This window comes from Hydrogenovibrio sp. SC-1 (assembly GCF_002848135.1).
Classification (GTDB): domain Bacteria; phylum Pseudomonadota; class Gammaproteobacteria; order Thiomicrospirales; family Thiomicrospiraceae; genus Hydrogenovibrio.
The window spans coordinates 1-57,671 of the sequence record NZ_PKGB01000006.1 but is presented as its reverse complement, the minus strand read 5'-3'; the positions used below and the strand labels follow the sequence as shown (position 1 = coordinate 57,671).

Genomic DNA, 57,671 nt, shown 5'->3' with positions numbered 1-57,671 from the left:
GCCTGGAAGGCAAGCTACTGCCCATTGACCCCCAATTGATCGGCGAAAATAGTTTGGTGTACGACATGATGTATGGGGCTGAACCCACCTGCTTTTTAGACTGGGCCAAACAACACCAACCTCAGTGCCAGGTTCGAGATGGACTGGGCATGTTAGTGGGACAAGCGGCAGAAGCCTTTCGTATTTGGCGCGGCGTTGAACCCAAGATGCAACCAGTGATCGAGGCGATTCAGGCACAAATGCGCCCATAGCGGTCATACTGTCCTTTATGACGGGCTGTTCGCTTCCGTTGCTTGCTGCTGATAATCGTTTTTCAGTTCAACATAATGTGCAGCGGAATATTTAAAAAACGCCTTTTCTTCATCCGTTAAGGCGCGCAGTTTTTTAACCGGTGACCCCACATACAAATGGCCCGATTCCAATACCTTACCGGCCGGCACCAAACTGTTCGCACCCACCAAGACCTGACTTTGCACCACGGCATTATCCAACACCACTGATCCCATTCCAATCAAACATTCATCTTCAATCACACAGCCATGCAACACCACATTGTGCCCGACGGTGACATCCGCACCGACAATACACTGAGAGCCTTTACCAAACTCCGACGAATGAGTGGTATGACACACACAACCATCTTGAATATTCGACCTTGCACCGATTTTGATGGCATTCACATCGCCCCTTAAAGTGGCATTCGGCCAAATACCAACCTCTTCCGCCAGCTCCGTTTGACCAATCACTACCGCAGACTCATCTACCCAAGCAGACGCCGCAATGTTCGGTGTAAAAGATTTATAGTTTCTAATCGACATAGGATCTCCAATAGGTTTCATTTGCCTCAAAACGACTCAAATTTGCCCAGGCCTGGGCAAATATTCAATAAAACTCTCGCGAATAATTATATAACGGATAAATAGGTTTAATTGGCAATCCTCCTGCAGAGGTATATCCTAAAAAGAACACTCATTTTTAAGTATCTTGCTTCAGGTGAATTCCAATGACCGTCATTAAGCCATAACAAGATACAAAAAACCATTGTGCTCAGGAGAAATTGCTATGAAATCTCATCAGACCCCTTTCCTTCCATCGCTATTTGTAGCCGCTCTATCACTAGCCCTCGCAGGCTGTGGCGGCAGTAGCAGCGATTCAACCAACACAGAGACAACCGACACCACAGACACGACGGAAACCTCGACCAAATCCTTAACCATTACCGCCGTTGATCCTTATATTTCTGGTGCCGAATTTTATGTTGATCTCAATAGTAATGGTCAATATGATGCCGCAACCGACAAACTGTCCCGTGCTGGCGATAACCGTGGTGAATACATTTTCGAAAATTATACGCCGACAACTGACGTCACTGTTCTAGCGAAATCCAATGGCCAGCATAATGGCGTTAACTACTCTATCTCACTTCAAGGTAAGGTCACGAGTGGCGCTGAAAGCGCAGTCTTAAACCCCGCCACCACCGCAACCTCAGCCTTATCCATTACCACCACCGAATTGGTCGCCATATTAAATCAGTTTTCCGCCAAAATTGGCGACACCGTCACTGAGGACGATGTGTTAAGCGACCCAGTGGATGGGCTACTAGAAAAACCGATTTCCGATTTAACCGCAACAGATATTGCTAAAGTCCGTACCCAAGTTATTTTGACAGGGCTCCAACGCATTATGCAAGGCTCTACCGAAATCCAAAAATTGACCGACACCCAGTTTATTGCCTCAGCGACTCAAGGCCAGACCACAGAAAATATTGTTTACCACATTTTAGATGGGTTGGTCACCGCCGTCATAACCGGCGTCAAACAAAGCAATATTGATGGTTTTATTAATGATTCCGGTTATCAACAGATTCTGGGTTATGGTGCGCCAACGATTAAAACCGAGCAATTTTTGAATGTCGCCATTACCATTCTCAATCGCATTACCGAAGCGGGTTATACCGCGTGTAACACTTATAATGAAAATTTGACGGGAAACTGGGATGGGGCGGCCAATGTTAAAGCCATACAAGATGCCATTACACCATTGATTAGCCAAATCGGTTCTTGGGGTGGAGATTTAGGGCCTCGCTACTATGCTGCAACCTATCAAAATACCATCGCGAATTTAACGGGCGGCGCACAAATCATTAGCAATATGAGCAGTAATGCCAACTTAAAAGCTGGCTTTGATTGCGCTTCAAAATACTTTGAAATCAATACCAGTAACAATATCGTTTGCGTTAGCCAATAAGCTCATTACGAGGGTGGAACTCCCGCCCTCAAATCGCATTAACCTTAAAAAGGGCCGAAGCCCTTACTGAGGTTAATTATCAATAATTCTTGCCTTCACCCGATTGCGGCCATCTTGTTTGGCTAAATACAATTGCTCATCTGCCATTTTAAAAATTTCATCTGACGTTTTATCTAACAGTGGGTGTAAGGCCACACTCCCCAAACTCACCGTTAACTGGGTGGGTGAATCGGTTGACTGACAAAATTCTGATTGTTCAATCTTTATTCTAATACGTTCTGCTAAATTGTGTATATTTGCCGGATCGGTATCAATTGCCAAAATGGTGAATTCTTCCCCTCCCCAACGACAAATGTCATCTTCCGTCCTCACTGAACTGACTAAAACCTGTGAAACTTCTTTCAGCACTTGATCCCCATACGCATGGCCATAATTGTCATTAAGGGGTTTAAAATAATCAATGTCCATTACGATTAAACCCAGCCAGAACTGATGCCTTTTCGATAGCGAAATATTTTGCTCTAATTGCCCACCAAAGGCATTGCGATTTGCAATCTCCGTCAAGTGATCCATTGTCGAGGCTCGAATAAATACCTCATTAATCAGTTGTAACAGCACATTACAAACAAGATCAGAGGCGTTTTCCATCTCACCTAAAAATGCGGTAATTTTTTCTGGGTGGTGTGCTCTCGCATCTTGCAATGCCAGATAGCCCAATTCATGAACTTTTTCGTGCGCTTCGATAAATTGCATTTTTTGGTCTTCAGGAATGGTCTCCAACCCGCCAGAATTCAACCATTTACCCAACTGGCACTCTGACGTAGAAAAAGGGAAGTTCGCATCAACAATATCACCCAGTGCGGCTTCATAGGCTCTAATTTTCCAATTTTGATGGTCAATAAACGCTTGTAACAATACCTTGGGCGCACTTAACGAGATTAACTGAAAGGTGCGTTGCATTCTATCGACTTCCAGTTCGGAACGTTTTTTCATATTGTGTAGCGTTTCATGCAACTGAAATACCGAGTTCACGATTGACTGAACCATATCGACCGTATGACACAACCCCTTGGCTAGACAAGGGTTGGCTTTTTCCTCGACCATGGAAATAAAAATTTTTCTGACTTTACTTAATATGACCATGACATGATTGTGCGAAAGCCCTGCTCGATGCCACCTCAGCGCTTGGTCATACATCACACTATAAAACGGATCAGTAAATTCACAGTAAACAAAAATCGTATAAAAATCGGTTCTAAAAATGGGGTCTTTAAGCGTATTCTCAAAATCAAACTTCTGTAACCAATGGTTAAAACATGAATCAAAATACGGCATTTGAGCCATTAGGAATTCATTATGATCTTGAACCGCTTTAGCTTCAGAGACCGAAAGACCAATCATCTCTTTTATTAAGTGCATATTATTCTTTCTCATTACCTTTTCCTAACGAATCTCATGCAAAATTCAATAGGATTGAAAGGTGTTAGATATTTGATTCAGTATATAACGCATATTGATTTTTGCCTGCGTTCTTGGCCACATACATGGCTTGATCCGCTTGTGCCATAAACTGTTTAGGGTCGATATCGGATTGCTCAGCTGAGTAAAGATTAATCCCGATACTCACACCAAGAGTTCCACTGCAGTTATCTGGACACCAATACGAATCCTGAATATTTTCAATTAATTTAGTCGCTAACGCTTCAACATCTGATGATTGGTTAAATCCGGTCATTAAAATGGCAAATTCATCACCACCCAGCCGTGACACCGTATCACTCTTACGAACCACTGATAGACAAAACTCTGAAAAAGCAATCAAAATATCATCCCCTGCCTGATGTCCCAAGGTATCATTGACCTGTTTAAAACCATCTAAATCCAAGTACAGCAGCGCTAAATGCGTCCCTAAACGCTGACTCTGTTCGATTTCATGGGCCAACCGATCCTCAAATAAACTTCGACTCACCAAACCCGTCAGCGGATCGTGAAAGGCATTTTTTGTGATTTCGCTTTGGGTGACATCTTTCCCAATGGACACAAATCCCTCTAATCTACCGGCATCATTTATCAATGGGGTAATGGTTTTTTCTTCATAGAATAAGCTGTCATCACTTCGCCGATTGATCATCATGCCTCGAAAAGTCCCTCCGGTCTTGATGGTGTTCCAAAGATTCTCATAATATTTATGGGGGTGACGTCCTGACTTCAGTATAGACGGTTGTTTCGATAAGATTTTGTGTTTGTCATAACCTGTCACATCACAAAACGCCGGGTTAACATATTCAATTTTGCCATCCAGGTCGGTAATAAACACAAAGTCCGATGTTTGCTCAACAATTTGTGTCATGCGTTTTGCGTGGGCGAGTGCAACATGTTTTTTATTTTTTATTTTACGTAGATAGTTCATTGCAGCCCCCCTCACAACGATCAAAATGGCAACCAATACACCTGCAATCAGTAGTCTTTGATAAGCACCTGCAAACATCTCCTCAGGTGTTGTTTCACTGACTACCGCAAACCAAGGATCATCCGTCTTAACAAGGGAGGTGTCCATCTCGTTGGCTAGCGAAAGAATGTAATCCGCTTCTCGATAGATTGTCGCAGCATAGAAATAACCATCTGCTTGCCACACAAACTGCTTTTGATCCAACAAGGCGCTTATATAGCCCCAACTATTGGGTCTTTCTTCCGCAAAACTATGCCGATGGCCAAACATATTTCCCCAACGTTTATCAGGATCCCCACCGGCTAGCCAATAACCTTTAGAATTGAGTAATAATAAATTACCACCGTCAGATTCTGGGTGCGGCACTTCAAATAATTTCAGAACATCGCCAATACGATAATTAATAATGATAATGCCAAGATGATGACCTGCCACATCCACTACTGGTGAAGCAAACCGAATCATTGGCTTTAGCGGGCGCTCAATCTGGCCTTGTTCAACATTTAAATCCAATGGAGACACATAGAGCCCTCCAGAAGGCATCTGATGACTTTGTTGGAAATAATATCGATTGCTTTTATCTTGAAGCTGATCAGACTCAATAACAACAGGGGCGCCATTTTGATGATCGACCCGAACCCTTTCTTGGCCTGATTCATCAATATAACGGACTTGCGCATAACGATTTTTATGCTGTGACAACGCTATAAAGCGGGATTGCAGACTTTGTAAATTACCTTCCGCAACCAGTTCAATTTGAGCAGAATCTTTCGCAATCGCCAACACATCAGCAATCACACCCTCAACTTCACTTGTGAGCTTGTCTTTCATCTGTATCGCTGAAAACTGCATATTCTGCTGCCAATGATCACGGACCAGTTTTTTATCCATTAGGTGAAAACTAATCAATATCAAAATTAAGGGAATGGCAAACGCCAAAATACGGAAATAGAGTCGTTGACTTGTCATGGTAGAGTGCTCATTTTTTGTTATTTTTGTATTTGTTATTTTAATCTAAAGGACAGCGGGCTTGTGTTTTTGGTAATACCGCTCAAATTCTGGCAAGGGTAATGGCTTTGAAAAGAAAAAGCCTTGTACATTAATACAACCAACCGATTGCAGGTATTCAGCTTGAGAAGCGGTTTCAACACCCTCAGCAATAATTTGTTTTTTAAGGCTTTCGCTCATTTTAACAATGGTTTCAATAAAAATAGCACCGCTTTCTGAGTCAAAGTCATCAATAAAGCTTTTATCAATTTTAATCTGATCAACATGAAATTTCTTCAAATAAGATAAGGATGAAAACCCCGTTCCAAAGTCATCCAATGAGATAGAGAATCCCATCGCTCTGATATCATTGACTGTTTTCAAATTGTCGACCGAGTGATCAAAGAATAAATATTCCGTGACTTCCAAGTCAATTTTACTTGGGTCAAGTTGATACTTAACTAATAACGATTTCAGATATTCGCAAAAGCCCGGTTCAGCTAGCTGCCGTGCTGAAACATTAATCGACAACACACAATCCGGCATGCGTTTCGCCCAAAGTTGAAGTTGCAAAAAAGCGGCCTCTAATACCCATTCTCCCAGTTGGACAATAAACCCATTTAATTCGGCAATGGGAATAAAATCTGCCGGTGAAATGACCTCACCATCCGCCTTAATCCAACGAATTAAGGCTTCAGCACCCACCACGGTCTTCGTCTTCAAATCAATTTTAGGTTGGTAATACAAAACAAACTCTTTATTCTGTAATGCTTGTCGCATTGACTGATCCAAAGCAATATTCTTTTGTACCCGATCATTGAGCTCAGGTGAATAGAAATGATAACGACCTTTGCCCTGACGCTTTGCCTCATACATGGCAATATCGGCTTTCTGCATTAACTCAATATAATTTTTGCCTTGCGTCGGATAACAGGCGATGCCAATACAACAGCTCACCGGTGTGCCTGCCTGACAACAATCATTGAGCCCTAATAAGGTATCGATCAATGTCTGTGTTAACACCTCCAGCTGCGTCTGAGATTGATAGTCTGGAATAACAATGACAAATTCATCACCACCAACTCTGGCAATAAAACCATTGCTGGGTAACTGCGACTGCAAGACTTCAGCTGCACAAGCAACAATATCATCCCCTTTATCATGGCCAAGAGAGTCATTAATAAATTTAAAGTTATCAAAGTCCAAGAATAACAATGCAAAAGCCGATTGAGATTTTTGAGCTTGAGCCACCTGTATACCAAGATATTCTTTGAGCGCTAATCGGTTTGGGAGGCCGGTTAATCGATCACTTCGAACCTGCTGGAACAACCGTTGTCGATCTTGTTCCAAGCCGGAAAAGGCTTTTTTCATTGACATATAAATGGAGTTAAATTCTCCAATCAGGAAATGGGGTAAAACTTGGTCATGGTTGAATGCATACGACTCCAGCCGGTTCAACGGCAAGACAATATAGCGTCGAAGAAATGCAATAAAGACCACCACGCTAATGAAGGGTAGCAAAATGAAAAATAAAATAAAGGCCTCTACCCGCTTCGCTAATAAGGCTTGATAGTTTTGGTTATTTGTCTTAAAACTAACCCTAAAACTGGAGGAACCATTGCGTGTTTGCACAGGGGTTTGGTGACTGAGTATTCGGTTTTCATTAAACAGCTTCTGGGGTGCTATCCGGGCTTGCTCTAGCGTCAAGTGGGCATCAGAATCCGGCAGGATCAACTTTGCATTGGTGGTATAAATAATCCCAGCTGGCGACTGAATAACGACTTCATCAACAAACTGATTATTGACAACAACCCAATTCATTTGTTTAAAAATTTTATTGGTATTACGAGCATCAGAAATCAATATAGAAATATCTTCTGTCAGCTCTAATAGGTCCTCTTCAAGATGGTCAAATGCAATTTCTGCAATTTGGTCTTTTAGTTTCTGAAAGTAGTAAACTTCAATGGCCGCGCTATAACTAATTAACAGGAAGAGCAGCAGTAAAAAAAAACGCATGATTTTCATTAATAAAGCCTAAGAATCACGAGATATCATCCTCGTTTAATCCCACCCAATACCTGAGAAACCTGAGAAGTCTGCAAAGGCTTGGTTAAAAAGCCATTCATTCCTGCTTGGCGACAAGCCTGCCTGGAAGCGCCATCATCATTACCGGTTAAGGCAACGATGGGAGTTTGATTGCCACTTTGCCGAATTCGTCGCGTGGTTTCCAATCCATCCATATCGGGCATTTGCATATCCATCACAATACAATCAAATGTTTGACGAGAAAGCACCTCTAGCGCTTGTTGGCCGCTAGAGACCACTGAAGTTTGATGACCCAGTTTTTGCAAAATGGTACTTTGTATTTTTTGCATCATGGCATTGTCATCAACTAATAGCAGTTTCATAGCCGGAAAAGGTGTTTGAACCACCCTAGAAATCTTCCCATTCCGTATCCGTCGGTGTACTGACCGAATCCGACGGCTTAGCAACAGCAGAAACCGAGCTCAAATTTTGTTTAGCAGGCTTTGCGGCTAATTTGGCTTGAGCTTGACCCTTGGAAGAGGCCAGTGATGGCATTGAAACGTCACGGGTCGTCTTAAAGAAATCCATTTCCTGTTTCAGTTTGGCAGCTTGACCATTTAAGTTCTCAGAAGATGCCGAAGTTTCTTCCACCAGAGCGGCATTTTGTTGCGTCACATTATCAATTTGGACAATGGCGTGATTCACCTGTCCAATGCCATCCGCTTGTTCGCGTGACACTTGCGCGATCTGCTGAACCATTTGACTCATATCCACAATTGAGGCATGAATTTCCTTTAATACCTCGCCAGAACGATTGGCTAGTTGCGATCCTTGACTAACCTTATCACCACTCTGCTCAATGAGTCCTTTAATATCTCTAGCTGCTTCGGCCGATTTCTGAGCCAAATTACGAACCTCTCCGGCAACCACCGCGAACCCACGGCCATGGTCGCCCGCTCTGGCAGCTTCCACCGCAGCATTCAGTGCCAATAAATTGGTTTGAAATGCAATGCCATCAATCAGATTCACTATCTCTGAAATACGACCACTAGATTCCTCAATTTCTTGCATGGCTGCAATGGTCTCTTGCATGACTTGCTCGCCATTTTGAGTTTTTCCCTGTACCTCTTGTGCCAATCCCGCTGCCTGTTGGGCATTATCGGTAGAGTGTTTCAGTTGACTGGTCATTTCATCCATCGTAGAGGCGGTTTGCTCCAAGGAAGCCGCCTGCTCTTGCACACGCTGGCTGAGACTATTCGAACCTTGAGCAACTTCTTGAGCGGCTAGACTGACTTCTTTGGAGACCTGAGAAGCCACTTCCACCACTTCCGACATTTTATTTAATGAGTAGTTAATGGCATTTTTTAAATCATGCAACTGACCTTTAAACTTACCATCTGGCAACTTAACGGTTAAGTCTCCCGCGGCCTGAGCCGCCACCACATGACTGATTGCATCAATGGCTTCCGCAATATGCTCCAGTGATAAATTAATACCTTGTTTCATCTCGCCTAAATCACCTGGGGCATCGGTTTCAATGCGACCATTAAAGTCCCCATCATTCACACGCGCCATCACACCATTAATATCGGCAATAATGCCATTTAGCTGGATCATGACTCCTGCTGTTTTTTCAAGCATTTGTCGATAATGCCCTTCGGCCGAGAGTTCAACCTCTTCGTCAAACCGACCTTCTGATAGTGCATTTAAGGTATTATTGAGCTGACACATCACGTTCTTGATATTATCAATCGAACCATTAACACCCGATTTTAATGTTGCCAAGTCACCTCGATACTCTCCCGAAATTTTTTGATCAAACGCGCCTTTTTCTAGCGCAGTGGTTGCCGTGTTAATTTCATCAAAAGCATGCTGTAAATTCTGTAACAGCCCATTCAATACATGACCGACCTGTCCTAATTCATCTTGATCATCCAAGTCACTGCGGATTGAAAAGTCATAGTTCTGTTGTAGATTTTCAAAGACATTGGTCAGTTTTTGGGTACTTCTAGAGATTTTTTGCACCACCAAAAGGAGCGCAATAATCACCAGGCCTGCTAGGATGAGATATAAAACCATCAGCAGTAAATAAAAGGCCTCAATTTTCTCATCTATCGCCTCTACAAATGCATGATGAAATTGCTCTAGCTCACCATCCACTTGGTGAATGGTCTGGCGCATTTCCCCCCGAAAGCCTTGCACTTCGGTAAACCCGATGGCTTGATACCCCTTAACCATATCGGTAAATGCTTGTCGATAGGCATCCAGCTCAGTCTGAAGTTGTGATGTCAGTTTGGCAGAGATACCAACGGAATACATGTGTTCACTAAAGACGACATAATCCTGATTAAATTTATCCAAATATTTCGGATCCATTCGCAATAAAAAATCTTTTTCTCGACGACGCAACATTAAGGTATCCGCCAACAATTGGGGCTGATTGAGACTCTTAATGGTTTTTTCAATTTCATGTACCCGTTTTCTGAGTTCCCCTTGCAAACCGGATTTTTCATCTAGCCCGACGACTTCATATGCGGAAACCAATTTGTGGAACCGGTCTGAATACACGGAAAAATAACGCTTTAATTGATCAGTATTCACTTGATCAAAGCCTTGCTTCTCCATGGCTTGTTCAAGGATTTTTAAGGCGGCTAGATAAGATTGATAGGTCTGTTCAAACTTTGAACGATATTTGATATTTCGACGGGCTAGAAAGTCTTTTTCATGCTTTCTTAATTGCAGTTGATGAATTTGAATTTCTTCAAGCACCGCTCGAGTGTGTTCTAGCTCTTGAGCATGTTGGATTGAATAATCAATTACAACAAGATTGGCGACCATTAGACACACGATCACCCCGGACAAAATATTTAATTTTGTTTTGATTAACATAGGCGTGCAACCTTTCTATTTAAATAGATCTGTATTTATTATTTTATTTTTATTATTTGAAGCCATTGGACAAACCAACCTAGCTTCAAGCGACATCAACTCTACCACAGCAGAGTGTACAACGTAGTCACTTTTTATTACATTTAACCTTACCATTAACCTGGTTAATGCTTTTTAGATTAAACTTAATTGCCTAACTGTATATTTTTTATTTCGTGTCAGCCAATTTGGTAAAAGGATTGCATAAAAGACATTGAGCGTCAATCGCATTAGGATATTATCGAATGCCAATAAAAATTGGCCACGACAGAGATAGATATGAGAAAAACTCACCCTCACTGACGTTTATAAACGTCTGGAGAGCCTTGAGGAGGGTGTTTATAACGCTTGTAATTCCACTGATATTGTTCAGGAAACTTTTTAGCACATTTTTCTACGCTTCGGTTTAGGGCGGTGGTAGCAATGAGTTCATCAGCATCTGCGACATTGGTTTCAGCAGGGGTAATATGCAAATGATAGCCTTGCCCGTCGGCTAAGCGTTCTGCAACGATGGTCAACACCCGACAATGAGATTTTGCCGCCAGCTTTGAAACCAAGACCATGGTTCTCGCTGGGTGGTTAAAGAAAGGGGCATAAACGCCACCACTCGCGCCTGGATCTTGATCCGGCAAGATACCAATCAGTTCATTTTTGCGTAAGGCCTGTCGTAAACGTTTGACTCCGGTCAAGTCAGTTGGCACTAACTTCGCCCCCGCTCTTTGACGAACCTGCGTCATAAAGGACTCCATATAGGGAATATTGGGGGGGCGATAGAGAATGGTCATCGGATAATTTTGAGCCAAATACAACCCGACAATTTCCCAACAGCCAATATGAGGGGATAACACCATCACGCCTTGTTCTTGTGCAAAGGCCTCTTCAATATAGGATTCTCCACTGACGCCTTGAATTTTCTGCAACAGATTCTCGGCTGGCCAGCACCATAGAGCCCCTAGCTCAGTGGTGGTTTTGCCCAGTTCAATTAAACTTTTTTTCAATAATTGCTGTCGCTGATTTTCAGAAAGGTAAGGGAAAGCCAGTTCAATATTAATCTTGGAAATCCGCTTAGGATGGGACGGTAATTTCCATAATAACCAACCAATCGCCGCGCCAAAGCGGTGATTAGTCGATAAAGACCACCACGAGAAAAATCGCAATAGGCCAATAATGAGTTTGCCTTGGAAGACTTTTTGAGAGGGCTTTGTCATCTTTTGAATTCTACTTTTTGAGCTCGGCAGTACCTTGATGGTTATCATCGGCCACCAATGGCTGCATGGCATGCCAAAGATTAGCATACAGGTGCGAATTTTCCTGCTCTTGCGCTAGCAGCAATTCCTTCATCTTTTGACGTTGTTGCGGTTTGCTGTAACAAGCTGGACAATTATCCTGAATCACTGGTAAGCCAGCTGCTTCGGCAAAAGCACGCGTTTGTGACTCTCGTACCCGCACGAGTGGACGAATAATGCGGATATCTTTTTCATTATTCAAATAATGCGCTTTCATCGTGCGTAACTCACCGGCATTGAACGCCGACATCAATAAACTTTCTGCCAAATCATCCAAGTGCTGCGCCAGCGCCAATACGTTATACCCCTCTCGACGGCAAACACTGTATAGGGTTCCGCGCTTATGGCGGGAGCAAAAACTACAAAATGAATCCCCTTTCATGTGCGCATCGGCCAAAGCTACCATATCTTCTGCCTCATAAAAATAGGGCACGCCTAAAGCGGCAACCCATTCTTTTAGCGGAGAGGGATCAAACCCTGGAATTTCGGGATCAATGGTACAAACGCCCAATTCAAATTTAACAGGAGAATGACGTTGTAAATGTTTTAACACCAATAATAATGATAGCGAGTCTTTACCGCCCGACAATCCCAGTAAAATCCGGTCACCTTCACGAATCATTTGAAATTGTGCAATGGCTCGACCGACTAACTTTAAAATGGATTTCGGCGGACGCAACAGGTCGGTAGGCGATTCTTTTACAGATTCTGTTTGGGTCGGCATGGCATGGGATTCCGTCATCATAGCAACTTCTTTATTTAACAATTTAGATTAGAGTCGGTATTTTACACGGCTTAAGGCCAAACAGGAACGGAATCCCCGTTATGATCACGAAGATTGATTGGCTAACAAGCGACTGATTTCCTCACGCCAGCTTTGTGACAGCGCTTTAAGCGTAACGGCTTCGGATAATATCTGCCAATCAGCGGGACTTTTATGATGAAACTTGGCTAAGAATAACCGTTGAATATCAGCACCAGATCCCGTTTTATGCACAGAAACGACCAGGCCTGGTAATATTTCACCGTGTTGGAGCACTCGGCAATAAAAACCGACCCGACCTGACAAGCTGTAATGCTTTACAAAGCGCTGATCGCCATTGATTTTTCCTAACTTCCAACAGGGAGAGCGCGGTTGGCTGACTTCTAATAATACGCTACCGATTTGCAACTGGTCACCAATCTGAACATCCGACTCGTCAAGCCCCGCCAGGGTCAAATTATCGCCCAAAAACCCAAATGGTTGCTCAGCGACCCCATGTAATTGATAATTCGATTCAGGAATCACCAGTAACGCTTTATCGACACCGCCATGATTGATTTTATCAGCCTGTTGATCACCGACAATGCCTAACGATGCAACCTCAACAGGAGATTGGGTTGGCTGCTTGGCTATCGCCGATGCAGTTTGTCCGCGCCATACATAATTTTGAATGCTTCCCAGATTTACCGAAATGAGTTGCACCATATTAAAGTCCTCATCCATGCCTAGATAAAAAGAACTTTAGCTTATCAGCTTACGAAAGGTGGCGACAAATAAAATCTTTTTCAGTCGTCACGGCCTTACCAGCCATGGTTTCAAACTGATAACCCAACTCGGACAAAAACGCCATGCAATCTTGCTTAATGGTCTCGCCGTGGGTTGAAAGAAAAAGTAGCGGCTTATGCGATTTAAGAACCTGCTCCGCACCTTTTAACACCATCACTTCAGCGCCTTCAACATCAATTTTAATATGGGTTGGCTCCCACTGACGATCTGCAATCAGATTATCTAAACGGTCGGTTGCCACCTGCACCGCGTCCTCTGCATCACCTTCGGCCAGATGGCCCGTGCCGGTTCCGGTTCCCGCCTCAAATTGCAATACGCCTTTTTGATCGGCAACCCCGAGATGAATTGCATCAATATTATCGGTATCTGCATTGATTTGAATATGACGGTTAAGGTACCAATAGTTTCGCGGATTGGCCTCCACCGCCAACACCTTACCTTGTGATCCAACCAGACGGGAAGACAATAAGCTGTACCAGCCAACATGGGCACCAACATCCAACAAACAATCTCCCGGCTTGACTTCTTTGACAAACGCTTGGGTTTGATCCACCTCATAGCGTCCTTGAATCACTCGAAAGATTTTACCGCCCGCTTTTAGTGACCAGCGCCCACCTTTCATAGGACCATCCTTAGTACGAACCGTTAATAGCTTGGCAAAAAACGCGCTTAGACCGGTTGGTGCGTTCAATAGATTCCGTTTATTTTTCATAGCATTCTTCTTGAGATTGATTTTAAACTTTAACAAGCGCCAAACCAACGAGGTCGATAAGGCAGAAGTTAAGAAAACACACACAAGGTTGCATGTTCATTGATTTTAAAGCGTAATTATCAGCACACCGACTTAAGAAAAACTTAACAAGTTAATTATTTGAACAAGAGCCGAAGCTCTAAAACACAGGTGTCCATTCAAAATAAGGCAACCAAAGCTACACCTTTAAGATACAATTCTCAGGTAAGATTGGTACAAAAAAAGTAAAGGGGCTACCATGATAAAACAATACCGCACTCTACTCTGGCTTATCTTCATCCTCCCAAATGTCGCTTTGGCCGACACTCCCAAGACCATTGCCTTTGCACAAGATGATATGGCGAACGACTTTAGAAAAGCGCAAGTTAATGAAGTTAAAGCGGCTGTTGCTAAACACCACAATTTACGGTTTATTGCATCAAATGCAAAAGGTAAAACCGCTTTGTTAATTTATCAAATCGATCGTTTTATCCAACAGCAAGTTGACCTAATCATCGTCGGCACCAATGATGCCAAAGCCGTAGTTCCCGTTGTAACCAAAGCCTATCAAAGTGGGATTCCGGTCATTATTTTAGACAGAGGTATTGAGTCAGAAAATTACACCAGTTTTATCAACTCCGACAATGTCAAAATTGGTCAGCTCGGAGCCGAGTACATTGCCAAAAAACTCAACTATCAAGGTCAGGTCTTATTAATGGAAGGCCTTCAAACAGCAGACGTAACGCACTTGCGTAGCGAAGGGTTTTTAAAAGAAATGGCAAAATACCCCAAGATTAAAGTGATTAAACGTACAGGTAACTATCTACGCCGTGATGCCATTATTGCAATGGAAGGAGTGCTTAAAGACGGTATAAAAGTTGATGCAGTCTTTTCTGAAAGCGACAGTATGCTCAGTGGCGTTCGCAGCGCGTTACAGCGATTTGATAAGGATCCGTCAAACCTAATTACGGTCGGATGTGATTACACCAGTGAAGCGCAAACGGCAATTCGTAACGACACACAAACCGCTTCGGTGTTATTTCCACTGGGCGGAGACAAATCCGTGGAATTTGCACTTAAAATTCTAGCAGGGGAAAGCGTTCCCAAGCACTATTTTATCCCCGTTAAAATTGTTGACAAAACCAATGTCAATTCCGTCAAGCCTATATTTTAAGTCAAACCCACTTTAAGCACCGATTCATGAATAAAGCTTCTTTAAACGCCAAAATCTCTTTTATCGTCCTGATTTCGATTGTGGCCACCATGGGTATTATTGGCGTGTATTTTGATTTTTTTCTTAAAGAAAATTATGAAAAGCAAACCCGATTAAAATTTCTGTATGCAGAAAACCGGGTTGCTACGGATATTGTCAATACTCAGACCAAACTGGAAGAAGGGATTGACTATATTTCCAAGGATCAAGCACTGCAAGCTTCTATCTCTCTCGTCAATAATTACCAAGATAAACAGAATTACAATGCGATTTTGCTCGATGAAGAAAAGAAAATTATTGCCGAATTATTACTGGAAAAGGTTAAAAATGCGTTAAACCACTACATTTCTCTATATGACCACAATGAAGAATTAATTGCCTTTGTTTATGAAAATAAAAATGGCTATACACTCAATTTTGTTTCTTATGAAAACGGCCAAAAATGGCTTTTTAGTAAACATGAACTGGATGACGCTTACCAAAAACATCCCTATGAAGCACCTCAATCCATCAAGTTTAAACACTTCTCATATTACACTCAGCCTCAACTCCTACATGGCAGCCTAACCACTTATCACTTTCTCGATAGCAGCCTATATATTATTGGACACGAAAGTATTTTTAAAGACCATTCAAAAGAGACCCTAGCTCATATTGAAATGGCAAGTCGTTTAAATGCAAGCTACTTTGAAACGGTTTCAAAAGAACTCAATGTCAACTTGTCAATTTCAACTAATCCGCAATATAAGCTCCTTTCCCAGCCGTTACTGACTGCAAAGCAACGACATACCAACTTTACTGAGTCACACCAAGGCTACCAAGCTATCTACAACCTCACCACAGAGGATACGCCTCTTTATTTATTGCTAGAGTGGGACAAAACCTTTTTAAACCAAACCTTGTCGGATAATCGCCAACAATTAATTTTATTTTTATTATTAATTATTTCTGTCGCACTTTTAACGGCATACCAGTTCCTTAAAGCCCGCCTATCAAACCCTATCGATTCGCTGATGCGACAAATCAATAAAATCAAGCAAGGCGACTATAGTAGTACGCCACTGGTCAAAACAGGGGATGAGCTTGAAGATATTTCTTTTCAAATTAATGAGTTGGCATCTACCGTTAAACGCCGTGAATCTGAACTGAAAAGCTCCCATGAACACCTAGAATTTGTTTCTACCCACGATTCGTTAACCACACTGGGGAATCGCAGTTTATTTAGTCTTGAACTCAACTATGCATTGAAACTGGCTAAACGCCAATCGCACCCCTTAGCATTATTGTTTTTAGATTTGGATCAATTCAAACAAATTAACGATACGCTGGGACATGATATTGGCGATGAACTCTTGCAAAAGGTGGCGAACCGCTTAGATAACACGCTACAAAAAAGCGATGGCCTCGCGAGAATCGGTGGTGATGAATTTAATGTGTTTACCACTCGCTTTCATTCCAGAGAATCACTTGAAGAAATCGCTCAACTTATTATCGACTCATTTCATCAACCTTTTAAATGCTCCGAACACGAAATTAATATTTCTACCAGTATTGGTATTGCCGTTTATCCTGACCATGGAAAAGATGCCCTGACCTTGACTAAAAATGCCGACTTAGCCATGTATATGGCAAAAGACAATGGTCGCAATAATTTTAGCTTCTATTCAAAAGAACTCTCCGACTCGATTGAACGACGCAGTGACATTATCCAAGCACTTAAATTCGCCTTAAAAAAGGACTCGGAATTCCATCTTCACTATCAACCGAAGATAGATGTCCATAGTAAAAAAGTGGTTGGGGCAGAAGCCCTCCTTCGCTGGAATAGCGCAATGCTTGGGCAAGTTCGTCCTGATGAATTCATTCCAATTGCCGAAGAAACCCACCTCATTATTGAAATCGGTCAGCGGGTACTTAACCAGGCCTGTGCTGACTGGGCTCTTCTCCAACAAGCGGGGTTAAAGCTCAATCAGCTCAGTGTGAATGTATCCAATATTCAATTGCAGTTTAGCGATATCTTGACGACCGTTCAAAATAGCTTAGATGCCAACCAGATGCCTGCAGAAGCACTGGAACTAGAAGTGACCGAAAGTTATATCGCTACCAATGAACAATCTGCTATTCAAACACTCGGGGAATTTAGAAAGATGGGGATTGATTTGGCCATTGATGACTTTGGTACGGGGTATTCTTCTATGAATTACTTACAACAACTGCCCATTACTCGACTCAAGATCGACAAATCTTTTGTTGATGAAGTGCCTGACTCCAACGAAAGTGTCGCGGTGGTCAATGCGATTATGGCTTTGGCACAAACATTTGACTTGAAGGTCACGGTCGAAGGATTAGAAACACAAAGGCAATTGGCCTTTTTTGAAAAACGACGCTGTCATGACATTCAAGGCTATTTTTTCTCAAAACCCCTACCCTTTTTGGTGTTCCAAGATTTTATCAAAACTCACGGTTAAGCCACAACGGACTTGTCGCTAACTTACAAAACCGATTAGATAGGGGCAACCATTGGCCAACCATGAGAGTTTTGGTGAATCTGAACTTCAATACCATACACCTGAGCAATGTGCTGTTCGGTAATCACCTGCTGCACACTCCCTTGGCAAACCAATTTTCCTTGGTGCATTAAAACTAGATCATCGGCATATTGCGCTGCCAAGTTTAAATCGTGTAACACCATAATCACGCCTACCCCACGCTGGGCAACCCAGTTTTTTAGCAATTTAAACACTTGGTGTTGATGTGCTAAATCTAAGTGGGCAGTACACTCATCAAGCAATAAATATCGGCAGGCAGATTCGGGTTGAAAACCAATTTGCGCAAACACTCTGGCCAATTGCACTCGCTGCTGTTCGCCACCAGAAAGCGTTAAATAATTACGATGTGCCAGCTCTGTCATATCAAACCAAGACAGCGCCTCCATCACTTTACTCTGCCGACTAGAAACGGAAAACTGCTGAATCAAGCCCATTTCGACCACTTCCGAGACTAAAAAAGGGAAATCCAATTGAATGGACTGCGGCATGACTGCCCGATGAGTTGCCAGAACTTCTGGCGTATAGGTTTCAAGAAAATCTCCGGCTAGGGAAACTTGAGGTAATGCCTCGATCAAATCTCCCGCTAGGCTTTTTAACAGCGTTGTTTTGCCTGCGCCATTCGGCCCCAGTAAAACGACAAGTTTACCGGGAGCAAAGGTCATATCCAGGTCTGACAGGATGCATTGGTGATTCAGTTCAATTGACAAGTGATGAGTACGTAACATTTAAAACCCTACTCTCGGTCGACGCTGCATCAGCAACCATAAAAAGAAAGGGCCACCAATCGCAGACATAATAATACCAATCGGAATCTCTGACGGGGCGAGTAGGCTACGTGCAATCAAATCAGCCCCTAAAACCAGCAATGCGCCAACCAGCGCACTGCCAGGCATCACCCATCGGTGGTCGGGTCCTGTCAGGGATCGAACAATATGCGGTGCCACTAACCCAACAAACCCAATCACACCACTGACTGAAACGGCCGCGCCCACCGCTAATGCCGTTAAGCCGATAACCATCCATTTAAGCTGCTTAACGTTATACCCCATGTGCTTTGAAACCGCTTCACCCATTAAAAAGGCATTCAGCCCTCTCGCTGAAAATGGCAACCAAATGACTGCCAACAAGATGGGCACAGAGACCATGCTAATCGAAGACCAATCCGCGCTTGCTAAGGATCCCAGGCTCCAAAAAGTCAGTGAGCGTAATTGCTCGGCTGAAGCAAAATAACTTAAAAGTCCAATTGCAGCACCTGACATTGCATTAAGTGCCACCCCTGCCAGCAACATCAACCCCACATCGGTTCGACCATTTCGGGTAGCCAAACGATAGATTAAACTGGTCACTGCCAGCCCTCCCAAAAAGGCGGCTAAGGGTAAAGCGGCAGCACCTAAATAACTGAGCCAACCATGGAACCAAGTCGCTCCCAATACAATTATCATTACGGCACCCAGAGCGGCACCGCTGGAAACGCCCACCAACCCCGGATCGGCTAAAGGATTTCGAAACAACCCTTGCATTGCGGCACCAGAAATGCCCAGGCCTGCTCCGACCAAAATTGCCAAAACAACCCGTGGCAAACGAATTTCGGTGATAATCATGGCGGTTTGTGGCTGATCTGCTTGACCGATTAAGCTAGCCAACAGGTCATAAGGAGTTATGGACATGGCTCCAATTGAGAGGGAATAGAAAGCCAAAACGAAAAGGAACACTCCAAGCCAAAACAGCAACCAGGGTGGATTTTTCAAAACAGTTGATAGGGGGTTGTTAGATTCTGTCAGCAATGGCATTCCTTCGGAGCGGCTGTTGCGTTAAAATTGGCGTTAACTTGGCAAGCAACCTTTCACAGTTAAGCCTGCTAACTTCAATGTCGTAAACTTTTGGAATGCCATGAAACCAGCGCTCAATCAAATTGCCAATGATTTCCATGCCTTTATTGGAACATTCCAATCGGCTATTTTAGCAACAGTCAACGCGACTGGCACGCCTGATGCCAGTTATGCGCCGATTCTCCAACAAAATGGCCATTTCTATATTTTTATTTCTGAATTGGCACAGCATACCGATAATTTAATGAAGACACCAGCAGCGAGTTTATTGTTTATTGAAGCAGAAGAAACTGCCAGTGACCTGTTTGCACGAAAACGGGCAACGCTCAAAGTTTCAGCCCGTGCAATAGAACGAACAGATGCAGACTGGTCAAAATTGATCGATGCGATGGAAGCCCAGTTAGGTGAAATGATTTCAGTCTTACGAAATTTAGCTGACTTCCATCTTTTTGAACTCACGCCAACCCAAGCCAACTTTGTAAAAGGGTTTGCGCAAGCTTATGAATTGGATGGCGAGATGCTTCAAAATATTCAACACCGTAAAGCAAAAGGCCATCGATCCACGACGTCAAGCAAATAAAGGGATCAATAACCGCTTAGGCCATTAACCCACTGATATTCTGCCAAAAAATAAAGCCGCCCATCAGCACCAAAAAGACAGCAAACACCTGCTTTAATAATGACTGATTGACCAAACTACTGGCCTTATGTCCTAACCAACCACCAATGACACCAATCAGTGAAAACAATAAGATAATGTGCCAATCAATACTGAGTGACTGCGCTTCTAGAACCTGCAAATAAGCCACAAACCCAACGAGCGATTTTGCCGCAATAATGACCAAACTGGTTCCGACCGCCAATCGCATGGATAACCCACCCAATAACACCAGAGCCGGAATAATTAAAAACCCACCGCCAACGCCGACCAAGCCGGTAATGGCACCAACAATTAAGCCATCTAGTCCAATTTTATAAAATGCCCGTTCAGATGTGGGTTCATCGTTTTCATCCAAATTCACCGGTTTAAACATCAAATAAGCTGCTGATAATAGTAAGGCCGCAAACACCAACATTTGAAGGGTACTGCTCACATAATGCGCGCCCCAAGCACCCAAAGCCGCACCCAACATGCCCGGTCCACCAAATAGCAGCGCTGTGCGCCACCGAATCTGCTTTTGCATTGCATAAGGCAGTGCCGATGAAATACTGATAATACCGACAATTAACAAAGAACCGGCAATGGCAACCTTAGGGTCTTGCCCAACAAGGTAAATTAAAACTGGGACGGTTAAAATCGAACCACCAGACCCCAATAAACCCAAGCTTAAACCAATACAGAGTGCGCCCAACCAAGCCAAAATCATTGTGATTTCCTCTTTAAAAACACGCCACTTTCAATGTGGTGGGTGTAAGGGAACTGATCAAAAAGTGCGGTTTGAACAACTTCATGTGTTTTCTCAATTTCAACCAAATCTGTTGCGAGTGTTTCTGGATTGCAAGAAATATAAATAATATGATCAAATCGTGCCACCATTTCTCGGGTTAAATCATCCAACCCTGATCGAGGCGGGTCAACAAAGATGGTGTTAAAATCATAGCTGTTTAAATCAATGTCTTTTAATCGCCTAAAGGTTTGACCTTTTAGGGCAGAAGAAATTTCTTCCGCGGCCATTTTGACCACCGTCACATTGTGGGTTTGATTGGCAGCAATATTGACTTGTGCTGAAGCAACAGACGTTTTGGAAATTTCAGTGGCCAAAACCTGACGATAATGGTCGGCCAACGCAATCGAAAAATGACCATTACCACAATAGAGTTCAATCAAATCTCCATGCTTGTCAGGATTGGCAATCGCCGCCATTTTGCGCGCCCAATGCAACATATTCTGCGCCATTTGTGCATTGGGCTGAGTAAAGCTGTTTTCGACCTGCTGGTATTGAAAAGTTTGCCCATCCACTTGAAGTTGTTCGGTGACAAAATCTTGATCTAAGCAAATTTTTTGCTTTCTGGCTCGGCCGATAATATGGCTAATGGGCAAGGATGCCTTTAGCGCCTGAGCCGCTGCCAACCAATCTGGATCGGTTTGCACACCATTATGGGTTTCTAATTGCAGTGACCGACGATAAATCAATGTCACCAACATTTCACCACTCAAGGTCGCCAGAAAATCCACTTGAAATAATTTGCGTCTCAGCACGGGTTCCGCCACGATTGCAGTCATCAGTTTTGGCATTAAACCGGCAATGGATGCCAACACCATTGGGCATTCTTTTATCACCACTTTTTGTTTCGATTCAGTATCAAACATGATGTAGTCGGTTTGATCACCCTCATGCCAAACCCGGAATTCAGCTCGTGCCCGATAGTGAGACGGTGCGGAAGCAAAACAATCAAATGCAGGTAACTCGCCCAATAAATTCGAAAGGCGTTGTTGCTTCTCAACTAATTGATCGGCATATTGATCCGGGTAGGTTTGACATAACATGGTCAGAAAATCGTCTCTTTTCATTGGCATCCGTTTTTAACGGTGCTTTCATCAGGCGCTGAATTATAACAAAGTTCCAATGCCGATAGCGCCGGAGCAAGGGCTAAATATTACAATAACCCAATAACCGCTCTTTATTGATTCCCGTTTCCCTGCAAAACAACCAGGCCTGGTCAAAATGGATGCCAAATTTGGCTTGTTGGCCCCCTTTAAAAAATGTATAGTAAGTAGTTATTTTTTATTAGAAATTACAATAACAATACTGCACGAGTAACTCTGACAATGTCCTCCGATTCTTTTTTAATTATTGAAGACCAAAAATCGATCGCTAGCTTGCTGAAAAGCGAACTCGAAAAATTGACATCCCAACCTATTTATTTGGCGGATAGCATGGCCAAAGCCAAGCACATTATCGACTCCGGAAAGCAAATCACGGTCTGTCTGAGTGACCTACACTTAGCAGACTCTGCTAATGGCGAAATCATTCGTTATCTTAAAAGCCAACACATTACCACTGTGGTGTTAACGGGTTCCTTTAAAGAGGAAACCCGCAAAGAAATGTTCCGCTTAAAAGTCGCGGATTACGTCATAAAAGACACCCTAGCCTCCATTCGCTATGCCGTTGATATTACCCACCAGCTCTATAAAAATGCGCAACGTGACGTTTGGGTACTGAGTTCAACTGGACATAACAGTTCAATGATACTAGGGATGTTACGCAACCACCGTTTTAATGTCAGTTTTTATGAAAACGCTTCAGAACTTCTCACAGAACTTAAAAACACCACACCCAGCTTAATTGTATTAGACAGCGTGCAAACCCAAATCGCCAACAATTCTTTTGAGTTGACTAAAAAAGTTCGGAACCAATTTAGTCAAAACCACCTACCCATTATTGTGTGTGAAGACACCGAGAATATTACCGAAGCCATTAAACTGATGAAATATGGAGTCAATGACTTTTATAATATTAACTTCACCCCCGAAGAGTTTTATGCGCGAGTCAAACAAAATATCGAACAAGTCGAAAGCTATCAAGCCATTGAACGACTCTCTCAAACCGATGCTCTGACTGGACTGTATAATCGTGGCTATTTTTTCGACGCAGGTAACGGTTTACTGGAAAAAATTCAAAAGGAAGAAGGCTACTTCTTCACACTAATGGCCGACATTGACCATTTCAAAACGGTAAATGACACCCATGGACATCAAAAAGGCGATGAAGCGATCGTGTTTACTGCCCATACTTTACAAACGATTTTTGCCGATTATTTGGTGGCACGATTTGGCGGGGAAGAATTCTGTGTATTTGGCGCGATTGAAGACACGGATGAAGTGGAAGCCTTAACCGAAAAACTCCGGCACACAATTGAAACCGAGTCCGAACCACAAACTGGGGTGAAATTTACCATCAGTCAAGGCATGACCTACTCTGGCAATAGTTTAGATGATGCGGTGTCAAAGGCGGATAAAGCCCTCTACCAGTCAAAAGAATCTGGGCGAAATAAAGTCACCACCCAGTTCTAATCACGCAAGCTTGAATACTCAAACAGGAGCAATAGCTCCCAGTAGAAAACGCTACTTGAGTTGATCCATCATCGCTTTAAAAGTGGATTCAACTTCTAAGGCCACCGCCTCTAATTCTGGATCTGGATTGAGCATTTTCAGCATGGCCGCCGGTGCCATCATACTGATTTTGGTTTGACCCGCATCTTCATAAACCGCCATACGACAAGGCAATGCCATTGCCAAATCCATGTCTTTTTCCAACACAGCCTTGGCTTTTTTAGGATTACAAATCTCAAACACCTTTACGGCCTGATCAAACTCAACGCCCTTTTTCTGCATGGTTTCTTGCAAATCATGCACCGCAACAATGCCGAACTGGTGTTCAGGAACCACTGTCTCCATTTCACGACAAACTGTATCCACATCCTTATCCGTTGTAACAACGTACTTCATACAAACTCCTTATGACGATTAATTATTTTCTGAAAAAAGTCTAAATTAACTTTAATTCAAGTTACACGTCATCATAGTGGCCGCGGTCACTGTGTCAAGTTTAACGGAAGGATTGGGTTATAAAATCCCACAGAAAAAGGATGCAAATTCGTCTAACAGCCCCCGTTTTGATTGCGAAGGTTTTTCTCTCGCCTCCTCCAGACTAACTCGACAAGTCACTTGAGTGGACAAACTTGGACTAAACGCCTTGCCAAGATCGGTCACAGTTGTTTTTCGGCACCCCCATGTGTCAGCAGTGCTGGGTCAATTATTACGACATACCTTAAAAAGCTGATTGACATTCAAGCAACCTACCTTATGGTAAAATAGCAATTTTTCACTGTCTTAAGAGATGTGTTATGTCTGAATCCGAAAATCGTTGTGAGCGTATTGCCCAGTTAAAATCCTTATTAGCAGAAAGAATCGTGGTCTTGGATGGCGCGATGGGGACAATGGTGCAAAACCTGAAACTATCAGAAGAAGATTTTCGGGGTACGCTTTTTGCCGACTATCACATGGATATCAAAGGCAATAACGATATTTTGGCAATGACGCAACCGCAGTTGATTCGCGACATTCACCTCTCTTTTTTGCGCCAGGGTGTCGATATCATCGAAACCAATTCGTTTAATGCCACCACCATTGCCCAAGCCGATTACGATATGCAGGATCAGGTAACAGAACTTAATATCGCGGCCGCACGCGTTGCTCGTGAAGCCTGTATTCAAGCCGAAAATGAAGATGGCAAGCCCCGTTTTGTTGCCGGGGTGTTGGGGCCAACCAATCGTACCGCATCCATTTCGCCGGATGTGAACGATCCAGGTAAACGCAATACCCATTTTGATGAATTAGTCACTGCCTATGAGCAGGCCACGAACGGGCTGCTGGAAGGCGGCTCAGATGTCATTCTAATTGAAACCATTTTTGATACGCTCAATGCCAAAGCCGCTATTTTTGCGGTGAAATCCGTTGAAGAAGCGTTAGGAATTGAAGTGCCGATCATGCTGTCAGGCACCATTACCGATGCATCTGGTCGCACCTTGTCTGGGCAAACCACCGAAGCTTTTTATAATGCCATTGCCCATGCACAACCCCTCTCTGTTGGCCTTAACTGCGCCTTGGGTCCGGAAGAGTTGCGCCCTTATGTTGAAGAATTAAGCCGTGTTTGTGAAGCTTATGTGTCGGTTCATCCGAATGCCGGTTTGCCCAATGAATTTGGTGAGTATGATGAAACCCCAGAACAAATGGCCGCAGAAATCAAACACTGGGCTGAGCACGGTTGGATTAATATTATCGGTGGTTGTTGTGGTACAACACCAGACCATGTTGAGGCAATGGCCAAGGCCGCTTTAGCCTTTCCTGCTCGCCAACGACCAACCATCGCACCCGTTTGTCGTTTATCGGGATTAGAGCCATTAAACATTGATGAAGAGAGCTTGTTTGTCAATGTGGGCGAGCGTAACAATGTCACCGGTTCTGCTAAATTCAAACGATTGATTATTGAAGAAAACTACAACGAAGCGATTGATATTGCCGTCAAACAGGTTGAGGACGGCGCGCAGATTATTGATATCAATATGGATGAGGGTTTGCTGGATTCAAAAGCCTGTATGGTGAAGTTTTTAAACTTATTAGCCTCAGAACCCGAAGCATCGCGCGTACCGATTATGATCGACTCTTCGAAATGGGACGTGATTGAAGCGGGATTGAAGTGCATTCAAGGTAAGGGCGTGGTCAACTCCATTTCTTTAAAGGAAGGCGAAGAGGCCTTTATTCATCATGCTAAATTGGTGAAAAAATATGGTGCCGCGGCGATTGTCATGGCGTTTGACGAACAAGGTCAAGCGGATACACTGGCGCGCAAGATTGAAATTTGTGAACGCTCTTATCGCGTGCTCACCGACAAAGTTGGCTTCTTACCGCAAGACATTATTTTTGATCCCAATATTTTCGCAGTCGCCACCGGAATCGAAGAACACAATAATTACGGTTTAGATTTTATTCAGGCCGTGACTTGGATTAAAGCCAACCTGCCTTATGCCAAAATCTCCGGCGGGGTTTCCAATGTTTCTTTCTCTTTCCGCGGCAACAACCCCGTGCGAGAAGCCATTCATTCGGTCTTCCTGTACTACGCTATCAAAGAAGGCATGGACATGGGGATTGTTAACGCAGGGCAAATGGCCATTTATGATGATATTCCAGAGGCCTTACGCCTAGCCGTTGAGGATGTCATCCTAAATAAAGACCCTGAAGCCGGTGAACGTTTATTGGAAGTAGCTGAAACCTTCCGGGGTGATGGTCAGGTTGCTTCAAAAGTCTCTGACACTGCTTGGCGTGATACCACCGTTGAAAAACGATTAGAGCACGCCCTGGTCAAAGGCATTACTGACTATATTGAAGAAGATACTGAAGAAGCGTATCAGAAACTGGGCGCACCGATTAATGTGATTGAAGGTCCGTTAATGGACGGCATGAATGTGGTGGGTGATTTATTTGGCTCGGGCAAAATGTTTTTACCGCAGGTGGTGAAATCCGCGCGCGTGATGAAACGCGCGGTGGCTTACCTTGATCCTTATTTAGAAGCTGAAAAATCGTCTGGCCAGGTACAGGGTAAAATCGTCATGGCAACCGTTAAGGGTGATGTCCATGACATTGGCAAAAACATTGTCGGCGTAGTGCTGCAATGCAACAATTTTGAAGTGATTGATTTGGGAGTGATGGTTCCAGCCGAAAAAATCTTGGATACCGCAATTGAGCAGGGTGCCAATGTCATAGGACTGTCTGGATTAATTACACCATCCTTGGAAGAAATGGTGCATGTCGCCAAACAGATGCAAGAACGCGGCATGGATTTACCCCTGATGATCGGGGGCGCCACCACCTCTAAAGCCCATACTGCCGTCAAAATTGAACCGCAATATGATCACCCTGTGGTGTATGTTAAGGATGCTTCCCGCGCGGTGGGCGTGGCACAAAACTTGATTTCACGAGATAAAAAAGCCGAGTTTGCCGCTAAAATCAAAGCCGAATATGAAAAGGTGCGAGAAGATCGTAAGGCACGTGCCAAAATGGTAAAACGCGTTTCCATTAACCAAGCGCGTCAAAACCCAGCGTTAACTGACCAGGCCTGGGCAAATTACACCCCCGTTAAGCCGACCTTCTTTGGCAACAAAGTGCTTAATGACTTCCCCTTATCTGAATTGGTGAAACGCATAGATTGGTCGCCTTTTTTCCAGTCTTGGGAACTACACGGACTGTATCCGCGCATTTTAGATGACAAGGTGGTGGGTGAAGAAGCACGTAAGTTATTCGCCGATGCTCAAGAAATGCTACAGCAAATTGTTGATGAGCAATGGCTGACCGCCAAGGCAGTTTATGGTTTTTATCCTGCCAATCGTGTGGGCGATGATATTGAAATCTATACTGATGAATCACGTTCCGAAGTGATTGATACCTTCCATCATTTACGTCAACAAGCCGATAAATCTCGTGGCGGTGCCAATAATTGCCTATCGGACTTTATTGCCGAAAAAGGCAGCGGGGTTGATGACTATATTGGTTTCTTTGCAGTCACAGCCGGCGTCGGCATTGATGAGCATATCGCCGCCTTTGAAGCCAACCATGACGATTACCGTTCTATTATGCTCAAGGCTTTGGCCGATCGTTTAGCCGAAGCCTTTGCTGAAACCCTGCATGAATTGGTTCGCAAACAAGAATGGGGCTATGCACCTGATGAACAACTCGATAATGATGATTTAATTCGTGAGCGTTATCAGGGCATCCGCCCTGCTGCGGGTTATCCTGCCTGCCCGGATCATACTGAAAAAGGTAATTTATGGGCATTGCTTAAGCCAGATGAAACAATCGGCTTAGAGATTACCGAAAGCTTTGCCATGACCCCAACGGCAGCGGTTTCCGGCACCTATTTCGCCCACCCAGACTCACGTTATTTTGGTGTGGGATCGATTGGACGCGATCAGGTTGAAGACTATGCTGTGCGCAAAGGGTGGACAATCGAAAAAACCGAAAAGTGGTTGGCGCCTAATCTCGGCTATGAACCTGAAGACTTTGCCAATTAATACCCTATTTTGCATCAATCACCATCACGACTAAAATGGTAAACTTTATAAAACGTCTAACCGTATAACTGGCCAAATTCGGACTGGCCAATGGAGTATAACAATGTATATGACCCACGAAAACGAACACGAATACCGCTTTGAAACCCACGGCCCCAAATATTTAACGACAGGGCCTAATGTGGATTTAGGTGTAGTAGTAATTACCCCTGGTGAACATCACCCTTGCCATAAACATGTCATACAAGAAGAATCTTTTTTGGGATTGGAAGGTGAGTGTGCCGTTTATGTGGATGGTGAAAGAGTGGTAATCAAACCCGGCACCTATTTACGCTGTGATCCGAACGAAGCCCATTATTTCCGAAATGAAACCGACACCCCTTTTAAAGCGGTGTTTATCAAGGCACCACATCTAACTGAAAAAGATTCGGTTTATATTGATTGGGAACCGGGTCAACCGTTTGTGAAAGAAGAGGCGTAATTATGGAAAACCTGTGGAATGATGAAGATGCAGCGGCCTTCGACAATGATTTAGAGATGCGGGTTTATACCTCACGATTATTGGGAAACAATCCTAATTTGGTGATGCACGGTGGCGGCAATACCTCGGTAAAATCAACCGTCAATGGCGAAGACATTTTATATGTCAAAGGCTCTGGTTGGGATTTAGAAACCATTGAACCAGCCGGGTTTGCACCAGTCAAAATGAGTACTCTTCTGTCGATGGCTCAACAAGATCACCTCTCTGATACCGATATGGTGGCTCAACAACGCCAAGCGATGATTAACCCAGAAGCGCCCAATCCATCGGTTGAAGCGATTTTGCATGCGGTGATTCCATTTAAATTTGTTGATCATACCCATGCCGATGCCCTTGTCACCATTAGCAACACCCCTAATGGCAAAACTATTTTGCAAAAAATTTATGGCGACCGAGTACTGTTTGTCCCTTATGTCATGCCTGGGTTTATTTTGGCCAAAGCGGTTTATGAACAAACCAAAGACCTCGATTGGTCTCAATATGATGGTATGGTATTAGAACATCACGGTTTGTTTACCTTCAGTGACTCTGCCAAAACCGCTTATGACAAGATGATTGAATTAGCTGGCTTGGCCGAAAACTATTTACTTGAAAACACCCAACTGCCGAATCCACTACCAAGTGAAGGCGTCACCGAATCTTATTTATCAAAACTAACAAGTGCCGTCGCGCAAATCAAATGTCCAGAAGCGCCTGAAACCATTCTGGCAATGGTCAACCCGTTTTCCATTGCCAAAGCGCTTGCACAGAGGGATCTATCCGTTCTTAAGCAAGCCAGTGTGCTGACACCGGATCATATTATCCGCACCAAGCAAAAACCGTTAATTTTATCCGGCGATGAGGCATTGATAGACGAAGAACTGCAAGCCTATATCACCGCCTATCAGCGCTATTTTGATCAGTATCAAACGGGGGAAACCTGTCTCAATCCCGCGCCGAACTATGTCATTATTCAAGGTGAGGGAAGTTTGGCTTTTGGCAAAACCGAAAAAGAAGTCAGTATTATTCAAGACATCAACAACCATACATTTGAAGCGATACTACGGGCTCAAGATTTAGGCGGTTATGTGCCCTTATCGGATGCTGAGTTATTTGAAATGGAATATTGGGAATTGGAACAGGCGAAGCTCAAAAAATCCTAACCTCCAATAGAAATAATCAAGAGGACCCCTAAATGCAACCACTGTTATTGGCGATTGATGCAGGCACTGGCTCTGGCCGTGCGGTGCTTTTTGATACGAAAGGCAATCAACTAGGAGTAGGACAGGAAGAATGGCACCACATTTCTGAACCGGGGGTGGCCAACTCCATGCAATTTGATTGCGCCCAAAATTGGCAGTTAATTTGCCGTTGTATTCGTCAAGCGATGCAGCAAGCTCAGGCATCCGCGGACCAAATTCAGGGTATTTCTGCTACGTCCATGCGGGAAGGCATCGTGCTTTACAATGCCGACAATCAACCTATTTGGGCGGTAGCCAATGTCGATGCCCGTGCGGCGGAAGAAGTGAAATGGCTTAATCAAGCTTATCCCGATTTGGAAGCACAATTTTATGCCGCTTCTGGGCAAACTTTTGCATTGGGTGCTTTACCGCGTTTGCTATGGCTTAAAAAACATCACCCCGATATTTTTTCGCAAGCTCATAAAATGACCATGATCAGCGACTGGGTGTTAGCCGAGTTGTCTGGAGAGCTGGCCAGCGATCCATCCAATGCTGGCACCAGCGGTCTCTATTCCCTTGAGCAGCGTCAATTTTTACCAGGCCTGGGTAATTTTTCATCGATTCTAGCGGAACTCGCCATTCCAGAAAGTCTGTTTCCACCCTCTTTGGAAACGGGGACTCAACTTGGAAACGTCACGGCTAAAGCCGCTAAAGCAACAGGCTTAAAAGTTGGAACACCCGTGATGATGGGCGGTGGTGATGTACAACTGGGCGCGGCGGGTCTGGGTATCGTCGAATTGGGACAATCCGCTGTGTTAGGCGGGACTTTTTGGCAACAAGTGGTCAATATTCCGGCGACCACACCGCCGCCAGCAGATAGCTCAATCCGGGTCAATCCGCATGTGGTGCCAGGGCAATCGCAAGCCGAAGGCATTTCTTTTTTCAGTGGGTTTGTCATGCGTTGGTTCCGCGATGCCTTTTGTGAGTTGGAAAAACAACAAGCCCAACAACAAGGTTGTGATGTTTATCAACTCCTAGAAACTCAAGCCAAGTCGGTTCCGGTCGGCAGCCATGGCATCTTACCGATTTTCTCTGATACCATGAAATACGGCCATTGGATGCACGCCAGTCCCAGTTTTATTAATTTGAATTTAGATCCGAGCCGATGTAATAAAGCGGCTTTATTTCGAGCTTTACAAGAAAATGCCTGTATTGTCTCTGCATTGAATTTGAAAAATATTGAAGCTTTTTCTGGCATGCAAAGTGACACTCTCGTATTTGCAGGGGGAGCCAGTAAAGGCACTCTATGGCCACAAATTTTAGCCGATGTCACGGGTAAATCTGTCAAAATCCCGGTGGTCAAAGAAGCCACCGCCTTAGGTGCAGCTATGGCAGCTGGTGTTGGCGTGGGCATTTATACTTCTTTACCAGAGGCCGCAAAAACCATCGTCCAATGGCAAACCACTTATGAACCCAATTCCACCAATACAGCGATTTATGCGGACATCGCCCAACGCTGGCAAACCGTTTATGATAAACAACTACAATTGGTCAACGCGGGCTTAACCGAAACCATGTGGAAAGCACCAGGTTTATAAAAGGATAGCTTAAACCACATATGTTATTAGAATTCGGCCTTTATTTGGTTACCGGCATGATTGCAGGATTTTTTGCTGGCCTGTTCGGCATTGGTGGTGGGCTCATTATTGTGCCGGTATTAACTACCGTATTTGTGCTATTTCTGGACGGTGAACACTTGGTTCATCTTGCCATCGGTACCTCCATGGCAACCATTCTCATCACGTCTCTCGCATCGGTCAAAACTCACCAAAAAGCATCTGCGGTACGATGGGACCTATTTAAGACGCTCACCCCTGGTGTGGTGATAGGGGGCTTACTCGGCAGTTTAATTGCGCATCTAATCAGTGCCAATTTTTTAGCCAAGTTGTTTGCCATTATTGAAATGGCCATTGCCTTTAAGCTATTATTGAATATGCAACCCAGCCCACAAAGAACCCTATCAGGATGGATTGGTCAATCCAGTGCTGGTACGGTAATTGGCTGCCTCTCCACCTTGGTAGGAATTGGCGGTGGTACCCTAACCACGCCCTACTTGATTTGGCATAATGTTTCGATTCGTCATGCCATCGCCACTTCTTCAGCCGTGAGTTTACCCATTGCCTCAGCAGGGACACTGGGATTTATGATAAGCGGCTGGCAAGTGACCCAATTGCCAAATTACACAACTGGCTATCTCTATTGGCCAGCGTTTATTGGCATCACCTTGGCCAGTTTTTTCACGGCACCGATGGGTGCCCGTTTGACCCATCAATTACCCGCGAACACCCTGCGCAAAGCCTTTGCCATATTGTTATTTATATTAGCCATAAAAATGTTTTGGTTTTAATTTTTAACAACCACAGAATTAGCATAATAATCATTATGTTAATAACGATTATACTAATTTTATCCACAGCCTTTTTCAACAGGTTATCCACAGGCATGGACTAGGATAAAGTATTTTTACAGCGTATAATCTCTCTACAATTTTTGATTGCTCTTAATTATTTTGATTGGTCACAAACCATCAAACCAAACACCCTTGCATACTGGAAGTATTATTTTGACAAATCCTCTTTGGCCACAAGTGTTAAATCAGCTCGAATCGGTACTAAATAACCAACAAGTTTCAACTTGGATTCGTCCACTGGAGGCCGTTGAAGAAGAAAAAACCCTGCGTTTAATTGCTCCTTCTGGCTTTATTTTGGATTGGGTCAACAAGAAGCTCTTATCCCATATCAAGCAAGCCGTCGGCATGGTGGTTCCCGTTAACCCACCAGAAGTCGTGATTGAAGTGGGGGATTATGCCATTGACAGTTTTGATGAAGCTGACAACCAATTGCTACCGCAACCGTTAAAAGAATCCTCAAGATCTGAGCCACTTGATTCCTTGAAGCCAACCAATAAAAAGAATGTATCTAATGAAAACGCTGGGGCATCTAAGGCATCAACTAAGAAAAACATTAAACACAACTTAAATGCGAACTTTACCTTTGATACCTTTGTCCAAGGGAAGGCGAACCAATTAGCCGCAGCAGCCGCTAGGCAGGTAGCCGACAATCCTGGAGGCAGCTATAACCCTTTCTTTATTTACGGGGGCGTTGGCCTGGGTAAAACGCATTTAATGCATGCTATAGGGAATGACCTGTTAAAACGCAAACCCGGTGCCAGAGTCGCCTATTTACACTCAGAACGATTTGTTGCCGATATGGTCAATGCGCTACGCCATAACAAAATTGACGAATTTAAACGGTTTTACCGTTCTTTAGATGCGCTATTGATTGATGATATTCAATTCTTTGCCAATAAAGATCAATCTCAAGAAGAGTTTTTCCACACCTTCAATACCCTTCTGGAAGGTAATAAACAAGTCATTCTGACCAGTGACCGTTTCCCCAAAGAGGTTGACGGACTCGAAGACCGTCTAAAATCGCGTTTTGGCTGGGGCTTAACCATCGCAGTGGAACCGCCTGAATTTGAAATGCGAGTGGCTATTTTGATGAAAAAAGCCAGTGAATTTGGATTTTTACTCCCAGATGAAGTTGCTTTCTTTATTGCTAAACGTTTAAGAGGGAATGTGCGAGATTTAGAAGGTGCATTGAAGAGAGTTGGCGCTTTTGCACAATTTACCCAGCAAATGGTGACGGTTGCCTTGGCCAAAGAAGCGCTAAAAGATTTACTCGCCTTGCAACAGAAAATGGTCACACTTGAAAATATTCAAAAAACCGTCGCCGATTACTACAAGATTCGGGTAGCGGATCTGCTTTCTAAAAAGCGCACTCGCAATATAGCACGCCCCAGACAAATGGCAATGGCAATATCGAAAGAACTCACTAGCCACAGTCTGCCAGAAATTGGCGATGCCTTTGGTGGTCGAGATCACACGACCGTGTTACATGCAGTGCGTAAAATCAATGAACTTAAAGAAACAGATCATCGAATTGATGATGATTTCAACAGCCTAATTCGTATCATTACCAATTAAGATTAAGGTTGTTAGCTTAAACAATAAAAATGACCATAATTTCACCCAATTAATGCTGAAAATTGGCATAATTACCAAACCAAAATACTAAATCGCTTAAAGGGTTTCAAATGAAAATCAGTCTTTCACGAGAAAATTTGTTAAAGGTTCTCCAAACCGTCGGTGGTGTGGTAGAAAAGCGCCAAACAATGCCGATTTTGGCCAATATTTTATTGCAAATCCACCAAAATACGCTAACAGTCACCGCCTCCGACTTGGAAATTGAAACCCGAGCATCAACCGAACTGGAAAGTAGCGATGGCGATTTTAGTGTGACCTTGCCGGCTGTCAAACTGATTAGCATTGTAAGATCTTTACCAGATGGATTAACGATTCTGCTCGATTTTGAAGATATGCGCTGTCAACTGTCTGCGGGTCGTTCACGCTTTAAACTGTCAACCTTGCCTGCCGATGACTTCCCCACCATTGATTTAACCCAAACAGAATTATCTTTTTCTATTGCACAGTTCCAACTCAAACAAATTCTGCACAACACGGCTTTTGCCATGGCAGTACAGGACGTGCGCTTTTACTTAAATGGGATGTTATTTGATATTAGCAACCAAACCTTACGTGTTGTTGCAACCGATGGTCACCGGCTGTCTACTTGTTCAACCCTACTAGAAACTGAAGGATTAACCGCAACACAGGCCATCTTACCTCGCAAAGGGGTTATGGAATTGCAAAAACTGTTATCTGAAGATGACAGCTTAATTTTGTTTTCTTTGGCCAAGAATTATTTAACCGTTCAACTAGAAGAAACCGTTTTCACCTGCAAATTAGTTGATGGCCGTTTTCCAGATTTTAATCGCGTTTTACCGCAACACAATGATCAAATTGTACAAACCGATCGAGAATTGCTTCGTAGCTTATTGCAGCGTGCCGCCATTCTATCCAATGATAAATTTAAAGGCATTCGCCTAGCTCTTAGCCCCAATCTTTTAGCCGTGCATGCTCAAAACTCCGATCAGGATGAATCTCATGAAGATATGGCTGTCGACTACAATGGCTCAGAAATGGAAATTGGATTTAATGTGAACTATCTTCTAGATGTATTAAATTCAATGCATGAACAAACCGTTAGCTTGTATGTGAAAGATGCCAACAGTAGTTGCATGGTCGATACCCAAAATGAGACTTGTCACTGTCAGCATGTCATTATGCCAATGAGATTATAGTTGATAAATTCAGAGTTGATTCAGAAAGCACCCGTACACTACAAATAACAATAAAAAAAATAATATAAATATTTGATTGCACTTTGGACGTTTTAAAACAATCAGGTTATTCCAAATTAATGCAAAGGTGTCACCATGGAATCAAAAAATTCATTACTTTTAACCAACCGAAATTTGTTTAGTGTCGGTGTCCGTCTGGTTAAATTTGCTTGGGTGATTGAAATACTCGCCGTAACCATCGGCTTCTTGATTTCCATTATCGTCGCCTATTCTGTCTATGACGAACTCAACCGTCATGATGGTGCGGCCTCTTTTGGCGATTATGCAAATATCCTTGTTGCAGGCTTACCTTTTGTATTAGTTGCCGTAGTAGAAGCCGCTAAAATCCCTACCGCAACAGCCATGATGTATGCCCGTCATATTCGCTGGCGTATCCTGTTATTTACAGGATTAATCATGTTGGCATTCATTACCTTTGAAACCATGTCGAATGGCTTTGAACGGAACTTTGCCGGACTCAACCTATCTATTGATGAACAAAAAAATGAATCTTTATTGTTAGAAAACCAAATCAAAGATTTAGAGCGCCGTAAAAAAGAAATTAATACTATTGATCCGGATCGCGTTGACAATCAATATAATAAAACCGTCGAAAAGGCCAATCAGAATTACTACCGCGCGCTTCAAGTTGAACGTCAGCACATTAATAAGCAATTGCAAAATTTAAAAGATGACTATGAACCCGCCTATAAAGCGCAAATTCGTGAATTGGAAACCAAGAAAAACGAAATTTATGAGTCTTGGGATGAAGAACGGGTTGCGCTTCAAAAACGTTTAAGAACATTATTAAACCAAAATGTATCAGGAGCGAGTTCTGATAAGGATAAACTACAAAAAGAAGTTGATGATTTAAAAGCGGAAATGAAACAAAAATTAGCGGAAGCCAGTTTCTTAACCAAGGCAACGGTAGAAGAAAAATACCGCAACCTCATTAAAGAAAAAGAGCAACGTTTATATAAATTAGCGGACTTTGCTGCTGGTTCTTCAGCCTTGACTCAACAAACGCAGACCGAACAGCAGCTACAAGATCAATTGCAAATATTAGGCAAAAACTTCCAGAAGCGCATTGATATGGTTCAGAAACGTATTGATGAATTGGAAAATGAGCTGAATGAACGCAGACGCCATGATGAAGAAATGAGAAAGAAATATCAAAAAGAATTCAAATCTTATTCTCGTCAAGTCGCCAATAATAAGCAAAGCATCATTAATCGAATGGAGAAGGAAAAGAAACAAAAACTCAACGAGTATCAGTCCATCCAAGAACAGGTCAAGGCGATAGATACGCAGATTTTTGAAATTAAAAAGAAACAGACCGTCATCGCCCACAAAATTAATCGGTTAGTGAACTCAAACCAAATTTATCGTATGGCTGCCTATATTGACGATAAGGAAAATGCGATAGAAGTACCGAAGAAAACGGTTGGCTTGGTGGCATTGGTTTGGTTCTCATCCTTAGCCTTTATCTGTGCGTCAACCGGTATCTTCCTAGCTGTGTCGGGTATTTATTTACAAAAAACCTATGCAGAAAAAGAACAAGAAGATCAAGAAGCCGAAGAAGCCAAATTGGCCAAACAACCGGAAGCTGAAAAAGCTGAAATGACTCAACCAGTAGACGATCAGCAGAACCCAGAACCCAGTCCTGAAGAACCAGAACCCGTTACTTCAGATCAACCCACTGACACGCAACCGCGTTAAATTTAAAAAGAAAGGCGCTTAAATAAGCGCCTTTTTCAATTGAAAACCCGCCTAATGCTCACCTTTCTAGGGCAATTAGACCATGAGTCCTGTCCATCATTTTATAACTGGTTGATCCCCTCTAAATCCATTACAATGACGTCTTTTAGTTTCATGAGAGACTCGCTTGTCTAAACTGACAACCCTAAAGCTGCAACATTTCCGAAATATTGACCAGGCCTGTTTAGAATTTGGCGAAGGATTGAATTTAATTGTCGGCGATAATGCTGCAGGCAAAACAGCACTCATCGAAGCCTTATGGACGTTGGCATCCGGACGCTCTTTTCGTACCGCAAAACCCCAACAATTGATCCAATTTGAACACCATGAACTGGTCATTTTTTGTCAATTAGTTGAACAGGAACAGACCTTCAACCTGGGATTAAGTCGTCAGCCCGATAAACTGACACTCAAGCTCAATGGCGAAACCTTAAAAACCCAAGCCCAGTTATCCGCCCATTTACCGTTACAACTACTGACCCCAGAAAGCCATCGATTACTTGAAGAAGGCCCTAAAGCACGACGCCAGTTTATGGACTGGGGCTGCTTTCATCAATTCAAGGCATTTTTACCAGCATGGCGACATTATCAACGCGCTTTAAAACAGCGTAATCACGCTTTAAAAAAACAACTACCAGCCCAACAAATTCAATTATGGGATGGTCCTTTAATTGAGGCTGCCGTTGAGATAGATGAGATGCGTTCCGACTATATTGAGCAATTAACGCCTTTTGTCAAAGAATTTTGTCAAGCCCTGATGCCAGAGCTTGAAGCAGAACTAGCCTGTCAATATTTGGCTGGTTGGCCGAAAACGATCCATGCCAAACCAGTCGATGGCTTTGCCGATGTGATTCACCAGCAATTTGCCAAAGATCAACTCAATGGTCACACGCAATATGGCAGTCACCGATCTGATATTAAATTTAAGTTTGGTGGGCAGGAAGCCATGCTAACCTTGTCTCGTGGACAACAAAAGTTATTTGTGTGCGCACTGTTACTGGCTCAGGCCTGCCTGTATCAAAGTACCAGTCATCATTCGGTAATTATGTTGATTGATGATTTACCAGCAGAACTCGATGCGCACCATAGAACCACCTTACTCAAGTTGCTCGATGTCCTCGACATCCAACATATTTTGACCAGCACCTCTACAGACTTGATTCCAATTTTAAATGCTCAAAAAACCCGAGTTTGGCAGATTAATAAAGGCCGAATTCATCAAACGATGCCAGACGACCCCACAAACACGTAAAAACGACCAGGCCTGGTAAAATTTAGGTCTCTAACCAAAAGGTCACAGGACCATCATTGGTTAAAGTGACTTGCATATTGGCGCCAAATTCGCCCACTTGCGGCGAACGATAGATTTGTTCAACCTGCTTAATAAACTGTTGGAAGAGTGAATTGGCTAATTCAGGTGCGGCAGCGGTATGAAAACTGGGTCTCAACCCCTTTTGAGTACTGGCAGACAAGGTAAATTGTGGCACTAATAACAACTCTGCACCTTGCCCCTGACAGGCTTGTTGGATATTGAAATTCATTTTGTCAGCGTCATCTGCAAACACACGGAAGTGCAGCAGTTTATGCGCCATTTTTGATAAGGTTTGCTCATTATCATGCGGCTGAAACCCACACAATACCACCAATCCAGTCCCTATGGACGCCACTTGTTGGTTTTGGACTTCGACCTGACCTTGGGTCACCCGTTGCAATAAACAAATCATCTTGTGGCCTCAACTCAAAGCCGGATCAAACCAATCAATTTCATCCGCTAATCGATCCATAATAACCACCAATTGGTTGGCAATTTCGGGTTCAAATGCTGAGTGCCCAGCATAGTCGCACAGATGCAATTGTGCCTTTGGCAGAACGTCAGCTAATTCAAATGCTTGATTAACCGGACACACCATATCATACCGACCCTGCACGATATGAATGGGTAGGCTTTTAAGCGGTGCATAATATTTTAGAATTTGATCCGGTTCCAAAAAAGCATTATGCATAAAATAATGGCATTCAATGCGTGCCATGGCGAGCGCATGAAATGGATCGCCAAAATGATTCACCAAATCCGTATCAACATGCAGAGTGGATGTTCGCCCTTCCCAAATGGACCAGGCCTCTGCCGCGCTCATGCGTGCGATTTCATTATTCCCAGTTAACAACTCATAATAACTTTCAATGATATTATCGCGTTGATGCTCAGGAATCGGCGCAATAAAATCTTGCCAGTAATCCGGAAAGAAACGATCTGCGCCCTTTTGATAAAACCATTCGGTGTCTTCATGTCGGCATAAAAAAATGCCTCTCAATACCAACGCTAACACTCTTTCTGGATAAGATTCGGCATAAAGTAGACCCAAGGTTGATCCCCAAGAGCCACCAAACAAGACCCAACGATCAATCTTTAAATGACGCCGAATTTTTTCAATATCCTCGATCAAATGACCGGTGGTATTATTGGTTAAGCAAGCATGAGGGCGAGATTTGCCACAGCCTCTTTGATCAAACAGAATAATGCGATAGATTTGAGGGTCAAAAAAGCGCCGCTGAATCGGACTGCTGCCGCCTCCCGGCCCACCATGAATAAAAAGCACAGGCAATCCATCTGGATTACCGCTTTCTTCGATATAAAGGGTATGAGTGAGATCCACTTGTAAGAAGTGCTCACTAAAAGGCATCTGAGGTGGGTAAAGTGTCTGCTGTAAAGAATCATTTGTCATGCATAAATTTTAGCGCACTTTTAAAAATGACACACGGCAATTCAAATAACAAATAAAAAAGCCGTGTATTTTAACCAGGCCTGGCAAAATACACGGCTTTTAATGAGAACCAGAAGCTAGAAATCGTTATTTCTTGCTACGTCCTGCTCTTTTACGATCATTTTCTGTCAGTAATTTTTTACGAATACGGACATTCAATGGGGTCACTTCAACCAATTCATCGTCATCAATAAACTCTAATGCCTGCTCCAAGGTAAAGGTTACATGAGGAGTTAAGGTCAACGCCTCGTCGGTTCCAGAAGCACGCATATTGGTCAACTGCTTACCTTTTAACGGGTTAACCGTTAAGTCATTGGCACGACTATGTAGGCCAATAATCATCCCTTCATAGACTTCTTCACCATGACCGAGAAATAAACGACCACGCTCTTGAAGGTTAAACAAAGCAAACGCTAATGCCTTACCTTGACCGATTGAAATCAACACACCATTATTACGCTCACCCAGTGTGCCAGAGAATTTTGGCCCGTAATGGGAGAAACTGGAGAAAATAAGGCCATTTCCTTGTGTTGCAGTCATAAACTCGGTACGGAAACCAATCAAACCACGAGAAGGAATAATAAAGTCGATACGAACACGACCATGACCATCAGGTACCATATCTTGCATTTCTGCTTTACGCTCCCCAAGTTTTTCCATAATGGTTCCTTGAGATTCTTCTGGTACATCAACTGTGAGATTTTCATAAGGCTCTTGCATTTCGCCATCGATTTCACGGAAGATAACTTCTGGACGAGAAATACCCATCTCAAAGCCTTCACGACGCATGGTTTCAATCAATACTGACAAGTGTAATTCACCCCGACCGGATACACGGAATTTGTTGGCATCTTCCGTTTCTTCAACACGCAGTGCCACATTGGTCAATAACTCTTTATCCAACCGTTCACGAATTTGGCGAGAGGTCAGCAGCTTACCGTCTTGACCAACAAAAGGCGAATCGTTCACTTGGAAAGTCATACTCACTGTTGGCTGATCAACCGTTAAAGCAGGAAGCGCTTCTACATGATTCGGATCACATAATGTATCTGAAATGTTCAATGGATCTAGACCGGTAAAGGCCACAATATCACCGGCATGAGCTTCATCAACATTGATACGTTCTAAACCGTGATAGCCAAATAACTCTGCTAGCTTTCCTTTGCGCTCTTTGCCATCCGCACCCACAATGGCAACTGTCATCCCAGCTTGAACCGCACCGCGCTTAATTCGGCCGGTACCGATGACCCCTTTATAGGTGTCATAATCTAAAGAAATACATTGCAACTGGAAAGGTCCAGCTAGATCCACATCTGGTGGTGAAACATTTTCGGTAATGACTTTAAAAATGGGTTCCATGTCGCCTTCGCGAACATCTTCCTCTAACCCGGCAAAGCCATTCAAACCTGATGCATAAATCACATCAAAATCCATCTGCTCATCATCAGCACCTAGGCGGTCAAATAGATCAAATGTTTGATCCAATACCCAATCAGGGCGCGCGCCAGGTCGGTCAATTTTATTAATAACAACTATCGGCTTTAAGCCTTGTCTTAAGGCCTTCTCGGTGACAAAACGGGTTTGCGGCATAGGCCCTTCAACCGAGTCCACCAATAATAAAACCGAATCGACCATCGATAAAATACGTTCAACTTCGCCACCAAAGTCGGCATGGCCTGGGGTGTCCACGATATTAATTCGGAAGCCATTCCAAAGAACAGAGGTGTTTTTAGATAGGATGGTGATACCGCGCTCTTTTTCCAGATCATTGGAATCCATGACACGATCGCCCATATCCTTACGGGTATCATCAAAGGTCCCAGATTGACGTAAAAGTTGGTCAACTAAGGTGGTTTTACCATGGTCAACGTGGGCAATAATCGCAACGTTGCGGATATGATCTGTTTTCATTCAAGCGCTCTCAATTTTCAAAAAGAACGTATTATACTGGAATGGAGATTAAATTATTTTAATCTTTTGAAATGATTGACAATTTATTCTATTTGAGCTTTTGAGGGGGGATTAGTGGCAGAGATGGCACTGTTTTAAGGGTCATCTCTGTCTCCATCAACGGGATGTGGGCGGTTGATTTTGTAACTGGATAAAACTTTGTAAAATGCCATAGGCAGTGGTACCGACTAACAGTCCCAAAAAAGCAAAGATGCCAGCAACTTTTCCTTCGCCCATCATTGCGGGGATAGTTCCTGGGCAAGATGCGGTCATTCCCCAACCAATGCCAAATAGCAACGCACCGACCATCAGACCTTTTTGATAGGGCTTTTTCACAAAATCCACTTCTTCGCCAGTTGCAATTGCCGTCACGTGAAAGCGCTTCATAATCGACACCCCAACCATGGCCACCATCACCGCAACGCCGATGACAATCATTAATTGAAAATCTTCAAACAAAAACATCTTGGCGTGAAAATCATAGGTCGTTGCGCCGGCATGGCTCATAAAAAAACCAAAAGCCACCCCCATCAGTAAGCCAAAAAAATTGTTCCGAGCCTTAGGTGAAATGGATTTAACAGTTGCTAACATGGTAAAGCCTTTATATTAAGTGCCAAAAAGCAGTTGTGTCGTTAAAAATGCGCTCATGAAAAAGATACCGCCTGCCAGTAAACTTGGGGGATTGAGCATTGCCCCGCCAACCAGCGCATGACCTGTCGTGCATGCCCCTGCCAAGCGTGCACCAAATCCAAGTAATGCGCCGCCAAAAATTAACCAAATGGCTTTACCTGCATCACTTTGCGGGAGAATGGCATCATACATGCCCATATTAAAGGTAAAGTGCCAAGCTTCTGGCGATTGCAAAGCACTCAGAAATCCGCCAAGCGGTATTCCCAATAAAAACCACAACTTTGAATTATTAATGGTTTTGTAATCGCCCGTGCGGAAATAGGCGATATTTTTGCATAAGAGACCACAAAAATTTCCATAGCCTGTTGAACAGCCCGCTGGCTTTCCCATCAACCAGAAGTGAAAAATGACAAACATTCCCATTGCCAGTCCGCCAACCCAAGCACTCCAGACAATCACTTCCATATTTATTCCTTTATTTTCATGCAACCTTTTTAGTATTGTATCAAGTTGCGTCAATCTATCATGGATATTGGTTCTAAAAACACGACACCATGACACAACGACTTTTCATTAGATTATGACATTTATTCTCGTAGATATCCCAACCTCTGTCAAAAAGAGGATTTTTGTCATCCAATAAAAACTTTTTATTCCCTATAAGCCATGCCTATAAGCATTTAGGTCATAATCACTTAAAAACCGTACACCTAATTATTAGATAAAAACCCAACTCAGACGTCGACTGGTTTTAATTTTGTTTAAAAAAGCATATTATATCGGGTCAATAGATTGTAATAGCCCCTGAATAAAACAACGATAAAATGACCAGGCCTGGCCATTTTTAGGTTCACTTTGAATTAAATTGGATAAGCCATGTACAAAATTCTGTTAGTTGAAGATGAGACGTTATTAGTTGAGAATCTCAAAACCAACCTAATGAAAAAAGACTATGTTGTTGACATCGCCTTGGATGGTGAGGAAGCGCTCTATCTATTAGAGGAATTTGAGTATGATTTAATCATTCTTGACCTTGGCTTGCCCAAACTGTCTGGCCTATCGGTGTTGGAGCATATCCGCTCCGAACAAAATGCCACGCCCGTGCTCATTCTAACGGCCCGAAATAGCTGGCAAGAACGGGTAGATGGTCTAAAAAAAGGCGCTGATGATTACTTAGGAAAACCTTTCCATTTTGAAGAATTGCTGGCCAGAATCGAAGTCTTGCTTAAGCGCAACCTACATGCAGTAGACAACCTCTTAACCCATGGTATTGCTCAGTTGAACCTAAACAGTCGCTCTTTAAAAGTTGGTGAAAATAGCTTTCAGTTAACCAAAAATGAATTTATTCTCATCAAATTATTTTTATCCAATCCCACTAAAATCTTTTCTAAAGAGTCTCTCATCCAACGCCTAGGCGACCAAGACCATGAGCGAGATTTAAATTTAATCGAAGTGTATATCCATAAACTCCGTCAGTATTTAGGGAAAAAATCCATTGAAACGCTCAGAGGACAAGGTTATCGTCTCAGTGAAAATGCCTTAGAGGAAGCGGCTCCTTGAATTCAATTGAAATTCGACTCAATCGCAACCTGACTGCCAGCTTGTTGCTCATTTTTGTCGGATTTTGGTGGGTGTCGGTGATGACAATCCACCAAATCACCGAAGATTATCTCCTGACTCGGTTAGCCCATGATTCGGTTTCTATTGAAAAACACCTTCGCACCCATACCCATGAACATTCTTATCCTCAAATCAATTACCGTAGCATCAGCCCGATTTATGATGAAAAATATTCTGGGCACTATTTCGTTATCGAATATAAAGACAAAATTATCGAGTCAAACTCCTTAGCTGATTTTTCCCTGTTTCTTAAAGTCTCGCCTCACCTAATCAGTCACTATGAAACCAAAGGGCCTCTTGACGCCAGTCTTTTTGTTTATCGCTATAAAACTGAATATCGCAATGCACCATTGATTATTTATATTGCCGAAAACAATAATCCCATGAAACAAGCGTTGATCTATTTCGACATCTTAATTGGTGGTTTTGCGGTTTTGGCACTTTTTTTAATCTACTGGCAACAACGCTTTATTTTACGCAAAGGCTTTAAGCAGCTTGAACCAATTCATGAAGCACTGGAAAAACTCCATACTGGCGAAGCAGTACAACTGGAGGTATCGGACTATCCTATTGAAGTGGCCGAGTTGATTGACAACTTAAACCAGGCACTACAAAGTGCCAGCCGACAATTACAACGGTCACGCCAATCCAACGCAAACTTGGCACACAGTTTAAAAACGCCGCTTAATATAATATATCAATTATTAAATGATCCCGCCTTTAACGACTATCCTGAATTAAGAGAAACGCTGCAACAACAAGCCGAGCGCATTTATGCACGTGTGGAAAGTGAATTAAAACGCGCACGCTTGGCTGCTCACGCCCATTCGGTTCAACCGTTTGACTTGAAAACCCACCTTCCCGATTTAATTGACACCCTTAAGCAACTTTATCCCCATAAACATTTCCATGTGCCCAGTTTTACCGATAAAGCGGCCCCTCCGTTGGCAATCGAAAAAGAAGATGGATTTGAGTTATTAGGTAACCTTCTCGACAATGCAACCAAATTCAGTCGGGATAATGTCTATTTAACCATTCACAAACAACGAAACCCCGAAAACAAAGATGAATTCATCACCTATATTGATATTGAAGATGATGGTAAAGGCGTTCCCGATGAACAGCTTGGTAGTATCCAAGATCGAGGCCACCGCTTAGATGAATCCATTTCGGGTCATGGAATTGGACTGTCGATTGTCAAGCAAATTGCGGAAGCCTATGAATTTGAGATCTCATTTGAACATTCTGAACATGGAGGTTTACGAGTACGCTTAAAGCTCATACAATCAAACTAAGTTCACACCCAATCCAAAGTGTTCACAAACTTGCAGTGAGCAAGTTTGTTCTTTATTGCTATCACCCTTATTTTCAGTTAACCGTAAGTAGGGTTGGACCTATTTCAAAAATTGCTTTAAAATCAATGCATAGTCATTCTCATTCATAAAATATTTAATGCATTCTACGTAAACAATTATGAGAATTATTTTCATTTACAATTTTACTTGTTCAAATCCATAAATATTTTTTATATTTTCTACTTTGTTAAGGTTCAGTTAAGGTTCAATTTTTACCATGCGCTAACTCAAATTAGAGAAACATAATATTATGATGAAACTTTTAGTCCTATCTGTCAGTTTACTGACATTATCATCATCAGCTTGGGCCCTTTCTTATAGCGACCTACTACCGAAAATCATCAACAAAATTCCACAAAAAAAACAAGGTATTAGCTACCAAGCCTTAGCAAAAGCCAATCAAAAATATGCCAATAGTTGGATTGCGGGTGATGTTGAGTTGAATCTTCGTCACGAAAACGCGGGCATCATCGGTAACCAGTCCGACAATTCATGGGAATTTGGTGCTCGCATGCCCATCTGGAAGTCAGGTCAAGCCGACAGCCTTGAACAACTCGGATCAACCTATCAAACTTTAGCCGAACTTTCGAACCAAACATTACGTTTAACGGCATCGGGAAAGCTACGCCAACTCGTTTGGGCCTATCGAAAAGCACAAGTCCAACTGACATTTGCCCAGCAAAACTTGGAGCAAACCCAATCTCTTGTCAATTTTATTACGCAAAAGGTTGATGCCGGAGAAAGCCCTAAGTTCGATTTATTGGTGGCACAAAAATCGAAAATGCAATTCCAACAAACCTTGTCACAACAACAAGCCAATTTTGCTATTGCCAAACAAAACCTGATTCGTTGGACCGGCCAAGATGAACTGCCAATGCCTTTAGCCGAAAAACAAGTAAAAGTGGCTGGCTCACATCCACAAAGTGAATTGAATCGGTCGCTGGTTGAAATTGAAAAGGCCAGACTTAGCTTAATCAAAGCCCAAAAAGGCGCCAATCCTTCTCTCTTTATCGGCTCTCGAAACGAAGCCGCTGGTGATGGTTCTGCGGACAAACAATTTTTGATTGCAGAAATTTCTTTACCTCTCGGACTAGATCCAGGAGCCGACGCCCGCTCCTCAGAGCAAAATCAGTTACTGACAGATGCACAAATGCGACAAACACAAGTAGAACAAAACCTAGCACTCACCATTTTAAGAGCCGAGAGAAATTTGCAAGCCGCTCAGGAAATCGAAAAACTAGCACAACAACAAATAGGTCTTTCTGAAGAAGCCATGTTACTTGCAGAAACGGCATACCAGCAGGGAGAAACCACGATCCAATCTCTACTACTAGCAAAAAAACAATTTTTTGACGACCAACTGAACAATGAATTAGCCAAATTAAATCATTTAGAAGCCATCGCCAACCTCAACCAAGCCCAAGGAGTTATTTTAGAATGAAACCCACCGTGCAATTAATACCAACTCGCTTTCTAAAAATAGTCACGCTGGGGTTTAGTCTGGGTCTCTGCGCTTCGTTCACTTCAATTGCTTTAGCTGGCCAAACGGTGCAAATCGCTGCTGAAAACCAACAGCATCTAGGCATAGAATCTATCGTTACAACCCGGGCATCGACTTATCCTAGCCGAACTTACACAGGTCAAGCAGTGGTCGCTTTAGATCAATCCTATTTGATTACGGCGCCATTATCCGGGCTCGTCACCAAAATCATCCATTTCCATGGTGCCGCTAAAAAAGGCGATGTCATTGCACAGATTCAAAGTCCAGCCCTCCTAACGGCCCAAAAAGATTTTTTAAATACGCTTTCCGACTTTAATAATGCCAAATATAACTTGGCGCGTGCCGAAAAGCTGATGAAAACTGGAGTCGTTTCTACCAAGAACTTCCAGAGTGCTAAAGCAGAATATAACAAGGCTATGCAAATTAAACGGCAACAGCAGCAGGATTTAGCTTTACTGGGTATGGCTCCTCAAGCGATTCAAACCTTGGTTAAAACACAACAACTTCAACCAGCCAAATTACAGATAACGGCACCTGCCGATGGTGAGCTATTTGATCTTCAAGTCAAAGCTGGAGAACGTTTAAATGCCAATCAGGCGATTATTTCTTTAGGATCAACTGACCCCATTGTCATTGAAGTGCCAGTTCCGGTTGAAGACTCTAAAGACTTAACCATTGGTCAAGCTGTCACAGTTAAAACCTCCCGCTCTTCAGTCACAGGTGAAATCGAGTTGATTCCAAATGTCGCTGATCCCATGACACAAACGGTGTTAGTTCACATTGACGCACCAAATGCCAATCATGCATTAATTCCCGGCCAACGTGTTCAGGCTCAATTTAACATCGCCATTGCGCCCTCAGAAGTCGCTTATAAGGTACCTCGTAATGCCGTTGCGCAATTAGCCGGACAAACCGTCGTTTTTTTGAAGAAAATGACTGAGATTCAAGCCATTCCGATCGAGATTTTGAATATTGACGGTGATTCCCTCTATTTTAAAACTACTAGTGACTTTGGATCGGCGCCAGAAATTGTTATCAAAAGTACCTCTGCCATAAAAGCGGTGTTTGAAGCTGAAGGAGGCGAATAACATGAATCGTCTGATTCAGTTTTTCTTAACCCAGCGTATTTTGGTCGTTTTACTGATTTTAGCCATTACAGGCGGGGGATGGATTGCGTTTCAAAAAACTCCGATTGATGCTTTTCCAGACGTCTCCCCCGTTCAGGTTAAAATTATTTTAAAAGCGCCTGGCATGACGCCAAACGAAGTCGAACAACGCGTAATTACCCCATTAGAAATGGAGTTGTTGGGGATCCCCAACCAAGTCAGTTTGCGATCCTTAGCTAAATATGCGATTGCCGACATTACCTTAGACTTCAAAGAAGGCACTGATGTCTACTGGGCCCGTCAGCAAGTGGCTGAACGCCTTGGCAATGTCAATCTACCGATGGGCGTAACGGGCGGTATTTCACCTTTATCAACCCCTTTAAGTGACGTTTTTATGTTTACCATCGAGGGTGACACCCTTAATGCCCAACAGAAACGCGGCCTATTGGACTGGGTGATTCGTCCCGCTTTACGCGGTGTTCCAGGCGTGGCCGATGTAAATGCGCTAGGTGGCTTTGTCAAAGTATTTAGTATCCAACCCAAATTCTCAGCGCTGCAAGCCCATGAAATTGGCTTAGATCAATTAACACAGGCCGTCCAAAACAATAACCAAAACGATGGTGCAGGACGCTTAAACCAAGGTGAAGAAGTATTATTGGTTCGGACCGAGGGCAACTTAACCTCTATTGAGGATATTGAAAACATCGTGGTGAGCTACAGCAACGAAGCTCCTATCTACCTTAAGTCCTTAGCAGAGGTCAAAGTCGATTCCCTCTATCGCAATGGCGCAGTAACCCAGAATGGCGAAGCGGAAGCCGTACAAGGTTTGGTCATGGCTTTACGGGGGGCGAATGCGAAACAAGTGGTGCAGGATGTTGAACAGCGTTTAAATGAATTACAGTCTGCTTTACCGAATGGCATTTCTATTTCGGTGTTTTACAATCGGAGTGAATTGGTTGATAAAGCGATATTTACGGTTTCCAAAGCCTTATTAGAAGCAGTTGTATTGGTTATTTTGGTCTTGTTGATTTTCTTAGGCAATGTCCGAGCCGCTGTCACAGTCGCGTTGATTTTGCCATTGGCCGCTTTAATGACTTTTATTTTGATGTATTTTTATGGGCTGTCAGCTAACCTTATGTCACTGGGCGGGCTTGCCATTGCGGTGGGGATGCTGGTCGATGCCGCAGTGGTGGTGGTCGAAAATATTGTCACCACTCAGGAACGAGATAAAGCCAATCTTTCAAAATTGCATATCATTTATCGAGCGCTACAAGAAGTTACTGTACCTGTTGTGTCGGGTATTTTAATTATTATGACTGTATTCCTGCCTTTATTAACCTTAGAAGGATTGGAAGGAAAACTGTTTGTGCCGGTGGCATTAACCATTATTTTTGCACTCGGTAGCTCACTGATCCTGTCTTTAACCATTATTCCTACTTTGGCTTCCTTTATTCTAGGGAAACCGTCACATGAAGAGCCTTGGTTAATTCGAAAATTATCCGCCATTTATTTGCCGGCATTAAAATGGAGTCTAGCCAACGACAAAATTATTATTGGTTTTGCGGCAAGTGCACTCTTAGTGGCGGGTTGGGTTTATACTCAGGTCGGGAAAACCTTTATGCCACAAATGGATGAAGGCAATATTATTTTCCAAGTCGAAAAAATCCCATCTATTGGCCTGAAAGAAACGGTACGCATGGACATGCGAATCCAGAAGCGATTGCTTGAAGAAGTGCCTGAAATCACCCGTATTGTTGCTCGAGTCGGTTCAGATGAATTAGGGTTAGATCCTATGGGCTTAAATGATACCGATACTTTTATGGTGTTAAAGCCTAAAAATGAATGGCGTATGGAAACCAAAGACGAACTAATTGAAGCCATTCGAACGGTTGTCGAAAGAGACTTTCCTGGCATTAACTACGCCTTCACCCAACCGATTCAAATGCGAGTTGATGAAATGTTAACGGGTGCTAGGGGGGATATTGCCATCAAAATCTTCGGTGAATCACAAGCTGCTTTAGCACAATTAGCCGATCAATTAGTGGCAAAGGTTGAAGCGATTCCTGGTGCTGTCGATGTCTATACCCCTAAAAATGATGGTTTGCGCTATTTGAAGCTCACTGTTAATCGAGATATGGCAGCCCGGTTAGGCCTGAGCGTGATTGCGATAGAAGAGCTAATTCGCGCTCAGATTAATGGGTTAGAAGTGGGCACCATCTATGAAGGTATTCGTCAGATTCCTTTGATTATTCGAGGACCTGAGTCGAGTAAAGCCTCTAAGATCGAAATGCTTCAACAGGCCGTGGCGTTGGCGAATGGCCATTCCGTTTTACTGAGTCAACTGGTAACGGCGAAAGAAGTGACCGGACCGGTATCGATTCAACGTGAGCAGGGCAAACGTTATGCAACCGTCATTGCCAATGTCTCCGGCCGAGATTTAGTCAGCTTTGTTGAGGATGCCAAACTGGAAGCGGAAAAACTATCTGCACCGGAGGGCGTTTACTTCGAGTGGGGCGGACAATTCGAAAATCAACAGCGTGCGGCTGAAAAGCTTTCCATTGTCGTACCGATTGCTTTGGTGTTAATTTTCTTAATCTTATTTAGCACCTTCCAATCCATCTCACAATCAATGATGGTATTAGTCAATATCCCATTTGCATTGATTGGGGGAATTGTTGCACTTTGGATCACGGGTGAATATTTATCGGTTCCCGCCTCAGTCGGCTTTATTGCCTTATTGGGGATAGCGGTCTTAAACGGAGTGGTCATGATTAGTTACTTTAACCAACTGATTGCGGAAGGCTTACCAATGGCGGAAGTGTTAATTCAAGGAGCATTACGTCGTCTAAGGCCCGTATTAATGACCGCTTCGATTGCCGCACTTGGATTAGTTCCTTTGGTGTTTGCCACAGGGGCAGGTTCAGAAATTCAACGGCCTTTAGCCATTGTCGTGATTGGTGGTCTCATTACCTCTACCCTCTTAACGTTGTTAATTTTACCGATTATTTTCCAACGATTTGGGCTCATGTCTCTGGGACAAACCGCAACCGATAAAGGAGAGCAACATGCTTAAAGAACAACAAGATGTTGTGCAACTACAAGTTCTGATCGACCCAAAACATAAGCATGTTTTAAGTGATGCGCTATTGGTCATGAAGCCAGAAATGCGTTTCCACATATACCGTGTTGAATCCTATCATCCACAACAAACTTTTGAAACCGTGGATGAGAAAGTCGCCGGCTATATCCCTAAAATGCGCTTAGAAGTCGAAACCACTTTTGAGGATTACCCAACCATCCTATCGGCTTTGAAAGCCCTGCTACCCAATACACCTTTAAGTTATCGTGTCATTCCTTGTTTGGCTCAGGGTCTGGCTTAAAATAACCAGGCCTGGGTCTTTTAACGGCATTTTGCTTGATATTTTTCAAGCATTGCGCCATTATTAAGCTGAATAACATATTGTTGAATCTACCTCATAAAAAGGACACCTAATGAGAACCCCACTATTTGCCTTATTATTATGTATTCCCTTTTTATTCCAACCCGCTGCTGCAGACGAATATAAAGATACCGTCGACATGTTCAAGGATGCCAAAGCACCTCAAGCATTTTTTGATTCAGCTTATGGCTATGCCATTTTTCCAACCATTGCCAAAGCAGGCTTTGTCGTAGGTGGTGCTTATGGTGAAGGGCGTGTTTATAAGGCACACAAATATATGGGCAAGTCCACACTTTACCAGGCGTCTATTGGCTTTCAAATGGGTGGTCAAGCATATAGCCAAGTGATCTTTTTTGAAGATGAACGTGCCTATAATGAGTTTACCAGTGACAACTTTGAATTTAGTGCACAGGCGACTGTGGTCGTGCTAACCGCTGGCGCTTCTGCTGAAGCGGGAACCAAAGGGATGTCAACCTCAGCCAGCGGCGGTCAAAACAATGCCAAAACCACCGCAAACTATTACAAAGGTATGGCCACTTTCATTATCGCCAAAGGCGGTCTCATGTATGAAGCCTCTGTTGCGGGTCAAAAATTTAAATTTGAACCCAAATAATCATGCGATACACGCGTCTTGGCTGGCTTTTTTTCATTATTAGCCAATTTGTTATTAGCCAAGAGGTGAGTGCAAATAATCTACCCAAACTCGCCCCCTTTACGACCTTATACGACTATCAGATAGTCGATAGCCGAACGCTAGAGGTGCTTTCCCTAGCGTCATTGGCTAAAAGACTCGCCGATAAAGAGGTGATCTTTTTCGGTGAGTTTCATGGCAACCATGCCGTTCACCTGTTTCAAGCCCAACTTCAAGCGAAATTGTTTCAACAAAGGCCCCACCAGGTGCTGTCGATGGAACAATTTAATCGTGACCAACAAGACATTTTAAATCGCTATCTCGATAGTGAGATTGGAGAAAAGACCTTGATTAAGGAGGCGCCTGCTTGGGGAAATTATGCCGCCAGTTACCGACCTTTAGTCGAATTTGCCAAACAACACTTTATACCCGTAATCGCCGCCAATGCACCCGCAGATACAGTGCGTTGTGTTGGTCGACAAGGCAAGACGTATTTAAAAAAATTACCGACTCGTGATGCTCAATACCTTCCAAAAGATCCCTTCTATTCTGATCCGACTTATGCAGCTCAGTTTCAACAATTTATGCAGCAAGGGAAGGCTTCTCATAACGGACAATCCCAACCCAGCAATAGCTACTTTGCTCAACTGTTGCGCGACAATAGCATGGCCGAATCCGTTCATTTAGCCCATTCTCAATACACTAACAGCCAAATTATCCACCTCAATGGTGCTTTTCATAGCAATTCAGGGTTAGGCACAGTTGCAGCACTCAAGCACCTTAACCCTAAATTAACCCTCTCTGTGATCAGTCCTATTAGTCAAACAGTATTTGACCAACCCAGCCTCCAATCCGATGATTTAAAACTCGGTGATTACTTACTTATCGTTCCAGCCCAACCGACTGACTATGTTCAAGCGACAAAACGTCGTGCGGCGATGAAGGCCATGTTTGAGCAGGCCAAGTTAAAAACCTGTCATTAACCCACCAGGCCTGGTTATTCTTAATGACAAACACTTATGTTCTGCCATTTCCAGCAAGTGAAAACTATCAAATTATCGTTTTTTATCAAAGCGTTATAGCTTCCGTTTCTGATAACATTTAAGCGAGACAAAATTAGAAAAATTATGGTAGAATTGGCAAGTTATTTTGATTGTATTCAACACAAATCTCGACAAATAAAAAGACCCCTTACCTATGACCACAGAAGCTGAAAAAACCAACCAACCTGATGAATATAATTCCTCCTCAATTAAGGTTCTAAAAGGCCTGGACGCAGTTCGTAAACGCCCAGGAATGTATATTGGGGATACCGATGATGGCACAGGCCTTCACCACATGGTTTTTGAAGTCGTTGATAACGGTATTGATGAAGCTTTAGCAGGTCATTGTGACAAGGTTGTCGTCACCATCCACACAGATGGTTCTGTCTCTGTCACCGATAATGGGCGCGGGATTCCGGTCGGCATTCATGAAGAAGAAGGCGTTTCTGCAGCAGAAGTCATTATGACCGTATTACATGCGGGCGGGAAATTTGATGATAATTCCTACAAGGTTTCCGGCGGACTCCATGGGGTTGGGGTTTCAGTGGTCAATGCTTTGTCTGAAGAACTTCACCTCACGATTAAACGCGAAGGACACGTTTGGAAGCAGACTTACCGCCATGGCGTTCCCGTTGAGCCGCTTAAAGCGGTTTCAGAAACCACTGAAACCGGTACAGAGATTCGCTTTTTACCCAGTAAGGAAACGTTTACCCAAACCGAATTTAGTTTTGACTATTTGTTAAAACGCTTACGCGAACTGTCTTTTTTAAACTCAGGTGTCCATATTGAGCTACTGGATAAACGAGATGATCGCCATGAAGTTTTTCAATTTGAAGGCGGCATCAAAGCTTTTGTTGATTACATCAATACCAATAAAACGCCCATTAATGAGAAAGCCTTTTACTTCTCAACCACACGTGAAGATATCGTGGTGGAAGTGGCCATGCAATGGTCTGAAGCCTATCAGGAATCGATTTTTTGTTTTACCAACAATATCCCACAACGTGATGGCGGAACCCATCTCTCAGGCTTTCGAGCAGCGTTAACTCGCACACTTAATCAGTATGCTGAAAAGGAAGGTTTGACCAAAAAATACAAAATGACCGTCTCTGGTGACGATGCCCGAGAAGGGCTCGCAGCGGTTATTTCAGTTAAGGTTCCTGACCCAAAATTTTCATCGCAGACCAAAGATAAGCTGGTCTCATCAGAAGTTAAATCCGCGGTTGAAACCGCGATGAATGAAAAGTTAGCTGAATATTTATTAGAACACCCAAAAGAAGCGCAATCTGTCTTTTCTAAAATTGTCGATGCGGCGCGAGCGCGTGAAGCAGCACGTAAAGCACGTGAAATGACCCGTCGTAAAGGGGCGCTAGATATTGCAGGGCTTCCCGGAAAACTGGCGGATTGTCAGGAGAAAGATCCAGCACTATCTGAACTTTACCTTGTGGAGGGGGATTCCGCAGGGGGATCTGCCAAGCAAGGCCGAGATCGTCGTACCCAAGCAATTTTGCCGCTGAAAGGTAAAATTCTCAATGTTGAAAAAGCACGCTTTGACAAAATGCTGGCCTCAGCCGAAGTCGGTACACTGATTACCGCCTTAGGATGCGGAATTGGCCATGAAGAGTACAACCCTGACAAACTACGCTATCACCGCATTATTATCATGACCGATGCCGATGTGGATGGTTCTCACATCAGAACCTTACTGCTAACCTTCTTCTATCGCCAAATGCCGGAACTGATCGAAAGAGGCTATATTTATATTGCTCAACCACCGTTATATAAAGTTAAAAAAGGAAAACAAGAGGCTTATTTAAAGGATGATAGTGAATTAGAAAGTTATTTATTACAATCCGCTTTAGATAAAGCCGCTCTATGGACCGCGCCAGAAGCGCCTGCCATTAAAGAAATGGCGCTAGAGACTTTAGCTAAAAGTTTCTTGCAAGCCAATCGTATTATTTCGCGTTTAGCCAGACGCTTTAGTCACACTTTCTTAGAGCTCATGCTGGATTTAAACCCAATCCAAGTTGATACCCTAAATAATTATGATGCCTGTCAGCAGTGGATAAATGAGGCTTTACCTCGATTAAAAGCCATTGGTGAATTACAAAAAGTCGAGTATCAGCTTCAAGTTGAACCGGCGTTAAATGGCGAAACACAATTTCAAATTCGCTTACAGCAACGCGAACATGGGACTTTAACCTCACAAATTTACGATGAAGATTTCTTCGCTTCCGCTGAATTTGAAAACATTGCCAAAGTAGCAAGTCAACTGAAAGGCTTACTGACTGATCAAGCAAAAATTCAACGAGGTGAAAAGGAACAACCCGTTGCAAGCTTTAAAGAAGTCATGGATTGGTTACTAGCTGAAGCAAAACGTGGACAAAGCATTCAGCGCTATAAAGGTCTGGGGGAAATGAACCCAGAACAACTTTGGGAAACCACCATGAATGCAGAAGCTCGCCGTCTATTACAGGTCAAAATTTCTGATGCCGTTCAGGCGGACCAAGTCTTTACGACCCTGATGGGCGATGAAGTGGAGCCCAGAAGAGACTTCATTGAAAGCAATGCGCTTAAAGCTGAAAATATTGATGTATAACATTTTTCAAATTTTTTAATTTTTATAACTTAAAACGCTTACTGAATACCACACTATTCCGTAAGATAGCTTGCCAACCTCTTTTTGACTTGGCAACCCTACTAAAGGAGACAATCATATGTCAGTAGAACATCCTATCGTAACCGTTACAGGCTCATCTGGCGCGGGAACTTCATTTGTTAAACGCGCAGTAGAAAAGATTTTTGACCGTGAAAACTTAAATGTCGCCATTGTTGAAGGTGACAGCTACCACAAATATTGTCGTACGGATATGAAACAAAAGGTCGCTGAGTCTAAAGCCAATGGCGGTCCAGTTCTAACGCACTTTGCTGAAGCAGCCAATGAATTTGCCGAATTAGAAGCGTTGTTTAAAGAATATAAAGAAAATGCGACAGGTAAGCGTCGTTACTATATTCATAGTGAAGAAGAGGCTACAGAGCATAATGCACGCCTTGGAACCAACCTTTCACCAGGTGAATTTACCCCTTGGGAAGCCATTCCAGAAGGCACAGATGTACTTTTCTATGAAGGCTTGCATGGCATGGTAAAACGTATGGATCATGGCCCTGAAGAAGGCATGCACAATGTTGCCCAATATGTCGATTTAGGTATTGGTGTTGCCCCTTGTGTCAATATCGAATGGATGCAAAAAATCTATCGCGATACATCAGAGCGTCCTTACTCTGTTCAGCAAGTTCACGATATTATTCTTGAGCGTATGCCTGACTATATTGAAACTATCGTGCCACAGTTCCACCGTACACATATCAATTTTCACCGTGTACCACTTATTGACACTTCTGATCCATTTTCAACCATGTCTCCTGATGCACCTATGGGTCCAGCACCAGAAGATTCATTGTTGATTTGTCATATTCGCCATCAAGATATCAACTTAGAAGCAGTCAAAGATCAAATTGAAGGTGCTTTCCTACAGAACGAAGAAACCCTTGTCTGTGGTGGTCAGCACATGGTTCAAGCAATGGATTTGATGATGACACCCATCATTCAAAATCTGATTGCTAAAAAACGTGCCGCAATTGCTCGATTAGCACAATCCTAGTCGACTCGACACGCAGCATTAGCGTCTAAAAAACCTGTTTTTTAAACAGGTTTTTTTATGCCTGAGATCCATGTAACTTATTGAACCACGACCAATTGTGCTTCTAAACGAATAGCATGTCCCAGTTCTTTTTCCATTCTACTTTTTACAGTAACTATTTCATCTGACTGCAAAACACGATTTGACAGTAATTTCACAGCAATAATATGCTCATCATTACTGATCACTTGAATATCTCGAACCTCAATATCCTTAAATTCTAATTGCTGCAAAACCGTAGTAATGCGCTGCTTTTGAACCAAACTATTAAATGCGAATACCAATGGAATACTGACAAGCATCACAAAGACCGTCGTAATTAATAATCCACGTTTTGCTAAATGGAAAGGACTGAATCCCATCAGTAGAAAAGTGGCTGCTGCCGCTAAAATAATGCCAACCAGGTTGGTTAAAAAGAGCAAGAAAGCCCCCCAAAAAATGGACCACTCCCACCAGCCAACCCCAATTGCCGCTACGCCTAGTGGTGGTACCAAGGCCACCGCAATGGCCACACCCGCCAAACTCTTCGCAACTTCTGAACGTGCACTGGCATAAGCTGCAGCAATACCAGAAAAAATGGCCACCCCTAAATCCAATAAATTTGGACTCAATCGCGCTTGAATTTCAGGCGTAATCATTGTCAATGGTATTAACCACGTTAGCACTGTGCCAAACATTAGGGCTAGACTCATACCCACCAGTAACGTACTGCTACTGGTTGCTATGAGATCAATATTTTGTCTTAAAACTCCCATTGATAAAGAAATGATGGGCGACATTAGCGGTGCTAGAATCATTGCACCAATAATCACAGG

The 57,671-nt window shown here is 43.2% G+C and carries 46 protein-coding genes (1 of these 46 running past the window's edge); 25 read left to right on the top strand and 21 right to left on the bottom strand.

The window, feature by feature from the left end; all coding sequences use genetic code 11:
• On the top strand, positions 1 to 251 hold the end of the coding sequence (gene aroE / locus CYQ88_RS04815) for a shikimate dehydrogenase (protein ID WP_101840219.1). Its footprint begins 589 nt before the window's first position; 251 of the gene's 840 nt are visible here — the last part of the coding sequence; the start codon falls outside the window, past its left edge; it ends in the stop codon at positions 249 to 251.
• Between the two features lie 15 nt (positions 252 to 266).
• Here aroE and CYQ88_RS04810 read toward each other — a convergent pair whose 3' ends face one another.
• Positions 267 to 818: a gamma carbonic anhydrase family protein gene (locus CYQ88_RS04810; protein WP_101840218.1), complete on the bottom strand. Its 552-nt coding sequence runs from the start codon at positions 816 to 818 to the stop codon at positions 267 to 269.
• 244 nt (positions 819 to 1,062) lie between these two features.
• On the opposite strand from CYQ88_RS04810, the gene CYQ88_RS04805 reads away from it, so the two are divergent.
• Complete coding sequence (locus CYQ88_RS04805) at positions 1,063 to 2,247, top strand: hypothetical protein (protein WP_101840217.1); 1,185 nt, start codon at positions 1,063 to 1,065, stop codon at positions 2,245 to 2,247.
• Between the two features lie 72 nt (positions 2,248 to 2,319).
• Here the strand turns inward: CYQ88_RS04805 and CYQ88_RS04800 are convergent, their stop codons facing one another.
• From CYQ88_RS04800 to CYQ88_RS04760, 9 genes are all read right to left on the bottom strand, one after another.
• Positions 2,320 to 3,681 carry a sensor domain-containing diguanylate cyclase gene (locus tag CYQ88_RS04800; protein ID WP_101840216.1) on the bottom strand — a complete coding sequence of 454 codons (1,362 nt, stop codon included), beginning with the start codon at positions 3,679 to 3,681 and terminating at the stop codon, positions 2,320 to 2,322.
• 49 nt (positions 3,682 to 3,730) lie between these two features.
• Positions 3,731 to 5,665: a diguanylate cyclase domain-containing protein gene (locus tag CYQ88_RS04795; protein ID WP_101840215.1), complete on the bottom strand. Its 1,935-nt coding sequence runs from the start codon at positions 5,663 to 5,665 to the stop codon at positions 3,731 to 3,733.
• Between the two features lie 45 nt (positions 5,666 to 5,710).
• Positions 5,711 to 7,708 (bottom strand): bifunctional diguanylate cyclase/phosphodiesterase, encoded by a 1,998-nt coding sequence (locus CYQ88_RS04790; RefSeq protein WP_101840214.1) that lies wholly within the window; start codon positions 7,706 to 7,708, stop codon positions 5,711 to 5,713.
• A gap of 26 nt (positions 7,709 to 7,734) precedes the next feature.
• Complete coding sequence (locus tag CYQ88_RS04785; protein ID WP_101840213.1) at positions 7,735 to 8,115, bottom strand: response regulator; 381 nt, start codon at positions 8,113 to 8,115, stop codon at positions 7,735 to 7,737.
• A gap of 1 nt (position 8,116) precedes the next feature.
• Positions 8,117 to 10,597 carry a methyl-accepting chemotaxis protein gene (locus tag CYQ88_RS04780; protein ID WP_101840212.1) on the bottom strand — a complete coding sequence of 827 codons (2,481 nt, stop codon included), beginning with the start codon at positions 10,595 to 10,597 and terminating at the stop codon, positions 8,117 to 8,119.
• A gap of 335 nt (positions 10,598 to 10,932) precedes the next feature.
• Entirely contained in the window at positions 10,933 to 11,844 is a 912-nt protein-coding gene (locus CYQ88_RS04775) for a lysophospholipid acyltransferase family protein (RefSeq protein WP_101840211.1), read from the bottom strand.
• Between the two features lie 10 nt (positions 11,845 to 11,854).
• Positions 11,855 to 12,646 (bottom strand): ATP-binding protein, encoded by a 792-nt coding sequence (locus tag CYQ88_RS04770; RefSeq protein WP_101840300.1) that lies wholly within the window; start codon positions 12,644 to 12,646, stop codon positions 11,855 to 11,857.
• A 105-nt stretch (positions 12,647 to 12,751) separates the two neighbouring features.
• The gene (locus CYQ88_RS04765; protein ID WP_158236008.1) at positions 12,752 to 13,390 is read right to left on the bottom strand and encodes an MOSC domain-containing protein; all 639 of its coding nucleotides are present in this window, start codon (positions 13,388 to 13,390) and stop codon (positions 12,752 to 12,754) included.
• Positions 13,391 to 13,439: 49 nt separating this feature from the next.
• Positions 13,440 to 14,183: an FkbM family methyltransferase gene (locus CYQ88_RS04760; protein WP_101840209.1), complete on the bottom strand. Its 744-nt coding sequence runs from the start codon at positions 14,181 to 14,183 to the stop codon at positions 13,440 to 13,442.
• Between the two features lie 277 nt (positions 14,184 to 14,460).
• On the opposite strand from CYQ88_RS04760, the gene CYQ88_RS04755 reads away from it, so the two are divergent.
• Together CYQ88_RS04755 and CYQ88_RS04750 are read left to right on the top strand one after the other, a co-directional pair.
• Positions 14,461 to 15,375: a substrate-binding domain-containing protein gene (locus tag CYQ88_RS04755; protein ID WP_101840208.1), complete on the top strand. Its 915-nt coding sequence runs from the start codon at positions 14,461 to 14,463 to the stop codon at positions 15,373 to 15,375.
• A gap of 26 nt (positions 15,376 to 15,401) precedes the next feature.
• Positions 15,402 to 17,879 carry an EAL domain-containing protein gene (locus CYQ88_RS04750; protein WP_101840207.1) on the top strand — a complete coding sequence of 826 codons (2,478 nt, stop codon included), beginning with the start codon at positions 15,402 to 15,404 and terminating at the stop codon, positions 17,877 to 17,879.
• 35 nt (positions 17,880 to 17,914) lie between these two features.
• Here CYQ88_RS04750 and CYQ88_RS04745 read toward each other — a convergent pair whose 3' ends face one another.
• Both CYQ88_RS04745 and CYQ88_RS04740 read right to left on the bottom strand, forming a co-directional pair.
• Complete coding sequence (locus CYQ88_RS04745) at positions 17,915 to 18,685, bottom strand: heme ABC transporter ATP-binding protein (RefSeq protein ID WP_101840206.1); 771 nt, start codon at positions 18,683 to 18,685, stop codon at positions 17,915 to 17,917.
• Positions 18,686 to 19,750, bottom strand: a complete 1,065-nt coding sequence (locus tag CYQ88_RS04740; protein ID WP_101840205.1) for an iron ABC transporter permease — start codon at positions 19,748 to 19,750, stop codon at positions 18,686 to 18,688.
• A gap of 100 nt (positions 19,751 to 19,850) precedes the next feature.
• Here CYQ88_RS04740 and CYQ88_RS04735 point away from each other — a divergent pair, with 100 nt between their 5' ends.
• Positions 19,851 to 20,369: a HugZ family protein gene (locus CYQ88_RS04735; RefSeq protein WP_101840204.1), complete on the top strand. Its 519-nt coding sequence runs from the start codon at positions 19,851 to 19,853 to the stop codon at positions 20,367 to 20,369.
• Between the two features lie 16 nt (positions 20,370 to 20,385).
• On the opposite strand, the gene CYQ88_RS04730 is transcribed toward CYQ88_RS04735, so the two are convergent.
• Complete coding sequence (locus tag CYQ88_RS04730) at positions 20,386 to 21,156, bottom strand: sulfite exporter TauE/SafE family protein (RefSeq protein WP_101840203.1); 771 nt, start codon at positions 21,154 to 21,156, stop codon at positions 20,386 to 20,388.
• Positions 21,153 to 22,301 carry a tRNA (uridine(54)-C5)-methyltransferase TrmA gene (gene trmA, locus CYQ88_RS04725; RefSeq protein ID WP_255408751.1) on the bottom strand — a complete coding sequence of 383 codons (1,149 nt, stop codon included), beginning with the start codon at positions 22,299 to 22,301 and terminating at the stop codon, positions 21,153 to 21,155. Before trmA ends, CYQ88_RS04730 begins: the two co-directional genes overlap by 4 nt.
• A gap of 258 nt (positions 22,302 to 22,559) precedes the next feature.
• On the opposite strand from trmA, the gene CYQ88_RS04720 reads away from it, so the two are divergent.
• On the top strand, positions 22,560 to 23,804 hold the full coding sequence (locus tag CYQ88_RS04720; RefSeq protein ID WP_101840201.1) for a diguanylate cyclase: 1,245 nt from the start codon (positions 22,560 to 22,562) through the stop codon (positions 23,802 to 23,804).
• 51 nt (positions 23,805 to 23,855) lie between these two features.
• Here the strand turns inward: CYQ88_RS04720 and CYQ88_RS04715 are convergent, their stop codons facing one another.
• Positions 23,856 to 24,239, bottom strand: coding sequence for a DUF302 domain-containing protein (locus tag CYQ88_RS04715; protein ID WP_101840200.1), 384 nt, complete (start codon positions 24,237 to 24,239; stop codon positions 23,856 to 23,858).
• A 398-nt stretch (positions 24,240 to 24,637) separates the two neighbouring features.
• Between CYQ88_RS04715 and metH the strand changes: the two genes are divergently transcribed.
• The 9 genes from metH (at position 24,638) to recF (ending at position 38,369) form a co-directional block, all read left to right on the top strand.
• Complete coding sequence (metH, locus tag CYQ88_RS04710) at positions 24,638 to 28,357, top strand: methionine synthase (RefSeq protein WP_101840199.1); 3,720 nt, start codon at positions 24,638 to 24,640, stop codon at positions 28,355 to 28,357.
• 103 nt (positions 28,358 to 28,460) lie between these two features.
• Positions 28,461 to 28,838 (top strand): cupin domain-containing protein, encoded by a 378-nt coding sequence (locus tag CYQ88_RS04705; RefSeq protein ID WP_101840198.1) that lies wholly within the window; start codon positions 28,461 to 28,463, stop codon positions 28,836 to 28,838.
• 2 nt (positions 28,839 to 28,840) lie between these two features.
• Positions 28,841 to 30,040, top strand: coding sequence for a class II aldolase/adducin family protein (locus CYQ88_RS04700; protein ID WP_101840197.1), 1,200 nt, complete (start codon positions 28,841 to 28,843; stop codon positions 30,038 to 30,040).
• Positions 30,041 to 30,072: 32 nt separating this feature from the next.
• Positions 30,073 to 31,656 carry an autoinducer-2 kinase gene (lsrK, locus tag CYQ88_RS04695; RefSeq protein WP_101840196.1) on the top strand — a complete coding sequence of 528 codons (1,584 nt, stop codon included), beginning with the start codon at positions 30,073 to 30,075 and terminating at the stop codon, positions 31,654 to 31,656.
• Between the two features lie 20 nt (positions 31,657 to 31,676).
• Positions 31,677 to 32,465: a sulfite exporter TauE/SafE family protein gene (locus CYQ88_RS04690; RefSeq protein ID WP_101840195.1), complete on the top strand. Its 789-nt coding sequence runs from the start codon at positions 31,677 to 31,679 to the stop codon at positions 32,463 to 32,465.
• A 216-nt stretch (positions 32,466 to 32,681) separates the two neighbouring features.
• Positions 32,682 to 34,103, top strand: coding sequence for a chromosomal replication initiator protein DnaA (gene dnaA, locus CYQ88_RS04685; protein ID WP_101840299.1), 1,422 nt, complete (start codon positions 32,682 to 32,684; stop codon positions 34,101 to 34,103).
• A gap of 110 nt (positions 34,104 to 34,213) precedes the next feature.
• Positions 34,214 to 35,320 (top strand): DNA polymerase III subunit beta, encoded by a 1,107-nt coding sequence (gene dnaN, locus CYQ88_RS04680; RefSeq protein ID WP_101840194.1) that lies wholly within the window; start codon positions 34,214 to 34,216, stop codon positions 35,318 to 35,320.
• Between the two features lie 135 nt (positions 35,321 to 35,455).
• A complete protein-coding gene (locus tag CYQ88_RS04675) occupies positions 35,456 to 37,078 on the top strand; it encodes a hypothetical protein (protein WP_199170159.1) in 1,623 nt (540 codons plus the stop codon).
• 166 nt (positions 37,079 to 37,244) lie between these two features.
• Entirely contained in the window at positions 37,245 to 38,369 is a 1,125-nt protein-coding gene (gene recF / locus CYQ88_RS04670) for a DNA replication/repair protein RecF (protein WP_101840193.1), read from the top strand.
• Between the two features lie 22 nt (positions 38,370 to 38,391).
• Here the strand turns inward: recF and dtd are convergent, their stop codons facing one another.
• The 5 genes from dtd to CYQ88_RS04645 all read right to left on the bottom strand — a co-directional run bounded on the left by dtd (position 38,392) and on the right by CYQ88_RS04645 (position 42,924).
• Positions 38,392 to 38,841, bottom strand: coding sequence for a D-aminoacyl-tRNA deacylase (dtd, locus tag CYQ88_RS04665; RefSeq protein ID WP_101840192.1), 450 nt, complete (start codon positions 38,839 to 38,841; stop codon positions 38,392 to 38,394).
• A 9-nt stretch (positions 38,842 to 38,850) separates the two neighbouring features.
• The gene (gene pip, locus CYQ88_RS04660) at positions 38,851 to 39,840 is read right to left on the bottom strand and encodes a prolyl aminopeptidase (RefSeq protein WP_101840191.1); all 990 of its coding nucleotides are present in this window, start codon (positions 39,838 to 39,840) and stop codon (positions 38,851 to 38,853) included.
• A gap of 126 nt (positions 39,841 to 39,966) precedes the next feature.
• Positions 39,967 to 41,790 carry a translational GTPase TypA gene (typA, locus tag CYQ88_RS04655; protein ID WP_101840190.1) on the bottom strand — a complete coding sequence of 608 codons (1,824 nt, stop codon included), beginning with the start codon at positions 41,788 to 41,790 and terminating at the stop codon, positions 39,967 to 39,969.
• Between the two features lie 156 nt (positions 41,791 to 41,946).
• Positions 41,947 to 42,420 carry a DUF6691 family protein gene (locus tag CYQ88_RS04650; protein ID WP_101840189.1) on the bottom strand — a complete coding sequence of 158 codons (474 nt, stop codon included), beginning with the start codon at positions 42,418 to 42,420 and terminating at the stop codon, positions 41,947 to 41,949.
• Positions 42,421 to 42,435: 15 nt separating this feature from the next.
• Complete coding sequence (locus CYQ88_RS04645; protein ID WP_101840188.1) at positions 42,436 to 42,924, bottom strand: YeeE/YedE family protein; 489 nt, start codon at positions 42,922 to 42,924, stop codon at positions 42,436 to 42,438.
• Positions 42,925 to 43,335: 411 nt separating this feature from the next.
• Here CYQ88_RS04645 and CYQ88_RS04640 point away from each other — a divergent pair, with 411 nt between their 5' ends.
• The 10 genes from CYQ88_RS04640 (at position 43,336) to CYQ88_RS04595 (ending at position 56,817) form a co-directional block, all read left to right on the top strand.
• Positions 43,336 to 44,019, top strand: a complete 684-nt coding sequence (locus CYQ88_RS04640; protein ID WP_101840187.1) for a response regulator transcription factor — start codon at positions 43,336 to 43,338, stop codon at positions 44,017 to 44,019.
• On the top strand, positions 44,016 to 45,374 hold the full coding sequence (locus tag CYQ88_RS04635; RefSeq protein WP_101840186.1) for a sensor histidine kinase: 1,359 nt from the start codon (positions 44,016 to 44,018) through the stop codon (positions 45,372 to 45,374). Before CYQ88_RS04640 ends, CYQ88_RS04635 begins: the two co-directional genes overlap by 4 nt.
• Before the next feature lie 310 nt (positions 45,375 to 45,684).
• Positions 45,685 to 46,875: a TolC family protein gene (locus CYQ88_RS04630; protein WP_101840185.1), complete on the top strand. Its 1,191-nt coding sequence runs from the start codon at positions 45,685 to 45,687 to the stop codon at positions 46,873 to 46,875.
• Positions 46,872 to 48,023, top strand: a complete 1,152-nt coding sequence (locus CYQ88_RS04625) for an efflux RND transporter periplasmic adaptor subunit (protein ID WP_101840184.1) — start codon at positions 46,872 to 46,874, stop codon at positions 48,021 to 48,023. The genes CYQ88_RS04630 and CYQ88_RS04625 overlap by 4 nt, the downstream gene beginning before the upstream one ends.
• 1 nt (position 48,024) lies before the next feature.
• A complete protein-coding gene (locus tag CYQ88_RS04620; protein ID WP_101840183.1) occupies positions 48,025 to 51,114 on the top strand; it encodes an efflux RND transporter permease subunit in 3,090 nt (1,029 codons plus the stop codon).
• Positions 51,107 to 51,421, top strand: a complete 315-nt coding sequence (locus CYQ88_RS04615; protein WP_101840182.1) for a DUF3240 family protein — start codon at positions 51,107 to 51,109, stop codon at positions 51,419 to 51,421. The genes CYQ88_RS04620 and CYQ88_RS04615 overlap by 8 nt, the downstream gene beginning before the upstream one ends.
• Before the next feature lie 112 nt (positions 51,422 to 51,533).
• Positions 51,534 to 52,094 (top strand): YSC84-related protein, encoded by a 561-nt coding sequence (locus CYQ88_RS04610; protein WP_101840181.1) that lies wholly within the window; start codon positions 51,534 to 51,536, stop codon positions 52,092 to 52,094.
• Positions 52,095 to 52,096: 2 nt separating this feature from the next.
• Positions 52,097 to 53,095 carry a ChaN family lipoprotein gene (locus CYQ88_RS04605; RefSeq protein WP_101840180.1) on the top strand — a complete coding sequence of 333 codons (999 nt, stop codon included), beginning with the start codon at positions 52,097 to 52,099 and terminating at the stop codon, positions 53,093 to 53,095.
• Positions 53,096 to 53,309: 214 nt separating this feature from the next.
• The gene (gene gyrB, locus CYQ88_RS04600) at positions 53,310 to 55,754 is read left to right on the top strand and encodes a DNA topoisomerase (ATP-hydrolyzing) subunit B (RefSeq protein ID WP_101840179.1); all 2,445 of its coding nucleotides are present in this window, start codon (positions 53,310 to 53,312) and stop codon (positions 55,752 to 55,754) included.
• Positions 55,755 to 55,872: 118 nt separating this feature from the next.
• A complete protein-coding gene (locus CYQ88_RS04595; protein ID WP_101840178.1) occupies positions 55,873 to 56,817 on the top strand; it encodes a phosphoribulokinase in 945 nt (314 codons plus the stop codon).
• A 77-nt stretch (positions 56,818 to 56,894) separates the two neighbouring features.
• Here CYQ88_RS04595 and CYQ88_RS04590 read toward each other — a convergent pair.
• A partial coding sequence (locus tag CYQ88_RS04590; protein WP_143483762.1) for a DUF389 domain-containing protein occupies positions 56,895 to 57,671 on the bottom strand: 777 nt, incomplete at its 5' end.

Bases quoted from the DNA above. Each gene is read 5' to 3' on its own strand.
- CYQ88_RS04630 (WP_101840185.1), top strand. From the start codon at position 45,685: ATGATGAAACTTTTAGTCCTATCTGTCAGTTTACTGACATTATCATCA.
- CYQ88_RS04625 (WP_101840184.1), top strand. From the start codon at position 46,872: ATGAAACCCACCGTGCAATTAATACCAACTCGCTTTCTAAAAATAGTC.
- metH (WP_101840199.1), top strand. From the start codon at position 24,638: ATGTCTGAATCCGAAAATCGTTGTGAGCGTATTGCCCAGTTAAAATCC.
- dtd (WP_101840192.1), bottom strand. From the start codon at position 38,841: ATGATTTGTTTATTGCAACGGGTGACCCAAGGTCAGGTCGAAGTCCAA.
- CYQ88_RS04610 (WP_101840181.1), top strand. From the start codon at position 51,534: ATGAGAACCCCACTATTTGCCTTATTATTATGTATTCCCTTTTTATTC.
- CYQ88_RS04800 (WP_101840216.1), bottom strand. From the start codon at position 3,681: ATGAGAAAGAATAATATGCACTTAATAAAAGAGATGATTGGTCTTTCG.
- CYQ88_RS04705 (WP_101840198.1), top strand. From the start codon at position 28,461: ATGTATATGACCCACGAAAACGAACACGAATACCGCTTTGAAACCCAC.
- CYQ88_RS04805 (WP_101840217.1), top strand. From the start codon at position 1,063: ATGAAATCTCATCAGACCCCTTTCCTTCCATCGCTATTTGTAGCCGCT.
- CYQ88_RS04775 (WP_101840211.1), bottom strand. From the start codon at position 11,844: ATGACAAAGCCCTCTCAAAAAGTCTTCCAAGGCAAACTCATTATTGGC.
- CYQ88_RS04790 (WP_101840214.1), bottom strand. From the start codon at position 7,708: ATGAAAATCATGCGTTTTTTTTTACTGCTGCTCTTCCTGTTAATTAGT.
- dnaN (WP_101840194.1), top strand. From the start codon at position 34,214: ATGAAAATCAGTCTTTCACGAGAAAATTTGTTAAAGGTTCTCCAAACC.
- CYQ88_RS04715 (WP_101840200.1), bottom strand. From the start codon at position 24,239: ATGAAGTACGTTGTTACAACGGATAAGGATGTGGATACAGTTTGTCGT.
- CYQ88_RS04620 (WP_101840183.1), top strand. From the start codon at position 48,025: ATGAATCGTCTGATTCAGTTTTTCTTAACCCAGCGTATTTTGGTCGTT.
- CYQ88_RS04795 (WP_101840215.1), bottom strand. From the start codon at position 5,665: ATGACAAGTCAACGACTCTATTTCCGTATTTTGGCGTTTGCCATTCCC.
- CYQ88_RS04645 (WP_101840188.1), bottom strand. From the start codon at position 42,924: ATGGAAGTGATTGTCTGGAGTGCTTGGGTTGGCGGACTGGCAATGGGA.
- pip (WP_101840191.1), bottom strand. From the start codon at position 39,840: ATGACAAATGATTCTTTACAGCAGACACTTTACCCACCTCAGATGCCT.
- CYQ88_RS04595 (WP_101840178.1), top strand. From the start codon at position 55,873: ATGTCAGTAGAACATCCTATCGTAACCGTTACAGGCTCATCTGGCGCG.
- CYQ88_RS04640 (WP_101840187.1), top strand. From the start codon at position 43,336: ATGTACAAAATTCTGTTAGTTGAAGATGAGACGTTATTAGTTGAGAAT.
- CYQ88_RS04650 (WP_101840189.1), bottom strand. From the start codon at position 42,420: ATGTTAGCAACTGTTAAATCCATTTCACCTAAGGCTCGGAACAATTTT.
- CYQ88_RS04675 (WP_199170159.1), top strand. From the start codon at position 35,456: ATGGAATCAAAAAATTCATTACTTTTAACCAACCGAAATTTGTTTAGT.
- CYQ88_RS04700 (WP_101840197.1), top strand. From the start codon at position 28,841: ATGGAAAACCTGTGGAATGATGAAGATGCAGCGGCCTTCGACAATGAT.
- CYQ88_RS04770 (WP_101840300.1), bottom strand. From the start codon at position 12,646: ATGCCGACCCAAACAGAATCTGTAAAAGAATCGCCTACCGACCTGTTG.
- typA (WP_101840190.1), bottom strand. From the start codon at position 41,790: ATGAAAACAGATCATATCCGCAACGTTGCGATTATTGCCCACGTTGAC.
- CYQ88_RS04780 (WP_101840212.1), bottom strand. From the start codon at position 10,597: ATGTTAATCAAAACAAAATTAAATATTTTGTCCGGGGTGATCGTGTGT.
- CYQ88_RS04755 (WP_101840208.1), top strand. From the start codon at position 14,461: ATGATAAAACAATACCGCACTCTACTCTGGCTTATCTTCATCCTCCCA.
- CYQ88_RS04605 (WP_101840180.1), top strand. From the start codon at position 52,097: ATGCGATACACGCGTCTTGGCTGGCTTTTTTTCATTATTAGCCAATTT.
- CYQ88_RS04735 (WP_101840204.1), top strand. From the start codon at position 19,851: ATGAAACCAGCGCTCAATCAAATTGCCAATGATTTCCATGCCTTTATT.
- CYQ88_RS04690 (WP_101840195.1), top strand. From the start codon at position 31,677: ATGTTATTAGAATTCGGCCTTTATTTGGTTACCGGCATGATTGCAGGA.
- CYQ88_RS04750 (WP_101840207.1), top strand. From the start codon at position 15,402: ATGAATAAAGCTTCTTTAAACGCCAAAATCTCTTTTATCGTCCTGATT.
- CYQ88_RS04765 (WP_158236008.1), bottom strand. From the start codon at position 13,390: ATGGTGCAACTCATTTCGGTAAATCTGGGAAGCATTCAAAATTATGTA.
- CYQ88_RS04760 (WP_101840209.1), bottom strand. From the start codon at position 14,183: ATGAAAAATAAACGGAATCTATTGAACGCACCAACCGGTCTAAGCGCG.
- CYQ88_RS04810 (WP_101840218.1), bottom strand. From the start codon at position 818: ATGTCGATTAGAAACTATAAATCTTTTACACCGAACATTGCGGCGTCT.
- CYQ88_RS04745 (WP_101840206.1), bottom strand. From the start codon at position 18,685: ATGTTACGTACTCATCACTTGTCAATTGAACTGAATCACCAATGCATC.
- CYQ88_RS04740 (WP_101840205.1), bottom strand. From the start codon at position 19,750: ATGCCATTGCTGACAGAATCTAACAACCCCCTATCAACTGTTTTGAAA.
- CYQ88_RS04730 (WP_101840203.1), bottom strand. From the start codon at position 21,156: ATGATTTTGGCTTGGTTGGGCGCACTCTGTATTGGTTTAAGCTTGGGT.
- CYQ88_RS04720 (WP_101840201.1), top strand. From the start codon at position 22,560: ATGTCCTCCGATTCTTTTTTAATTATTGAAGACCAAAAATCGATCGCT.
- CYQ88_RS04615 (WP_101840182.1), top strand. From the start codon at position 51,107: ATGCTTAAAGAACAACAAGATGTTGTGCAACTACAAGTTCTGATCGAC.
- lsrK (WP_101840196.1), top strand. From the start codon at position 30,073: ATGCAACCACTGTTATTGGCGATTGATGCAGGCACTGGCTCTGGCCGT.
- gyrB (WP_101840179.1), top strand. From the start codon at position 53,310: ATGACCACAGAAGCTGAAAAAACCAACCAACCTGATGAATATAATTCC.
- trmA (WP_255408751.1), bottom strand. From the start codon at position 22,301: ATGAAAAGAGACGATTTTCTGACCATGTTATGTCAAACCTACCCGGAT.